The sequence below is a fragment of the Microvirga yunnanensis genome (assembly GCF_025460875.1).
This window is the reverse complement of record NZ_JAMXFI010000049.1, coordinates 1-56,048: the sequence shown is the minus strand read 5'-3', so window position 1 is coordinate 56,048 and position 56,048 is coordinate 1. Positions and strand designations below refer to the sequence as shown.

At 57.2% G+C, this 56,048-nt stretch carries 39 protein-coding genes and 4 pseudogenes; 26 read left to right on the top strand and 17 right to left on the bottom strand.

Translation table 11 applies throughout. From position 1 onward, the window contains the following. Positions 1-143 precede the first annotated feature (143 nt). Positions 144-1,193 carry a DEAD/DEAH box helicase gene (locus NF876_RS22585; protein ID WP_210811445.1) on the top strand — a complete coding sequence of 350 codons (1,050 nt, stop codon included), beginning with the start codon at positions 144-146 and terminating at the stop codon, positions 1,191-1,193. Positions 1,194-1,304: 111 nt separating this feature from the next. Further along, the gene (locus tag NF876_RS22580; protein WP_210811441.1) at positions 1,305-2,009 is read left to right on the top strand and encodes a hypothetical protein; all 705 of its coding nucleotides are present in this window, start codon (positions 1,305-1,307) and stop codon (positions 2,007-2,009) included. A 212-nt stretch (positions 2,010-2,221) separates the two neighbouring features. Here NF876_RS22580 and NF876_RS22575 read toward each other — a convergent pair whose 3' ends face one another. Next, on the bottom strand, positions 2,222-3,277 hold the full coding sequence (locus tag NF876_RS22575) for a type I restriction enzyme HsdR N-terminal domain-containing protein (protein ID WP_247654544.1): 1,056 nt from the start codon (positions 3,275-3,277) through the stop codon (positions 2,222-2,224). A 226-nt stretch (positions 3,278-3,503) separates the two neighbouring features. Here NF876_RS22575 and NF876_RS22570 point away from each other — a divergent pair, with 226 nt between their 5' ends. Continuing rightward, a complete protein-coding gene (locus NF876_RS22570; RefSeq protein WP_210811448.1) occupies positions 3,504-3,665 on the top strand; it encodes a hypothetical protein in 162 nt (53 codons plus the stop codon). Between the two features lie 337 nt (positions 3,666-4,002). Then, complete coding sequence (locus tag NF876_RS22565; protein ID WP_210811437.1) at positions 4,003-4,518, top strand: Ros/MucR family transcriptional regulator; 516 nt, start codon at positions 4,003-4,005, stop codon at positions 4,516-4,518. Positions 4,519-4,806: 288 nt separating this feature from the next. Here the strand turns inward: NF876_RS22565 and NF876_RS22560 are convergent, their stop codons facing one another. Continuing rightward, positions 4,807-5,280, bottom strand: a complete 474-nt coding sequence (locus NF876_RS22560) for a hypothetical protein (RefSeq protein WP_210811433.1) — start codon at positions 5,278-5,280, stop codon at positions 4,807-4,809. 123 nt (positions 5,281-5,403) lie between these two features. After that, on the bottom strand, positions 5,404-6,456 hold the full coding sequence (locus tag NF876_RS22555; RefSeq protein ID WP_210811431.1) for a hypothetical protein: 1,053 nt from the start codon (positions 6,454-6,456) through the stop codon (positions 5,404-5,406). Between the two features lie 1,482 nt (positions 6,457-7,938). On the opposite strand from NF876_RS22555, the gene NF876_RS22550 reads away from it, so the two are divergent. Both NF876_RS22550 and trhA read left to right on the top strand, forming a co-directional pair. Then, positions 7,939-8,166 (top strand): hypothetical protein, encoded by a 228-nt coding sequence (locus tag NF876_RS22550; protein WP_210811429.1) that lies wholly within the window; start codon positions 7,939-7,941, stop codon positions 8,164-8,166. A gap of 182 nt (positions 8,167-8,348) precedes the next feature. Further along, complete coding sequence (gene trhA / locus NF876_RS22545; protein ID WP_371823198.1) at positions 8,349-9,017, top strand: PAQR family membrane homeostasis protein TrhA; 669 nt, start codon at positions 8,349-8,351, stop codon at positions 9,015-9,017. A 191-nt stretch (positions 9,018-9,208) separates the two neighbouring features. On the opposite strand, the gene NF876_RS22540 is transcribed toward trhA, so the two are convergent. Further along, complete coding sequence (locus tag NF876_RS22540) at positions 9,209-14,161, bottom strand: PDDEXK-like endonuclease domain-containing protein (RefSeq protein WP_247654543.1); 4,953 nt, start codon at positions 14,159-14,161, stop codon at positions 9,209-9,211. 878 nt (positions 14,162-15,039) lie between these two features. Between NF876_RS22540 and repC the strand changes: the two genes are divergently transcribed. The 8 genes and pseudogenes from repC to NF876_RS22500 form a co-directional block, all read left to right on the top strand. Then, positions 15,040-16,185, top strand: a complete 1,146-nt coding sequence (gene repC, locus NF876_RS22535; protein WP_210811423.1) for a plasmid replication protein RepC — start codon at positions 15,040-15,042, stop codon at positions 16,183-16,185. 646 nt (positions 16,186-16,831) lie between these two features. Beyond that, positions 16,832-17,179, top strand: a complete 348-nt coding sequence (locus NF876_RS22530) for a hypothetical protein (protein WP_210811422.1) — start codon at positions 16,832-16,834, stop codon at positions 17,177-17,179. Positions 17,180-17,275: 96 nt separating this feature from the next. Beyond that, positions 17,276-18,205 (top strand): zinc metalloprotease, encoded by a 930-nt coding sequence (locus NF876_RS22525; RefSeq protein WP_210811421.1) that lies wholly within the window; start codon positions 17,276-17,278, stop codon positions 18,203-18,205. A gap of 27 nt (positions 18,206-18,232) precedes the next feature. Continuing rightward, positions 18,233-21,322, top strand: a complete 3,090-nt coding sequence (locus NF876_RS22520; RefSeq protein ID WP_210811418.1) for a S8 family serine peptidase — start codon at positions 18,233-18,235, stop codon at positions 21,320-21,322. A 146-nt stretch (positions 21,323-21,468) separates the two neighbouring features. Beyond that, a complete protein-coding gene (locus tag NF876_RS22515; protein ID WP_210811414.1) occupies positions 21,469-22,596 on the top strand; it encodes a trypsin-like serine peptidase in 1,128 nt (375 codons plus the stop codon). 127 nt (positions 22,597-22,723) lie between these two features. Then, entirely contained in the window at positions 22,724-23,422 is a 699-nt protein-coding gene (locus NF876_RS22510) for an SIMPL domain-containing protein (protein ID WP_210811412.1), read from the top strand. Positions 23,423-23,572: 150 nt separating this feature from the next. Beyond that, a pseudogene (locus tag NF876_RS22505) lies at positions 23,573-23,710 on the top strand (transposase); the annotation flags it as partial. Further along, positions 23,707-23,796, top strand: a pseudogene (locus NF876_RS22500) (integrase core domain-containing protein); the annotation flags it as partial. The pseudogenes NF876_RS22505 and NF876_RS22500, both read left to right, overlap by 4 nt. 154 nt (positions 23,797-23,950) lie before the next feature. Here the strand turns inward: NF876_RS22500 and NF876_RS22495 are convergent. The 9 genes and pseudogenes from NF876_RS22495 to NF876_RS22460 all read right to left on the bottom strand — a co-directional run bounded on the left by NF876_RS22495 (position 23,951) and on the right by NF876_RS22460 (position 33,000). Then, positions 23,951-24,229: a catalase family protein gene (locus tag NF876_RS22495; RefSeq protein WP_247654542.1), complete on the bottom strand. Its 279-nt coding sequence runs from the start codon at positions 24,227-24,229 to the stop codon at positions 23,951-23,953. A gap of 339 nt (positions 24,230-24,568) precedes the next feature. Next, positions 24,569-24,988: pseudogene (locus tag NF876_RS43525) on the bottom strand (catalase); the annotation flags it as partial. Between the two features lie 70 nt (positions 24,989-25,058). Next, the gene (locus NF876_RS22490) at positions 25,059-26,930 is read right to left on the bottom strand and encodes a di-heme-cytochrome C peroxidase (RefSeq protein WP_210811405.1); all 1,872 of its coding nucleotides are present in this window, start codon (positions 26,928-26,930) and stop codon (positions 25,059-25,061) included. 737 nt (positions 26,931-27,667) lie between these two features. Continuing rightward, a complete protein-coding gene (locus NF876_RS22485; protein ID WP_210811402.1) occupies positions 27,668-29,194 on the bottom strand; it encodes a M23 family metallopeptidase in 1,527 nt (508 codons plus the stop codon). Further along, positions 29,191-29,859 (bottom strand): hypothetical protein, encoded by a 669-nt coding sequence (locus tag NF876_RS22480; protein WP_210811398.1) that lies wholly within the window; start codon positions 29,857-29,859, stop codon positions 29,191-29,193. Before NF876_RS22480 ends, NF876_RS22485 begins: the two co-directional genes overlap by 4 nt. A gap of 241 nt (positions 29,860-30,100) precedes the next feature. Further along, positions 30,101-30,594 (bottom strand): annotated as a pseudogene (locus NF876_RS22475) (IS5 family transposase); the annotation flags it as partial. A gap of 1,133 nt (positions 30,595-31,727) precedes the next feature. Further along, positions 31,728-32,219 carry an antitoxin Xre/MbcA/ParS toxin-binding domain-containing protein gene (locus NF876_RS22470; RefSeq protein WP_210811396.1) on the bottom strand — a complete coding sequence of 164 codons (492 nt, stop codon included), beginning with the start codon at positions 32,217-32,219 and terminating at the stop codon, positions 31,728-31,730. 210 nt (positions 32,220-32,429) lie between these two features. Then, complete coding sequence (locus NF876_RS22465; RefSeq protein ID WP_210811393.1) at positions 32,430-32,567, bottom strand: hypothetical protein; 138 nt, start codon at positions 32,565-32,567, stop codon at positions 32,430-32,432. Between the two features lie 40 nt (positions 32,568-32,607). Beyond that, the gene (locus NF876_RS22460) at positions 32,608-33,000 is read right to left on the bottom strand and encodes a hypothetical protein (protein WP_262270798.1); all 393 of its coding nucleotides are present in this window, start codon (positions 32,998-33,000) and stop codon (positions 32,608-32,610) included. Between the two features lie 1,034 nt (positions 33,001-34,034). Here NF876_RS22460 and NF876_RS22455 point away from each other — a divergent pair. The 4 genes from NF876_RS22455 (at position 34,035) to NF876_RS22440 (ending at position 40,017) form a co-directional block, all read left to right on the top strand. After that, positions 34,035-34,610, top strand: coding sequence for a TnsA endonuclease N-terminal domain-containing protein (locus tag NF876_RS22455; RefSeq protein WP_210811388.1), 576 nt, complete (start codon positions 34,035-34,037; stop codon positions 34,608-34,610). Positions 34,611-34,694: 84 nt separating this feature from the next. Next, positions 34,695-36,944: an integrase catalytic domain-containing protein gene (locus tag NF876_RS22450; protein WP_210811385.1), complete on the top strand. Its 2,250-nt coding sequence runs from the start codon at positions 34,695-34,697 to the stop codon at positions 36,942-36,944. 9 nt (positions 36,945-36,953) lie between these two features. After that, positions 36,954-38,018, top strand: a complete 1,065-nt coding sequence (locus tag NF876_RS22445) for a TniB family NTP-binding protein (RefSeq protein WP_210811382.1) — start codon at positions 36,954-36,956, stop codon at positions 38,016-38,018. Beyond that, entirely contained in the window at positions 37,963-40,017 is a 2,055-nt protein-coding gene (locus tag NF876_RS22440) for a TniQ family protein (protein ID WP_210811378.1), read from the top strand. The genes NF876_RS22445 and NF876_RS22440 overlap by 56 nt, the downstream gene beginning before the upstream one ends. A gap of 1,083 nt (positions 40,018-41,100) precedes the next feature. On the opposite strand, the gene NF876_RS22435 is transcribed toward NF876_RS22440, so the two are convergent. Further along, entirely contained in the window at positions 41,101-43,272 is a 2,172-nt protein-coding gene (locus NF876_RS22435; protein WP_210811375.1) for a S8 family serine peptidase, read from the bottom strand. Between the two features lie 119 nt (positions 43,273-43,391). Here NF876_RS22435 and NF876_RS22430 point away from each other — a divergent pair, with 119 nt between their 5' ends. Together NF876_RS22430 and NF876_RS22425 are read left to right on the top strand one after the other, a co-directional pair. Beyond that, positions 43,392-44,624: a trypsin-like serine peptidase gene (locus NF876_RS22430; RefSeq protein WP_262270797.1), complete on the top strand. Its 1,233-nt coding sequence runs from the start codon at positions 43,392-43,394 to the stop codon at positions 44,622-44,624. 22 nt (positions 44,625-44,646) lie between these two features. Next, positions 44,647-45,564: a matrixin family metalloprotease gene (locus NF876_RS22425; RefSeq protein WP_210811369.1), complete on the top strand. Its 918-nt coding sequence runs from the start codon at positions 44,647-44,649 to the stop codon at positions 45,562-45,564. A 1,275-nt stretch (positions 45,565-46,839) separates the two neighbouring features. On the opposite strand, the gene NF876_RS22420 is transcribed toward NF876_RS22425, so the two are convergent. Both NF876_RS22420 and NF876_RS22415 read right to left on the bottom strand, forming a co-directional pair. Continuing rightward, entirely contained in the window at positions 46,840-47,139 is a 300-nt protein-coding gene (locus tag NF876_RS22420; protein ID WP_371823197.1) for a transposase, read from the bottom strand. 240 nt (positions 47,140-47,379) lie between these two features. Then, complete coding sequence (locus tag NF876_RS22415; RefSeq protein WP_210811363.1) at positions 47,380-47,904, bottom strand: winged helix-turn-helix domain-containing protein; 525 nt, start codon at positions 47,902-47,904, stop codon at positions 47,380-47,382. 428 nt (positions 47,905-48,332) lie between these two features. Here NF876_RS22415 and poxB point away from each other — a divergent pair, with 428 nt between their 5' ends. Together poxB and leuD are read left to right on the top strand one after the other, a co-directional pair. Beyond that, on the top strand, positions 48,333-50,069 hold the full coding sequence (poxB, locus tag NF876_RS22410; protein WP_210811361.1) for a ubiquinone-dependent pyruvate dehydrogenase: 1,737 nt from the start codon (positions 48,333-48,335) through the stop codon (positions 50,067-50,069). A 107-nt stretch (positions 50,070-50,176) separates the two neighbouring features. Next, complete coding sequence (leuD, locus tag NF876_RS22405) at positions 50,177-50,779, top strand: 3-isopropylmalate dehydratase small subunit (RefSeq protein WP_210811358.1); 603 nt, start codon at positions 50,177-50,179, stop codon at positions 50,777-50,779. Positions 50,780-50,786: 7 nt separating this feature from the next. Here leuD and NF876_RS22400 read toward each other — a convergent pair whose 3' ends face one another. Further along, a complete protein-coding gene (locus NF876_RS22400) occupies positions 50,787-51,527 on the bottom strand; it encodes a class I SAM-dependent methyltransferase (RefSeq protein WP_173947738.1) in 741 nt (246 codons plus the stop codon). Positions 51,528-51,609: 82 nt separating this feature from the next. Between NF876_RS22400 and NF876_RS22395 the strand changes: the two genes are divergently transcribed. The 4 genes from NF876_RS22395 to leuB all read left to right on the top strand — a co-directional run. After that, entirely contained in the window at positions 51,610-52,800 is a 1,191-nt protein-coding gene (locus NF876_RS22395; protein WP_173947737.1) for a lytic murein transglycosylase, read from the top strand. Positions 52,801-52,868: 68 nt separating this feature from the next. After that, positions 52,869-53,609 (top strand): metallophosphoesterase family protein, encoded by a 741-nt coding sequence (locus NF876_RS22390; RefSeq protein WP_210811353.1) that lies wholly within the window; start codon positions 52,869-52,871, stop codon positions 53,607-53,609. 3 nt (positions 53,610-53,612) lie between these two features. Then, complete coding sequence (locus tag NF876_RS22385; RefSeq protein ID WP_262270796.1) at positions 53,613-55,037, top strand: serine/threonine protein kinase; 1,425 nt, start codon at positions 53,613-53,615, stop codon at positions 55,035-55,037. A gap of 86 nt (positions 55,038-55,123) precedes the next feature. Further along, positions 55,124-56,048: 3-isopropylmalate dehydrogenase (leuB, locus tag NF876_RS22380; RefSeq protein ID WP_262270795.1), on the top strand; the 925-nt coding region annotated here is incomplete at its 3' end.

The following is a 56,048-nucleotide window of genomic DNA, read 5'->3' as shown; positions in this document are numbered from 1 at the left end:
GGAGTATCTCCGAGCTCGCGTCAGCGGCGAGATTGATACAATCCGTCCTTAGCACTCCTCGCGGAGCGTGGAGCTCAGTGCTTGAGGTTCAATCGCCGCCTGATTAATGGTGCCAAATCAAGTCAGAATCGTAGGCACGAAGCATGTCCTCAACAGATCTGCCGCTCTATCGTCTGGTAAATGGCAAGCTGGAACGGGTTCAAGGCGACACCCGCGATCCCAACAAGAGGTACGCTCACGTTGCTGAGGCGGATGGTCGCCAGTACGTCCGTGAGTTCACTGAGGACGAAGAACGACAGGCCGATGAAGACCAGCGCCGTTGGCTTGAGGAAGCTCCTCAGCGAGAGGCGGAAGCCAAGCAGCAAGAAGAGGCGCACAGACGGCTCCGAGAATCCTTAGTTTATCAGAAAAGGATTATAGCGTTCCTAGATGTTCTTGGATGGGGAAAAGCAATAGAAAAATCTGCTTCCGACCCAGATTATGCACGTGACCTCGGGGTTGCCATTGCAGGCTTAGAGCAACATGCGACAATGGCAAACTCAATGAAAGATATGGGAGGATTTCCTGGAGATCTCCAGGTCACTCAATTTTCGGATTCAATCGTAATATCTGTTTCCACAGAGGATTCAGCCTGGCAGTTCGGCCTGCATTCTCTGCTCTCTTCAATCAGATTTATTACTAGCCAGTTGGCGAATGCTAATTTGCTAGTTCGCGGAGGCGTTGCCTTTGGAGATTTGATCCACAAAGGAACAATGGTTTACGGACCGGCCCTCGTGGAAGCCTACCGTCTTGAAAGCATACGAGCGGTTCACCCTCGCATCGTTCTTTCTGATGAACTCGCTTCCGAATGGGGACACGGAGAACGCATTTATGATCGACAGAATAAATTGGTCGAAGTGCGCAATTCTTGGGTCCAAGATTTTGCAGATCAGCAAACGTTTTTGGACTTCCTCGCGCCATGGCCGGAAGGGCTAGAGCCAAATCCTCCACTCTTTACTGCGCAACTTCGCCCATACCAGAAAATCGTTGGTAATAGCTTACAAGATTCCAAGTTAGATGTAAGGACGCGCGAGAAATATCTTTGGCTGGCGAGGTATTTCAATTGGACACTCGACCGCTTCCCAGTAACCGACATTCCAAAGTTTGAGTATCCACTATTTGGATTTCGATCTGCGCCTGGAAAACGTGTTTAGCTCGCACCCATCTCTCTGTGCCAGCTCCTCGAACACAAGGCTCGCCATTGAGACAATAGCGACCTAGGCCTAATGAAAGCTGTGGCAACCTTAAGATTTCAGGTGAAATTTATGGCCTATCAGAACAAACAAGACCCAGATGTGAGATCTAGGGATGGAGCGCAACCAGCCGAACCAGCAGCGGGGCAACCTAAAGATCTTATAGGAGCGATTTCCGACAGCTTCAGTGCTGGTAAAGAAATTTTCGTGGACGCGGGCGAGATCCTGCTCGATACCGCCACTGAGCATGAGGTGTTGAAAGAGGTACCTGTCGTCAAGTGGCTCACCAGCGCGTATACGGTGCGGGACGCCTATCAGACAAAGCGCTTGGAGAGAAACACGCGAGCATTTTTGAGCGCACTCGGGACCCAAGCCCCGGAGACGATCCACCGGCTCCGCGACAAAGTCCTCAAAGACAAGAAGTTCGCCGAAGAGTTCGAGGACACCGTTACAGCGATCATCCTTGAGGCCTCGAAACCGCTAAAAGCCGCGCTGCTTGGAAATCTCGTTCGAGCTGTAGCGGATGACAGCTTGGACAAGGCGTCTTTTGAGAAGCTCTCTCAACTGATCCATTCCTCGTCCGTTCCGGCTCTTCGGGCGATCCCCAGCTTCCTTTTGGCCAACGAGAACCCATACAAGAGCGGAATTGGTGAGATTCCGGAGGAGCCACTAATTATGTCCATGGGTCTCGCAACCCGCTCAGGTACTATGTTTAGGATGTCACGGGACGGCGAAGCCCTTTGGAGATGGGGCTTCCGCGAACGGCCTATAGACTAAAAGGGTTCTTAAGCCGGAACTCAGGACAGTAGGGATGGGAGGAAACGCCCAGGAAAGTCTCCTCCCATATCTGGAGTGAGAGGAAGTTGAGTTGCAAGGCGGCGGCGCCTGACTCCAGTTGTGAAGAAGCAGCCGCACGCCTCGCTAAACAGGCATCTCGGAATCCAGAGAAAGCCCGCCTGCCGAAGCAAACTTCGGCAGGGTGTCACCCATTACAACGCGCGATAAACCTGAGCCGTCGCTCGCAGCCGTTCAGCGTGCTCGTAGATCTCGTCTAGCGTGTCGATCTTAACTCGTTCTTCCTTCTCGCCATCAAACAGACCAATGTACTTGACGCTCCGATTGAAATGCAGGCGGGCGAGCGGCCGTCTGTTGTTATCGTCGACCAAGATCCCGCAGTAGCTCTTTTGATCCCGCATCATTATCCGAGCTGGCTTAAGGATATCCCGGACGATCGCGCGCACGATCATGAAGCCTTCCCGCTCTTCCTCCGTCGTCGCAATGATTTCATCAGCCTCAACTGGCGGCGGTTCGGCAGCTACATCGGCCGCCTCTGTATCCGCAAGTGCAGTCGACAACCGTGCCTGCACGGAGTCACGGATGATCTCTCTGAAGGCCGTTTTCACCATTGGCGTGAACTGCTCACGAATAGCAGCCGTGAAACGTCCAAGCTGTAGATTCGCTGTGACAAGACGGACGAAATCTTCGGAAGGTGCCTCCATCAGCGCGACAATCTCTTTCTTGATCGCCGAGGTGTATTTCAGTTGATGGGCGGTCTGCAGAATGTTGTCGATGCTGAACTCGCTCTTAGCGAACTTTTTCAGCTCGTGTGTCAATTGCCCCTGCAGATCGGAGAGATCGAACGTTAGAAACGGTCTTTCATCAAGCTTATTAGGCGCCTCAAGGTCTGTGTGGAAATGGAAGGTTCGGCCATTAGTTAATATCGCGAACCTCGCCTCTGTTACGGAGAAGTATCTGTAGAGCTGCGCTAGGTGAACTTTATCCAAGTTGGTTGTGATCGGTTTGCATTCGACCAGTATTCGGATGGCACCATCTACTTTGATGGCATAATCGACCTTCTCGCCCTTCTTCCCGACCGCGTCCGCAGTGTACTCAGGAATGACTTCATGCGGATTGAAGACGTCGTAATCCAATGCACTTAAGAATGGCAAAATCACCGCTGTCTTTACGGCTTCCTCAGTGATCATCGCGCTTGAATGTGACTTAACCCTTTCCGCAAGTATGCGGAGCTTTTCTTCTACGCTCATGGTGCCCCCAGGCTTTGATCGGATTACACGAACATTAGCTGCGGAAATCGTCAAGGTCGCAAAGCAAAGTGGGGGCAGCCCACCGCTCATCCGAACGGCGGGCCGATATCCACTGTTTCCACAGCGACTAATCCACCCTCCCTCACAGGGCTCGACTTTACACTGACCTAAGGAACATGTTCCCTGTTCGTTCTGTTTTAGTCGAATGGGTATGAGGAAGACGAAGTTGACAGTCGAGAAGGTCTTGGAGGCTAGGCTGCGCTATACGGCGGGCGAGCGTGAGTTCGCCAGGCTCGCGATCGACTATGGCGTCAGTCGCTCGGCCATCGCCAATGCCGTGCTCGGCTACACCTTCAAGCACTTGCCTATGCCACCGAGGGGGCGCTGATGTCCCTCAAGTGGAGGCCATGTGAATGGCATTTGGAGGGTAGCTGAGAAGGTGGCCTTGGCTCCCATTCCTTCTGTCTCGTCTACCAGCAGAAGACCGGCGGATTTGGTGACGGCCAGTGGATCTGGAGCTTGAACGGCATGCCTCACAACGCGAGGGTGCCTCTGCTGGGCTTTGCACACACGGCCGAGGAAGCTAAACACGCAGCGAGCGAGGTCTTTGAAGTATGGCTGGAGCGGTCGGGATTGAGAATTGCCCACACCTGCCCGAGTGGCTTGACCCAGCTAGGCGATCAGCTAACTGATCACGTCTCAGCCTCATAGGCATTGGATGAATTATGGATCAAACTGAACAGCAGCTGGACTTCGCCAGCATCACCGCAGTTATCGTCTCCACTTACGTGGCCAATAACTCTGTTCATCGTGCCGATCTGCTAAACGTGATCGGATCGGTCCACGCAGCGCTCCAAGGACTCGTCGCCCCTAAACAAGCAGAGCCTGCGAAGCCGGAACCGGCCGTTTCGATCCGCAGGTCCATTACGCCCGACTTCCTGATCAGTCTCGAAGACGGCAAGGAGTACAAGACGCTCAAGCGCCACCTTGCGAAGCTGGGACTAACGCCTGAGGAGTATCGTGCAAAGTGGGGGCTCCCGATCGATTATCCGATGGTTGCACCCAACTATGCTGCGAAGCGCTCTGAACTCGCCAGAAGCGCCGGCCTTGGCCAGCAGCGAAGGAAGACTGCCGCGAAGACAGTTGCAGCGCCGGAGAAGACCGTCACGGCACCAACTGAAGCTGCCAAGCCAAAGCGCCGCGCATCTTCGAAGACGAAGGCGGCCGGGGCTGGCGAATAACCTCTAAGTTTTTTGGGACGGCGGAGCAGAGCGCCGTCCCAACCATTCTAACCCTGACGCGGCTTCCCGACGTCTCCCTTTAGGGCCTGCAGCCTGACCCGGTTCGCTTCTGCCATTGGAAGCGATCTAGCAATGCAGACACCGTCGACAAAGACCGCATATGTCTGCCTTGCCGTGTCATCTATCTCGATCGAGACGTTCATGGGCGTGTCCCTTCTGGGATATAGCCTCCCTCGAAAACGTGGTTAGGTTCACTTGGTTCAAAGAATGGACCTGACCACTAAAGGGCTAAGCTTCGTCTATGCGTTTAGCGGCCTCTTCGGCCGAAAGCTGGCCGGACTGCGCCAAGCGTGCCGCGAGACGCTCAACCGCCTCCCAGACGCCATCTTCGTTAAAGCGTTGGGTAGCAATGGCCACAAACTCGTCGAACACACCGAAACCGAAATCCTCTCTGATCATCCCGGCATCGTCACTCGCTCCGAGTTGCAGAGCTGAGATGTTGAAAGATCCGTGCGCACGCTCGTTGTACAACTTCTGCGCCGCATATCCAGCAGCTGCAACGACGGCGCGCTCATAGCGGACCCGATAAACGGTCACCTTAGGATCTAGGTCCGGATCAGTGCAGTATCCAAAACTGCCATCTTGGTCATCGATAATCACCGGACCATCAAGAATGAAAGCAATGGATAGATGAGCAATCACGGCATGGCCGGCCTCGTGGTAGGCGAGTTCATCGCGGGTTGGGGGCGGCGGCAGGCTCAAACGGTATCTTCTGTCAACAAATCTGTGCTTGGCCCAAAATCGCCCTTCCAACCTAGTTACGATCTGAGCACCAGATTGAGCTCCATAGCGAAAACACTGGGTGGACCAGCTTCGGGCCGCCTCTTATATCTCAAACGGCGATGAAGATGGAGCAATCTCGCGCTTCTCTACGCTGCTCCAGCCCAAGCCTGAAAAGTTGCACTCGATCCATGGGCTATTACTAAGGTAGTCCCAATATCCCAGCTTATATTCCAGAGATGGCGGATGGATACCTATGACTCTCCTCGGACGGGGGCCATTCTTGAGAAAGCTAAGGACGCTAGCCCTTGTGAGCCTGACACCGAACCGAGAAGTCTCATCAGCAAGAAGTAGCGAAACGGCTTCTGAGAAATAGATCCAGTCATGAAGGGGATCTACGTTCCAAGTCTTTGTCGTGGGGTAGCTCCGATCAGGTTGCCCTGCGGTAAGATCGGCACTCACGCTGCGCGCAGGTCTGATTGTCGGGCGGAGAAGCCCAGACGGCTCGCATTGGTGCCAGAACACATAGTAGACTGCGTCTCGAAATGGGCTTTGGCTCAGAGCTTCGCAGGTGTCAGATGATGGGGCGATGGCTAACTCCTGCAGTCTCTCCTCGGATCTTAGGAGCTGCTGGATCTGATATTTCCCCGTATTTCCCGCCACCTGATAAACATCGCTGACTCCAGTTCCCTTAACTTTCTTTGCTTGGAAAAGAGCGAGCTTAACCTCGTCCTCGGAAACTGGAATGATGATAGCGAAGTCGGCCCCCAGACTCGTCTCGGTGCCGTCCGATCTGCAATCAGCGAAGAATAGCTTAAAGCCGGTTGCCCTGAGTTCCTCATCTAACTGAGAGAACAGCTCAAGGTTACTCGCAAGCGCGCCGAAGAAACCGGCAGTCTGAACCTCCTCGTACAGACCACTAAGCCCAAACGTCTGCATCTGAGTCCTGGCGGCTCGTTCGAGACACCACAATAGCGTCCAGCTCTCCTTCTTCCGCAACGGAGAGCCATCATACGCAGCACCCGTGGTCAGTTTGTCCTGCCAGCTTCCATTGAACTTAGCGTCAGTCAAATCACTAAGCAGTAACGATGGAATTATCAGATTGCTCGATAAGATTGCCCCTCTTGCATCCTGGAATCCATACTCATCCTTAGCCAATCTGAGGCTGTTCTCGTGATCGAAGATTTGCCGAGCGATCTCACTTACAATTTCATTGAGAGGACGCACGTCCGTCTACCTTCCAATGGTCTCTGAGCTCAGGTGCTTTCCAACTGCTTGGTTTAGGCGGTCCACCTCAACTGCAATCTTTTGGGTAAGGAAGTGCGCGACTGCGCTCAACGCGGCATCAGAGAACCTATCGTTGATCCGGCCCCCGTCCTTAAATCGTTCGAGTTCCGGCACCTCTTCTGGCTTGATGCGATAGATCTCAGCATCGCCGTTTCCGGTCGGCGGCCTTCCACAGAGAAGGCGTGAGCTGTCAGCTGTCCGGAAGGTTTGCCGCATACGCTTCCCAAACTCGGCGTCAACTTTGCGAGCGTTGTCGAGCCCCCAACACTTGATAGCAGCCCAATCTGAATAATAGAGACAGGGAGGCCCCCGTTCTTGGCCAGTCGGCTTCCAACCTGTATTCAGACGATGAATCCGGCTGTAGCTGCCGCTCCCGTGGCCTACCTTGAAGAGTTATTCCAAGTCGTTGTCTCCATTCCAATAATGGAGTCGCTCGGACCACGCTGCATAGACATATTTCTGCTTCAGCCGCACGAACGGCGCTTCAACAGGATCTCTCATATCAGATCACAACAAATTAACTCAGGAGCCGATCAGATACCCCGGTTAGCTTGCATGGCACTTGCGCCGGCAGTCTAGTTGTGCTTCGCCCGATTCATTCTGGGAGTCTTTCGTCGGTGGATTGGGTTTTTGAGCCTCTGCCAAGGAGAGAATTGTTCGGGGCTCGCAAAAGGAGTGAGTCGAGCACCTGTGCACGACGTCGATGCGCCCGCTCTTCGATCCCTTCTAAGAGACTGAGATTATGGAGGTCGTTCCGGAGGATCCGGGCTGTGGCTTGCAGGTCGATATACCCGTCACGAGGCCAAGCGGCCCGCTGCTTGCCACTTTCCGCCCAGTAGACCACCAGACCCGCGAGGGCTTCCATTCCGACGGTGATCTTAGAGCGTCTGCAGAGCGGTGGCAGGGTGTCTATTGCCTTACCGTGCGCAGCAGCGATTGCTCCTAAGAGCCGCTCCCGCTGGCGGTCGTTCAGCATCAAACCACTGCATTGGTGGCGCGGCGACATGATCGAAGCCATGGCCTCAGAGAGAGCCCATGCGGTGTGCTGGCCACGGGCCGCCTGCTCAAAAAGACCAATTACGGATTCGACGACTTGGTCGAGCGCTCTCTCCTCGTGTGAAGCCGAACAAGGCCCGGCATTTCCGCTAAATATGACTGTTGTATAGGCCTGCTCGCTCAAACCCGTCGACCTCGTCCCTGTGTCTAAGGCGAGGTTAGGTCTCTTGTGTGTGCGAAAAACCAGGCGGAAAATGGCTTCAATTCGCACACCTCCAAAGTGGAAGCGGGCTTCCCTTCCCAAGCGGCGGCCCAGATACTGACCCGCAGCATCCGTACTTGCAGGAGCTTCAGGCAATGACCGACACCTTTCAGCGTATCGACGATCAGACGATGTCCGTGGTCCGGGAGTTCGCCCAACAGTACGGCTGCTCCAACGAGGTGGCGCTGAAGTTTCTGCTCAAGATCGGGAAGTACCCTCAAGGGGCCGCTGAGGACGATGGGGCCTATGCGGCGCGGCTGGACAGGCTGCCGGATCCAGATGTGAAGGTCTATCGCGGCATTCAGGCCGCGAATGATCTCTAGGGTTTCAGGGTCAGAAGTTCGGCGCAAGCGAAAATTTGGAGCGTAGTGGGGCGACGGCTTCTAAATTGGCATTTGGTCTGTACCGGGGGGTGGGTCCGCCTGCCACGTGTCACTCCGCCCAGGGCCGGCCTATGTTCTTCCTCAATCGACTGGTGGACGCAGCAGGAAACTGCCGTAGGGGAATAGGCATGCACAACCCGACTGCCGGGCGCTTCGAGTATGATCGCGCCGAACTCTGGGCCGATGGTATTATCCATGGGCTTGGCGTCGTCTTAGGGCTTGTTGCCGTCGTGGTGCTCGTGGCTTGGCTCCTGCCGAATCCATCGCCTTCGGAATTGATCCCGGCTCTTATTTATTGCAGCGCAATGATGGCAGTGCTGGTGATCTCAGCGGCCTACAACATGTGGCCGATCTCACCTGTGAAGTGGTGGCTTCGCCGCTTCGATCATGCGGCAATTTATGTTCTGATCGCAGGCACCTACACGCCGTTCCTGATCCGCATGAGTAGCACACTCATGCCGCAGATCCTCATGATTGTTGTCTGGGCTGCCTCCCTGGCCGGGATTGTTCTTAAAATCGCACTACCCGGCCGTTTCGATCGGCTGTCGATCGGCCTTTACCTGCTGATTGGGTGGAGCGGCGTTATCCTGTGGGATCACATTCTGGCCTTCCCGAGTATGACCCTGTGGTTGCTTGGCGCTGGTGCCATACTCTACACCGCCGGAGTGATCTTCCACGTATGGGATAGCCTACGCTTTCAAAACGCAATCTGGCACGGCTTCGTTCTATTGGCGACGGCCTGCCACTACGGCGCTGTATTCTCCTCCTTCGTCATGATCGAGAGTGCATGACAGGCGACCACAGGTCTTCGTTCAATCTGAGTGTGGTTCAGCGGAACTAACCTTAGTTCGGTTCAGTAAATAGCTGTGACCGCTTAAACTGAACCAGAATTTGTAAACCAACGTAGTTACCATGATCCCGGGAATTCAGCCCTTGCTAGAGCGGTCCTACACAACCTCAGAAGGATAGCCGACCAAGACACCTAGTGAGTTGCGACTGACCTGTCAGTTCTCACAATGAGCACACGCCTCATACGACCGTTCACTTCGAACTCAGTTTCGTCTTCTTCAGTTAGACCGACCAATTCCTTCCCCAGCGGGGAATTTACCGCCAGGAAGCCATTCGTCAGATCATCACGCGTGGGGCTCAATATGAATGTCGCTGTCTTGTTATCGTCAAGATATCTGATGATAACTCGATCACCAACGCGGATCCCATTGGCGGAGCCGGCGAACCCTTCAACGCTTTTAACGTATATCTCATCCTGGGTTTGAGAATGAGGCTGGGTTCTCTGTTCGGTCTCGCTTGAATTGAACATATCACCTTTCGCATATGTTTCCGGCGCCGTGATATGAGCTGTGAAAACCCCACCGCTGGTAGCACCGTCGCTTGGCTCAATTCCATGGCGTTCTAGGGTCGCGAACAGATCGTCCATGCAGCCATCGGGATCAAGCGTGAAACTCGACGCCCAGCAGCGCCAGAAGCGCCAGCCGACCCGTTCGAGAATGCGCTGACGGCGCATATCGTCCGCCCAGCGCTCCGGACCATGGTACTGATCGCCATCACACTCGACGGCCAGGCGCCGCCCGTTTGCTCCCTCGACAACAAGGTCGATGCGGTACCCCATGGCGCCGACCTGCGGAGTGACCCGGTAGCCGCGCTCGAGAAGACGCCGCAGCACCTCCCGCTCGAAGTCCGACTCGCACATGGCCTCAAGGTCACCTGCCGGCGTGGCAGCTCCAGCCACTGGGTCGCGGAAATGGCGGATCACCCGCGCCTTCAGGTCCTCAGGCTTGAGCTCTTCTTCGCGAACGGAGCGGACGAGCACGAGACGGTCCCGGGCGCGTGAGAGCGCCACATTGAAGCGCTGCTCGAACTGGGCTGCCGTCTGAGCCTGCTTGCTGTTGGGATCAGCAATCATAGACAGAAAGACGATGTCGCGCTCGTTGCCCTGGAAGGTGGCACTGTCACCGCAGGCGATCCGATGGCGCATCATCAGATCTTCCCCGAGCTCATCGAGAAGCATGCGGTTGATGAGGGCTGCCTGCTTTGCTCCGATCAGCGACACCACGCCGATCGTGCGCCAGCGATCCTGGGCCTCGATACGAGCAAGGGCGGGATCCTCAACAATCTTGCGGATCTCACCGACGATGACCTCCGCTTCCCGCGGGTTCTGCTTATCCCCCTGGCGGCGCCCGTCCGGCACGTAGATGTCGACGAGCGGTGGATCGAGCCGTTCATGCGCCGTTGGCACGCGCAGCGGCACCAGCGGCTCAGGGTAGAACTGCATGGAGAACCGGATGATCGGCTCGACGCACCGGAAGTGCTCCTTGAGCATGACCAGCTTGTCCGGAAACATGACCTTGGCGAGGTCATAGAGTGAGGATCCCGGCAGCAGAAGCGTCTTGAAGGGCTGCCCTTTGAGGAAGCCGTGCTCAAGGCGGTCGATCTTCGCGTTCTCGATGAAGGCAGCTGTCGGGCTCACCTGTTTGTCGTCACCGACCACGAGGATCTTCTTGCCGCGAAGGAGCGCCGGGACCTCACGGATGTCGGACTGTGAGGCCTCGTCCATGATGACGAGGTCGAACGAGCCAACCTCGCCAGGCAACTGCTCCGCAACGCGCCATGTCGGCATGATCCAGCACGGAATGGCGTCATAGCACTGGGCCATGGCGCTGCGGGCATCGCGGCGGTGCCGAACAGCCCCTTTGCCGGTGCCCTTGCCGGTCTTGCGCAGGGCTGTGGCGAACATCATCAGCGCAGAGCGCACCGGCCCAGACATGGACCGACCAAGCTCATAGAAGGTTCGTTCGCGCACCACCCGCTCGAAGGTCTTCCTGATTTCCGCATCAAGGCGGACCCGTTCCTCGGCCAGGCTACGCAGCCGGTTCCGGTCGTCGATCCGCGCCAGATAAGCCGAAGCTGCGGCCCAATCCCATGCCTCACGCCAGTCGGCGGGGATCAAGGCATCCGTTTCGCCTTCAACTGGCTCTGTGGCCAGACGCCGGCTCCAGAGAGGAGCCCCCGCTTCGCGGATCCGGCCTGTCACGGTGCGGACAAGCGCCAGATGGTTCTTGTGCTGATTCAGGTCATCGATCTGACGCCTCAAGGCGCCCCAGAGCCGGGCAATGGTCTCCACCTCGATATCGGATCGGCCAATCGCCTCGCCCAGCAAGTCACGGGCCAGTTTTCCGATCTTGCCTGATGCATCCGAGAAGAGCCCTTCGAGCCGAGACACTTCAACGCGCGCGGCAGCGAGCTGTGCAGACGCCGCCGCATTTCGAAGCGCCTCCTCGGCATGTTCCATCCGAGCAGGATCGCGCCAGAGATCCCGAGGCAAGCTCGCTCCAGGTACGACTTGGCCGAAGACCTCCTCGAGCGTGCGCATGGCGCCAGCGCCCTCCACGAGGATAGCACCAAGGAGGCCAACGAGTTGTTCGATCTCCCGCGCCGACCCTGCAGACGGAGCGCCAATCTCCTCGGCCAGCGCCCGCCACCGGACGCTCAATGAGGTGACTTGCTCCCGCCAGATGAGGTATTGGCGAATGTGATCCCAGTCCTCACGAGCAGCCGGCACGCGCCCTTGCACCTTGATGGCCTGCACGACCGGCCGGAGTGCCTTCTCGCGAAACGCAAAGAAGCCAAAGACCTCCTCGCCGTTGGCGAGGCGGCCGATCAACGTGGTCGCCTCAACGGCTGCGGGCTCGAAGGTGTCAGGCAGTTCCACCGGCTGATCCAGATAGCGCTTCCGCTCCTCGACAATCGGCTTTGCGTCTTCCACAAACCGCAGGAGCAGATCGAGCGCGCCGGTTCCCCGCTCGCCGCCGATCGCATGCTGAGCCACCGGCTCAAGCCAGGGATTGGCCTTGGCGATCGCCTGAACACGCTGGAGGGTCTCAAGGGCTTCGGCTCCTCGCAGCGCCTGCCCGATGGCACCAACTGAGCCGATGCGGATCGTTAGTGAGCCATCCCGTGCGGCGGCCTCCGCGAAGCGCTCGGACCTTACGAGGTCTTCATGCAGCCGGGCAATGACCTCCCCATCGGGCAGATCCTCCACCGATGGGAGCTCCGAATCCAGGTGCTCGAGCCGGGAACCGAGGGTCACACGCGCCGCTCGAAGGGCGGAGATCTCGTCGTCTGACAGACCAGCATCTTGCGCAGACTGCTCCGGACGATCCTCGAACCACCTGTATTGCTCTGCCGAGGAGACAATCCGCTTTGCAAGCTCCGCCGGCCGCTCACCAGCCGCTGTCGGGGCGAGTTGCAACAGAGCAAACTGCTCGATTTCCTTGTCGACCTCCTCAAGCCGGGTCCGGAGGCCAACGACCGAGGCTTCCAGGTCCCGGATCAGACGCGACTGCTCGCTGGGCTTGATGCTCTCGACGACCGACTGCAGGAGGCGCACAGCCGTCTCGAGTTGCTTAAATCCTTCTCGCTCCGTCGCCGTGATGCTGATCGCGAGATCCCGGACGCCTTCGGGCAGCTGGTTTCGCAGCACCGCAAGGGCGGGCTCCCCATGCGACACGACCAGGACCCGCCGGCCCGTGGCCATGTAATGGCAGATGATGTTGGAGATCGTATGCGTCTTGCCCGTGCCGGGCGGTCCCTGGACGACAATGCCATCGGTGCCTTCCAAGCGCCGGACGATCTCGATCTGGTCATCGTTGAAGGGCTTGGGGAAGAAAAGGTCCATAGCCTCAGGTTGAGGCGCCGCCTCCGCTGTCCCGCCGGTGGTCTCGCCGACGCGATTGCCAAGCGGAGTCCAGATATCGTTCGGCTGCTCGGTGGAAGGCCCCATCACGAGGGTCTGGGCCGGACCCGGCAACGAACTCTCCTCGGCAGCCTTCTCGATCGACTTCTTCAGGTTCTCGAGGTCGGCCAAGATGAAGCTGTCGGATCGTCTCCGGGCAAACAGAACCCAACGGTCCGAAACGGTCAGGTGCTCGTCGGCCGCCGGCACCGGCTGGTCGGGTGCCAGTGCCTGGCGATCGGGCAGATAGACGCCTTCGGCGTCCAGACGGGCCTGACAGGCCCGAAGGATAGGCTCGAATCCCTCGCGCCGATAAGGTGAGACACCTTCATCGGCATCGACGGCCGCGATCGCCCGACGAGACGCGTCCAAGGCCAAGGAAGCCCCTTCAACACCGAGTTCTTCAAACGGGCGCATGTTGACGCTGGCTGTGGCGGCCCGGGGGCGAACCTTGATCTCACCACCGGCAAGATCGTCGATCTCGATTTCCACGAGACGCTCAACCAGAGGCAGGTCGACCTCGTTGCCATCCCTGAGCCACCGGGAGAGCCCCATACCCCAAACAAGTTCTAAGGATTTGTCGCCCCCTCCGAGTTCGGCGAGTTGGGTGACCTCAAACAGCCTCTGATACAACGCCAGTGATCGGCGAACTGGACGTTCCGCCGTCGACCAGGGCAACCATTGTTCGGTGATCCACGTCTCGGCGGCGCTCCTGACATCAGGGCGATCCTCCAGGCGCAGGCGCACATCCCAGCGGGGAATGGTCTCGTCCTGTTTAATGGCTTCCGCCACATCCTCCGGGCGCACGGCTCCGGAGGCCAGAAGTTCATCCCGCTCCGTCTCCGTTACCGTCCGAAGCAGGTAGTCCCGGAGTTTCGGCTCCCGCTCAGGATCGGGGGAGATCTCCAGCCAGTCTGCCGCCTGTTCGGGAGGCGCAGGCGGGTCACTGCGCCGGAGCCGCTCCAGGGCCAGCCACACCGGGCCGTCCTCGTCCACTAGGTCGTGACGGACACCGGGCATGGCATGCAGTTCATGCTGGTGCAGCACGAAGGTCTGTCCGGTTGGAAGCCGATGCTCAGACAGCCGCAGGGCCGGTCGCTCATCCAGCCGGACGACTTGCTCGACATATCCCAGAAGATTGTGAAGGCGCTCAGCGGCAGGTGCGACAGTATCAGGTGCAGACATCATGTTCTTTGGTTTGCTTCGTTCCTAGCCCCTCGAACGAAGCTTTGTTGCTAAGAGACTCATCTGAGCGCCCGATATTGGTCAAGCCTAAAGTGGTGGTCTATTAGCGTCACAGTGACCACGGCGAGACGAGCGGGCGGACAGAGCTCCTCGCCTGCACTCGCAAGTGATGACTGTCAGCCTGACGCTTGGTAGCCCCAGTCGGCTTTCCTCGACGCTGACAGTATTCAAGATGATGAATTATGATTTCGAGTCTGCGTGGGACAGCCGCAGTGACAATGATCTTAGCGCATCGAGCAGCCGCTGAGTCAAAAGCGATTCTCGCAGAGTCAAGGAAGAACAATTATCTTTCTTTCGACTCGCCGCTTTCGGCCTCAATAATCCTGCAGATTCAATTTTCCAATGCGAACTGCGTTAACAATGGCCCAATCATTTCAGATCGACTCCACACGCAACATCGAATCAGCCATCACTTGAACTGTTGCGAGAAGAGCGGGTGCGCAGGCTCCAGTTCTTTGCGCCACAAGAGCAGCGCTCCCACAGGCCTATCGTCCCGGTAGGTCGGTGGGAGCCTGACGTGTTGGCGCTCACGAACGTCGATGGCCGGACCAACGCCCTCACTGAGGCTCCGTCGGATTAGGCAGCCTGCCCCCGAAACTCTCGCAACTCTCTTCGAACAGGAGAAGCAACCCGTGAACTAAGGCCAGGCAAAGCAAAAGGCCCACGAAGCTGGAAACTTCGAGGGCCTTTGGAGACCCACCGAGGGGGTGGGCGTATGGAAACGTAAGCACCTTCCTTATGCCACCCCGACAAGCTGACTGTCAAGAACATCGGTTTCGGTGAACGCTCCCGCTTTGCCCTCACATTGGAGGGACACGATGCAGCTCGCATCGTCAGGAGGCCGGCGGCTGAGACATGCTGCTCTGGCCGCGAGAAGACTCGTGCTCGAAACCGAGCATACCGTGACGCGCAAGGAACTATCAGCTGCCGCCCGAGAGGCCGAAAAGGCGCTTAGGCTCAGCGCCACCCAGCGCATAGTGCTGGGTCAGTTGGTGGCATGCTGGGGTGAGCAGAAGGCAGGCCGGCTCCTGGTGTGGCCGTCTAACGCCCGATTGGTGGCGACCACAGGCCTGTCCGAGCGCTCTATCCGTAACGTAATCCGTGCCCTGATCGACCTCAGGCTCGTGGTTCCAAAGGACTCGCCTAATGGGAAGCGCTACGCCATCCGGGATGAAGCTGGCGTGGTCGTTGACGCGTTCGGATTTGACCTGACCCCAATCTATGCCAGGCGCGGAGAGTGGGCTGAAACGATCGCCCAGCAGAAGCGGCTCAAGGACATTCGCAAGCGAACGTTCGATGAAATCACGATCTGCCGTCGGGCAACAGAGGAGGCGCTGAGCGCTCTTGCCCAGCACTTTCCCGAAGTTGACCGATTAGATCTGGAGCAGCGCATGGAGGTTTTGAAAGCCAGAACGCCCAGGAGGTCTGGATCATCCCTCCCCGAAGGCCTAGCCGACGCGTGGCAGGAGGCTCGGTACCTTGCTGAGGACGCCTTCTACAAGGCAGGCTGTGACGGCACCGAATGCCGGCATATTGAAGCAGAGAGCGGATCTCCTAGTGAGACTTGTGACAACAGCACTGACGCGTCTCAACCGCGCACGATTGCTCGATCGAGTTCTACGCAGATCTCTCCGGCACTGGTGGTCGAGGCTTGCCCTGTGATCTCTTACTACGGGCATGTGATCCGAAACGCTGCTGATGTGGTTTCAGCTGGCCGTTACCTACGAGCCTCCTTAGGGGCTCATCCCAGCACATGGGATGAGGCTGTCCGGGCCATTGGTGATTTGTCTGCAGCAGCCGCGGTCATTTACGTTCTACAGCTCTATGACGACGATGTTGCGAGCGGACGAAACCGCATTCGAAATGCCGGAGGCTACTACCGATTCATTGTGCGCATGATCAGCAGAGGGGGCATCAATCTTCAGGCTGAGCTCTTGGCTCTGCGGAGACGAAAGCTCGTGTGAGAGAACGATCGTCCAACAGCTTCGGCCCGGTCACGACGTGCCCGAGACCGCAAGGTGAACATATGGTCTGTAAGGAAAGACGCTGTCGGAAAAGATCCGCTTAGGCGTGACGAGCATTGCATCTGATGTCCTCATGAAGGCCTTGAAAAAGGGCGCCCATGGGCGAGTAGAGGATTTGTATTGGACATTGGGTTCGATGTCTCCGGGCAACCCTAAGGAGCACGCTCGAGGGCGGCAATCCAGGGCAATTGTCTGTCAATGATGCAAGCTCGTCGGACCCTGTGCTACGACGGGTGCTGCCTGTCGAAATCGGCCTCGTTACTTCTCCGGTTACAGCAATGAACGCTTGCAGGGTGGCCTGAAAACAAGAGCATACCTATGCTAAAGGAAGCCCCGCAGATACGATCAGGCCAAGGAAGAGGCAGTGGACATAGAACTCCTCTAGGAGTCCGGGTAACCCAAGAAGCATCACAGCATGACAATCTACCGCTGCCCATATTGCGCAGTCGACGCCGGCGGCTTCCGATCGCTCTGGGCCCATATCGTCAAACGGCATAAGCTTCCATATGAGTTTGACCTGGTGATGGCCGAGGCGGGGGATCGTTTTATTATCAAGCGGCTACCGAAGCGACCGAGAGAGGCAAAGATGCCCGCCCCGCCTGTGGTGCCGACGCAGTCCAAGGAAACACCCGCACACGCCCCTTCCCCGCCGACGAAGCCGACTGGGGTAAACCGCGCGCTCTACGTGATGCATCGAGGCGATGCCCTGAGGGCTCAAAAGCACACCTGCTTCTACTGCTATTGCCCGCTCACAGTACCCATGGGCGTCGTTCTGATGTTCGGGTCCAGCGAGTTCGAGCGCATTCTCAACCTAGAGTCCTTCTTCACGCCGAGCACGCCGGTGAGGGACGGCACGCGCGGGAGCCCTCTCCTACGGGACGATGCTCTTCGTGACTCTCGGCTTCCTCCGGTTGGCGCCTACTCGAATATATAGCCAAGCTCGCCAGCGTGCCCTTGCGTTCACCTAAATAGAACTTGCCTGCACACGTCGAGTGGTGACAAACTTGCGCATGTCAGGTGGGAGGTGCCCATGCAGCACGCGAGATGGTGTGTCCTGATTAGCATGTTCATTGTGGCGTGGACTGTCACCGTGACCAATGCCCAAGAGCATGATAGGTCCTTCGAGAAAGCTTTGCAGCTCGCAACAGAGGCCGTTGGTAAGCCTGACGAATTTGAGAGAAGCTTCGAGAAGCTTCTTGCGCACTTTCCACAAACCCAAGATGGGTACTATGTGGTTGAAGGCGATATGATCCTCACAGATGCCGAATTGAGGCAACTAGTGCGAGAACGTCGCGATGCCTTAAATGGTAAAGAACCTTGGCCTCCGTCAGCAAAGCAAGGCGAGCTGATTGTGATGACGAAAGATGGCGCTCCAACCTGTTATCGGTCTCCAGAGGAACGCCAGCTTACCTACGCAATCGATCGACAGTCCTTTGCTGAGGCACCCGAAGCTGGTGCTTATGAAGCGATTGCTCTTGAAGTGGAAGCAGCAACGTCGGACTGGCAGAAGGTGTGCCCTGAGTGCGGAATAACGTTCAGGCGCTTGAACATTCCGGCTCCTAGCGAGGGCGATGCGAACTTCATAGTGAAGTATGTAGGCTACCAAGGCGCGCTCATCGCACGGGCTTTTTTTCCAAAAGACATACAAGCAAAAAGGTATTTGCAGGTGACGCAAGCGTATTATACTGGAAATTACAGTAGAGTAGGCATTCTCCGTCATGAAATTGGGCATATATTAGGATACCGGCACGAGCACATCCGTCCTGAGGCGCCATTCCTTTGCTTTTTCAAGCCGGAAAGCAAAGAGTGGGCTAGGATCGCTGGTGGACGTTACGATCCAAAATCTGTGATGCACTACCCTTGCCAAGCCGACGGGATCACAGTAGGCTCGTTCACCTTTCAACTTACACAAGCCGACCAGACGTCTCACAGAAAGTTTTATACTGAGATCTGTCAATGAGCCGGACTGCAAGGAGGAGGGAACGTCATGAACCTTGCGCTGTTCCGCCGCCTTCGGATGTTCCTACTTGTAGTTCTTAGCCTTTCGGCCATAGGGATTTGTTCTGCAGATGAGGGGCCGCCCAGGGGAACTAAAGACCCTTATAAGATCTTCAGAGACAGCCTGAAACACTCGAACGGACGATTTCTGCTCAACGGCTACTGGCTCTCCGAACTAGAACTCAAGGTGGAGTGGGAGCGGCTTTCCCGAGCGCGGTTCGAACGTGCGTTGGGCCTGCAGCCTGCCGACGAAAAAAAGGAACGCCGAGACTCATATCATCCTGACCTAAGCTTGAACGTGAATGTCGTAAACGGTGAGCTTGATTACTGGGTCCTTCCGGAGGAACGGACCCTTACCTACGCAATAGACAAGGCGTCTTTCACCCAAGAACAGTACGCTGTTGTAGCTAGAGCTATGATTGAGGCTGGCGGAGATTGGGAGCGCGCTTGTCTCCATTGTGGAATCCGGTTCGTGCATCGGCCTGAATTTGACGTCAGTCCAGATTCAAACAAAGTAAAATTTGTCGTCCGATATACTAAGGACCCAACTGAGATAGTGGCGACAAGTTTTCTTCCTAGTTCTCCGCCCGATGCGAGGATCATTTCCATTGGGGAGACATTCTTCAAAAGCACTCTCAGTCCCGCTGGGGTTCTACGACACCAGTTAGGACATGTGCTCGGATATAGACACGAACATATTTCTCCGGAGGCGGGGCCTAACTGCCCCCAAATCGAGCCGCCGACGTACGTAACGGGTTCGTATGATCCGCAATCTGTGATGCACTATCAATGCGGCGGTGGAGGTTCGCTGGAGATGAAGCTCTCCGACCGCGATATAAAATCTCACCAACTTGTTTATGGTTTTGCGACCGTGATGGTCGAGTTGGAAGGAAAGCAAGTTCTTTCCACTGCGTCTAACGTAATACGCACGATAGTGGGACCATATAAGCGGCTACCCTACCAGGAATACAATCTAGGGGATGAAGAAGGCTGCCGAACCTACATCAGAGATTTGGGCCTCTCCGAGGCGGTTACTTCCGAACAATCGCGAGGCGCTGCGGCATGCAATCCCTTCCTGAGTTTACGCCGTGATCTAGAGGGAAAAAGGCAATATCCTATTCTCACGTTTAACAGCTCTGTCGACATCGCGAGCGGTTCGATCCTGCAGCGTGATGTTGCGGCCGTTCGAGACTTCGAACAGCTGATGACACGCGTGGACGCCATAAGATTGGACGTGCGTCAGGAAGACCCACCAGCTGAGAAGCGGCGGCAGACTAGTCGGACGGACCAGCGGATCATCACGTACGAGATCGAGTGGCGACAGTATGTAGCCTCTATCCCTGTAAGCCAAATAGAGCTCAAAGCGATCACTCAAGCCCTTGAGCCGCTCGCGCAGAAAGATCCTGGGATTAGCGTAACTGTCGAGGACGGCCTAGCAAAATCGCTGACGACGCGTCGTGGAGTCAACCCGAACGCCGTTGCAGTGAGCCATGCGGTCAGTTCCCGAGACGCGATATGTGCGGCTGGTGCAATGGGCCACTACGGGATGCTCTTGGAGGAGCTCCCGTATGAAGAGAAGAAAATGCCAAATTCCGGCATAGAATTGCCAGACCTAAAATGCGACTTTGATACCACCGCGGAGGCGTCTTGTGGAGCCTGCAGCGGATCGTGTGAGACACTCGCTTGCCAGCATTGTTCTGTCTGCAATCGATCCGAGGTGACGCCCGTTCTCTTTGAGGAATCGATCGACCAAGGAGCATTAACGCTCTCGAGTTCTCCTCCACAATGTGCGTGGAAACCGTTCGATCGGCGACACCACGGCACCCTGATGGCTCAGATAATCGCTGGCTCCAACAGATTTGTGGGCTTTGTCCCTGGAGTACTGCCACAACTAATTAGCAATGCTCCGGGATTACGGGAGAAGGAAATCTACGACAATGTAAGAAACCTCTATAGCAATAAGCGGAACGGCGTCGCTATCCTAACAAGCCAGATGTGCTACGAAAAATCGCTCCTTGATGAATTTGCGATTGCGTTGCCTAATGGATCGAACCCATGCGAGATACCAGGTGATGTCAGCCCACAGGTGGGTGACATACCCAGTCAAGATGCCGCAAGAAGTGACCTTCTCAAGCGGCACATAGGAAGGCGACGAATCTCCCAATCGCATGACTGGCTATGGGTGGCCGCGATAGGCCAACCCACCAATGCGAGCCAAGTTGCGCAGCCTAGCAAAACGACGACTTTTGGAGCCCAGTCCATAGCCCTCCCAGCAGCGCTCGCTGACGAATCGAATGTAGTGCTCGTCTCGGCGTGCGAACGCTGCTCCTTGCAAAGGGCTGATGCCGCTAACCGCAAGGTTTGGCCGCGAGCTCACCGGGGGAGTGGTGCGTACCGTCCACACATTATCGCACCGGGAGGAGTAGATTATGTCGAGAACTTAGGCGGCGAATGGGTCGGCGGCTTACCCGGTTTCGGAGTAGGCAACGAGCCTATCCGAGCCTATGGCACCTCACAAGCCGCCGCGTATGTCGGAGGTCTCGCAACGAAGATGCGGTCCTGCTACTCAAGGTACTACCGCGTCACTTCCCGGTTAAAGGAAGCTCTCCAGCTCACGTCTATGCCCGTACTTCCGGCAGACAATTCAAATGATCACGTTGCCACGGGATTGGCTGACGTGAAGCTAGCACTGCTCCACCCAGGTTACATCTATTTACAGCAACAGGCGGAAGCTGAACGTACATACTCTAGAGTCAGCATCTCAGATTTTAAGTGGTGCTCTGACACTTTGCAGGTGAGAACCGCATCGGCGCAAGAGTACCAACCTATCCCAGTGGAATACGTGAGGCGGATCGTTCAGATCCCATTGGGGGGCGCAAAGAGATGGGTGATATACCACAAAGACGACAATACCAAGCCTGGTGTTGTTCTTCGTAGCCCTCTGGTGGCTGCCTCAACGTCGCCGTCTGCTTCTGATCCGGTTCTTCAGATCGGAAGCAAGGCTTTACGTCTTTCTGAAATACAGGACCTAGTCCTCTTCGATGATCCTGGGGTGTCGGGCCAATGCGGGGGCCAGTAAGTTCGTCTCAGAAAGGTTCGCTCCTACTGGTCACAACGGCCACGATGTTCGCCAGCGTTGCCTGCGCTGCTCTAGCGCAAAATGATTGCGGCGGGCCGGAGAACCGACACTACGTCACGAACATAGGATCTATCAGAGAAGATTTCGTGCAGCAGCTCACGCCCGACGGCAATCCTGCGGGAGTGAGTCTGCCCACCAATGAGCTACTCCGTCACTTCCGGGTACGTCTCAACGTTTATAAAACCGCTCCCAAGGACTGGCGCCTCGTCTTTTATGATGACCAAATCCAACAACCCTTACAAATAATCGGCCCGAAAGATTTTCCTGCCGGGAACACCGCGGTGTGGTCACGACGGTTCGAAGGAGGAAGCGGTAGGGTCATTCTCGAGGCGCGCGGTGTGAATCCATCACCCTTCTTGCGGATCAATGGCGCCATCCTCGTGGCGCAACAACCTCAGGTAACCTATTACTCCGTCCAAAATCGAGCTTCCATAAAATGGCAGTGTCTGCTGTGCCCCCGAACTCAAGATCAGCAGGACATCTGCTCATCCGAAATAACAAAGTGCACTGACACGCCAATACGTACGCGGAGGCTTGGCGAGAGTGTGGGTATGATGATTGTGTTTTCTACAAACAAAGCATGGACATGCACTGGATTCCTAATCGCTCCGGATTTGTTTTTGACGAACTGGCATTGCGGCGGTGCTCCCGAGACCTCAGCTTTTTGGGAGAACGATGTATTACGTAACTTAGTGATTGATTTTTCATGGGATGGGGACCAGCTAAGCAACGAATATGGTTGGTCCGAAACCCCAATCTTTGGCGGCGGGCCAAACGTTTTATTCGACAAAGATCGGGACTATGCGATATTCCGGGTACGGCCGATGATGCAGTCAATCGGCGCGCCTCCTATTGCCCGCATCAAGCCAGGATCATCACTACAAGAGGGTATGGCAATCCGCATAATCCATCATCCTCTGGGTCGTGTTAAATATTTAACCCAGAGAGATTGCCGAATTGTAGCCAGCACGTATCCGAGTTGGTTCGAGAAGAAATCAGACATTGATTTCCTGCATGAGTGCGACACTGAAGGTGGAAGCTCCGGCGCCCCGGTTTTCGATGAGGAAGGGTTCGTCGTAGGGGTTCATCATTCCGGCCATACCGTAAACAGCGAGGGCGTATGTGACAGAAAGAACAAAGGGGTTAGGATTGGCGCCATCATCGAACACCTTCCAGCGACATTAAAAAAGGAGGTTTTGGACTGGCAACAATAAATCGGTGAGGCACCATGAGCTTCGTCCGACGAGAGCCTTTCCGGCCGAACCGCCGCGGAAGCTAGCTTGCGGCAGGCGTTCTCCGGGCCTGCCCGGCGGTTCGTTGTTGCGGTTAAGGAGAAACTCAATGCGTTTAGAGTCCATTCTCGTGTGGAGTGCGATCGCGGCGATAATCGGTTCTTATCCTGCCTTTGGAGCTGATGGACAGCGATCATTCGTGGTAATAGGTGAAGGACAGTCGACTGTCGTGCCGGATCTTGTGCACGTCGTATTAGGAATCTCCACACAGGCCGACACAGCGTCGGAAGCGCTTCAAACAAATAGTCAGAAAGCAGAAGATATTATCAGTAAACTGCAGCAGGACAAAGTTGACTGGCGCGATATTCAAACCGTCAACCTACAGCTCGAGCCCCGTTATGCTTCCTCGCCCGGCTTGGACGCTAGAAGCGGCCGTTTGCTAGGGTACACCGCATCAAGCAGTATCCATCTAAAGGTGCGCGATATCTCCCGATTGGGCACGCTTATTGACGGAGCTGTTAACAAGGGTGCTGTCGCCGTCGGAGGAATCCGTTTTGATATTGCGGATCCAGCGACTGCGTTGAATGCTGCCCGCGAGCACGCCTTCGACGATGCGCGCCAGCGCGCGGAACTATATGCCAAACGGGCTGGACACCCCCTTGGCCCATTGATTTCACTTTCGGAAGAAGGCCCTTCGCCGACGCGCGAATACGGCGGTGGAGCTTCGGACGCTTTGGCCGCACCGCTCGCGCCGGGCGAGCTGACTCTGCGGGTTCGCATCCGAGCCAGCTACGGGATCACTCAATAACGATTTGCATTCAAGCGGACTTCTGAATGGCTGGATAGTCAGAGTCGCACAAGGAAATGATCCTTGCAGAGGAGAGTTGCTTCTGACATTGCCCCACGGACACTCCGCGCCGAACTGGAAATCGGCCTCTTGGCTAAGCCAGATCATGCAATGAGCAGTTTCAAGGAAGCGCAGATCATTGCGATCCTAAAGGAGCATGAGGCGGGAGCCACGCCTACGGATGTCTGCCGCAGCACGGCACTAGCCAGGCAGCCTATTACAAGTCGAAAGCTAAGTTCGGTGGCATTGCACTAGGCAATCCGACCCAAAACGCCTTCGTCGAGGGCTTCAATGGACGTCTACGCGACGAGCTCCTGAACGAGTTCCTGCTTCGCTTCGTTCGCTGCCGCACGCCCGCACGGTTCACAAGCCCTGGCGCAGCAACTACAACCTCAATCGACGCCACCTACGCCTCAGCTTGCTAGCTCGCGCCCGCCGTCTACGCCACCACACGCGGCTGCAATGAAAGACCATACGGACACGCCGCGATTACAGGTTCTCCCATGCACTCCAGGGATCTATTCCGATGACGCCGTTCCGCTGCTTCCGGTAAGCCGATATCGCGTCGTACACAGCCCTTCGGACATTGTTCATGGATCCCAAAGGCGCGTGCACTTCCGGCGCATTCCACGGATTAAATACCGTGCTCTCGCAGAATGCATCGCGTGCCGGGGTGTCGGTCGACTGCCGTAACAAAGTAATCCGACCCACTGGCCGAAGCGGCGCCTCCTCCTGCGGCCACTCGACGGTCAGATCGTCGATGGGCATCGAGCCTTTCCGCAATTGGACCATAAGGTCGAAGCAAGCATCGCTGCTGACCAGTCCGCGAGAGAGTTCCCGTCGTAGGAAGTCCGGACCACGCTCCTCATTGGACGGGGGCGGGTTCCCGCTGCAGGGGCGGACCGAGTATTTGATTACCTGGTTGGGACCGAAAGCGAAGGGCGCCATTGAAAAATACGAGATGGTGAGAGGTGATGAAATCGGGGCGCTTGCGATCCTGTAGGCGATACCAGCCTGCCTCACTCGCCAATCGAAAGGGTTCGCGCTAGGTAGGAAGTACCTGCGCAGCCCTTGCAGGTCACCCGTGAGAGCGCCCGCCTCTGCGAAGTCTCGGTAGTCCACCGCGTCTGGAGAGAAGAAGGTTGGGTGATTAATCATCAAGATGTCATGCGTCTGTCCTCTCGACGTCGCATCAAGGATTTTGAGAGCCATGCCGCGGCCATCAAGCCCAGTGTCATCTCCGGGCGTAAAGGAGCCGTTCGAGAATCGCGTCCAAGCACGGTACTCTTGGCCTGGAGTAGCGAATGATCCAACACGGAGCTCTGCGGGCAAGTCGGATACGACTGAGAACCTTGCCCGTGCACAACCATGTGCCTTCGCGTGTGCGTCACGGCGAACGAACGTCTGCGCTCCCTCTGGATAATGCCGCTTCATCTCCGCAAGCGCACGATCCGCGATCGCCGTAACCGCGGCCCTTTGTGCTTCGTCCGATTTATCCGGAGTCGCCGCGGAGAGCCACGCGACCATGGCTCCGCCGGAGACTAGCAATGCACCGCCGCCAAGCTTCCGGGAAAGTCGAGCCACTCAACCCTCCCCTTCAAAGTTGCTTGAGGTACTCGATCAACTCATAGCGATGGTCGTCGGTCAGCTTCTCGTTCTCATAGTCGTGACCGAGATTGCTGTTGCCGTCAATTAGGCGGCCTTGGTCGTACTGCGATCGAAACTCGAACGTATTGCCGGCCGAGGAGCGATCGGTCTTATAGCCCATCTTTTGAGGATCATATTCCCGTGTCCCAACGAAGAAGGCCTGCGATCGCTGCCTAGGCGGGAGTAGCAATTCGTACATGTTGGGAATAGAACCGTTGTGCAGGAAAGGCGCCGTCGCCCAGATCCCGTTCAGCGGTCGGCTGGTGTAGCCGAGATTCGGATCCTTTGATCTCATGCAATCGACCAGCTGGGCTTGCTTGGCGGGAGAGCGACCCGGATTCTCGCTGATTTGGGGCACGTCTATTAGCGCTCCTTCGACGTCCGGCAGAGCTCGCACGCGGAAGAGCTTACGTAGTGCCTCCGATGCTATGTCCTTCTTCTTGTCCATGATCACGGCACCCACCGTGACCTTGAGGAGCATAGCGAGTCGCTCCTCCTCGCTGGTGGAAATCATCTCGTCTTCAGTCAACACCCGACTGCGGAAGCCGCTGACGATGCCAGGTGAGGACTTGTACGCGTATGCGTTACAGGCCATCCAAGGATCGGTTCCCGGGGGCGGAAGCGGCTTCCCGGTCCTTGTGTTTCTGCCTGATCCATCCAAGAGGCTCATCTCGACGGTGAGCCGGGTCTTCACGTCGGTGCGGTTCACGGGCTCGTGGCAGGACGCGCAGCGCGAGTCAAACAAAGCCCTTCCCCGATCTGCTTTGGCTTGGTCGACCGCGCCTAAGATGGAGGCCGGCCAGCGAGGAGGACGGAGCTCCGAGAGAACGTCTTCAAGTTGCGACAGTTGGGTAACAAGGACACTCGACGCAAAGCCGTTGACTAGTCCTGGATTTGCATTCGGAACCACGTCCCCGAACACACCGATCACTTCGCCGGTGTTCCGGCCGACGGCCCCAACATCGAAGCTTCCAAGGATCGGCACCTTCGGCGCCATGCCGTTGTACTGCACGCGGTCAAATTGCGGAGCTCGCCAAATAAAAGGAATGCTCACTGGGGCATCCGACGGATTTTGCCTCGCCTTATTAGGGGCGAGCGTCAGGGCGACCTTATTGTAGATGTGCCCGAACGCGTCTATGCGGCCAGGACCGTAGCGGAGCGGGGTGGCGTTGATGTTCTCTTCCTTGAGCTGCCACGCCAATAGTGCGTCATACGCTTCTGCAAGTCTTCGAACGTTCTCGTCCGTCTTGTCGCGACCTAGGACGCGTACCTCAAACGCATCCCACTTCTGCTTATCGCTGCGCGTCTCTTCAAGGGAACGGTTCAAGGTCTCCATGAAGCTCTGGAAATCCGTCAGTCCTCCAGCGCCTTCGACAAGATATGTCTTTCCGTTGTGGCTGAAGGTTCCTGTGTGACAGGCCGAGCAAGTCAGACCAAGCCATTTTTCGTTGTTTCCCTGCCCTGCTTTCCACCGCAGTTTCGTCCGTTGAAGTCTGTCGTCCGATTGATCATCAATTGCAAACCCGATCGGCAGCCATTCGGGCGGAGCTCCTGGGCGACGGAGATACCCAAACCGGCTCATGACGGCGATAGAGGCAAAGCGATCCTGCCCGCCCGAAATCTCAAGTGCGTTGAACCAATCGAGTGGGATCAGGCGAGAGCCCTGTGTCGCTCCCCACCACGAGTTCCGCTGTTCATTCGACCAGCCCTGGTCCAATTCGGGCAGCGGCTGGGCATCTTGCGCATGAGAAAGGGAATGCGTGCCAGCGACGAAGGTAACCACGGCGGCGAGGAAGCGCAGCGCTCGGCAACTCGAGAACATGTGTCTGAGCTCCATAATTCAGGTGAGCGTCCACATGCTATGTGAAAGCCTGCCTTATTCAAGCCCGCGGCGATAGGGCGTATCAAATTTTGGCGGTTATTATACGAGGTACTGCGTTCTTGTACTTCAGCTCTCCTCGCGTGGGACGGGTAGAAGGGTGTCCACGACGCTGCGACATGGGCACCGTCGCGGAGCGGGTCGCCATTCTTGAGGATCCCGCACAGAGTTTCGCGGCGCCCCAATCGCATAAGTAAACGTAGGTAGCCTTCAAGCTCTTTCGCGAGCGCCCCGAGCGCCTTCACCTTTGTCCGACCAGTTCGCCTTGGGTCGAAACAATCACTCCGGGCGCGCCGCGCCGTGTGCCCGCATATGTACTCGTAACCCACGCCGACGCGCAAAGTCTGCCAACGATAAGCAGCCTGAATGGGTCGGCGGGGCTCCCAACCATAGTAGAGGCGCCATGTTTTGCTTCCTTGACGGGAGAGCGTTTTGCTGAGCTCCACCACCCGAGTGACGCCGCGCCCAGGTAGTGCCTGACGAAGTCTCGTTCCGAAACCGACGGGAAACTTTCATATTTTATGTGCTCGCGCCACCAACTATCAAACTCGGTCCAGTGCCGAAACGAGAGCGCGCAGTCGCAACATGCATTAATCCACGTGGAGGTGCGGGTGGCCATGTTCTCCACAACGGGCTGCTGATCTTCGTTCAGGCGTCGGGGATCACTGTTCGCCTTCTCGTTAGCGCCGGCTTTCGAGAACGTCGAGCACACGGGACAGCGCCGCGCTATCAACTGTTTGCCCCACCCGGATTACGTAGCGGCCGAGGACAATCTCCATGCCGCTGCTTGGTGCGGTCCCGGCGACCGGGCTTCCGCCCGACGCGGCCAGCGGAGCCTGCACTCCCGGGGGCAGCGGCGTTGACGGGTCGGTGACGGGTCCCGGAAGCGGCGCGTCGAAGCCCTTCTGCAGGATCATGTTCGCGAGCTGGATGCCGCGGTCGAACGTCGACCGATCGACAACATCTTGCCGGCCTGCCTCATAATGGAAGATGGTGCGGGCGATATTCCAACGGACTTCCGCGTCAGCCAGGTTCAGGTCCTCCGCCCGGTTAACGAAACGGCCGAAGTAGAGACTAGACAGACCGGGCTTCTCAGCCGTTCCCGAGTAGTTGCCGGCGTATTTGGCGACCACCGGCTCGCTTGGGCTCGACGCCCCCGAGTATTTGACCGCGATTTTCTCGAACGACACGGTTCCGGCCGCGCCGAAACCCGCGCGCTGCACTATCCAGTACCACCAGAGCCCAACGCCTGCTTCCGGACTGGCGAAAGCTGGGATGATTTTGCCGAACGCATCTCTGATCTCGACGTCTGGCAGGAGGTCGGGCCATCTGCGGATATACAGCGGCCATGATGCGGGCTCGGTTTGGGGTGTGATCGCGCCGAAGTTCTTGGTGCGTATTGACTTCGGGAGCTTGGCGTCGGCGGCCGAGTCGGAGCGCAAAGATACCTTCGCGCCAATACTCAACTCCCGAATTGGATCGACGCCGAGGCTGCCGCCGGTATCGAGTGGGTCTAGCTGCCAGGCGCGGCGATAAGCAGCGACGACCGATGCGTAGATCGGAAGGCGAACGGTGCGGCCGTTGATCGTCTTGTGGCAGTCGAAATGGAGGTGAATGGTCGTATTGGGAATGCCGCCCATGATGTTGGAGACTTTCCCGACGACGTCGCCCCGCCTGATTGCGGCACCGACCTTAAGCCCGGCCTGAGTGATGCTGTCGCGGTCGAGATGTAGGTAGCGGCAGTAGTAATTAGCGTTTGATCGGATCGTAACCGTTGTGTTGCTCGTGATCGACGTGACCACGCCGTTATCCATTGCGAGCGCCGGGAAGGCGTTGCGCTCTGGCCTCTGCGGCCGGATGTCCAAGCCTTGGTGACCGGTTTTGCCGGGACACAGGGGCATGTCCCACGATCGCTTCTCGCAGTAGGTGTCGCGCCAAGGGTAGGCGTAATTCTCTTCCGAATTACCCGGACCTCCGGACGGATGTATCTGGCTATTCGCGTAGGCATGGGCGTTGCCGAACGCGGGACCGGCGGCGAGCGGGAAGAGCAGGCCGGGTAGATAGATGGTGCGGTCGTTTTCGCGCCCCGCGCCGACTGCCAAATTTCCAGGAGAGTGATACAGGAACGCTTCCTGCGCCGCCGCCGGGCTTGGCGGCGCGACAATGAGGGAAACGGCAGCCACCAAACCACGTGAGAGACGCGTCATGGCCGCGGATCTCCTTGGAGGATGCTCAATCGCGCCAACAGGACCTGGTGAGCCGACCTGTTCCGGCAAAAACTTGCGCTTTCTTTGGTGCACTCAATGGTAACGACGTACGGTACATTGAAACGCACAATCTCATATGTGACTGAGAGAACACTATCCGGGTCGTCGTCCTCGTCGAGTGGTGATGCAACGTCACCCCGGCGTTCGCTCAACTCGTCGCGCAGTTCCGCGGGAACCTGAGAGTCTGAATTACGATCGCCTGCTACAACAACTGTGATGCAGCCGAAATTGAACGTGGCGCTGTACCATGTGCCGTTCGGGTCGGCCGCGAAGTCGGGCTTAGCGTTTGTGGCTGCGCATTTTGGCCACCACTCAACATCCGGGGCCATCGACAGTGGATCGATAAAGCCGCCCGCGGGATCTAGTCCAGGTTCCGCGGCCGCGAAGCCTTCTCTCAAGCCCAAAACTGGGAGCGAGAACTGCGGGCTTGGCTCGGCTAAGCCTTCTTCCAAAGGACTTGGGGGCAGGGCGCCACTATTACGCTTTTCCAGGTAACGCGACGCAGCGGGATCGGACCAGTCAGGAGTGACAAGCGCGCTCTGGCCATGAGCGCCGGGCAGAGTCAGTGTCAAAACTGCAGCGGAAAGAATGAAACGGGACAGCACGGCCGCTCCACTACGCGTTGGCGCAATGCTACACCCACAGGAGGTTGAAGTAAAGCGAAGGGCTGGTTGCCTCTCTCAGTTCTCAGAATGGGAGATGATCCGGGAGCGAGTTGACCACGGCGAAGCGCACTATGAAGCAAGTACGACGCGCTCGAAACAGCGATTGCGCCTGAACAATTCTTATCGGCACAACAAAGTGCGTGCGCAGCGAAGAGGCGCTCGCCGCCTATGAGGCTGTCATAACTTGCTGCCGGACATGGTTGGTGTCGTAGCCCTCGTCGCCATCCAGGACCCATGCGGCAGGCAAGTGTTCGAGGAGCGCCTTCAGCCGTGCCGTCGGCTATCAGTCCCGCGGTCAGCAGAGGGGCAATGGGGCGGCATTAGTGGTTCTTCAGCACGTGGATCTTGGTCGAGCCCCCGCGTGAACGCCCGAGCGCCTTCTTCTGCTCCCATTTCAACGCCCGATGCCGAGCGGTGCGCCTTCACGGCACTGGAGTCGATCAGCACGTGAGCGGATGGCCGGCGGCATTGGCCAGCGTGTGGAACAGGTTGGCACACACGCCCTTTGGCCGCCCAGCGGACGAAGCGGATATAGAGGGTCTTGTGCGGTCAATAGAGGCTGGGGGCATCGACCCAGCGCCCGCCAGACCTGAGGACATGGATGATTCCGCTGATCACGCGGCGGTCATCGACCCGAGGCTTCCCTCGCGTACCGGTGGGTAGATGGTTCGCGATCTACTTGAATTGCTGGTCCGTGAGCCAGAAGCGATTTCGATTCATCCCTGGCCTCCCGACGAGGTCGCGAAGCACGAAAGCGCCGCCCGCTCAAACTCCTTTATGGGTCCTGGTCCTAGTAAAAACCTAGTCAAGCCGGCTCCCGCGAGCGTCCCAGAAGGTCTGCGAATACTCACAACTGCTATGCTGGCGGCGAGCAAAAGAAAAGCCTCCCCGTCCGCTATTGCTAGTGGGTGAGGAGGCCTCGTAGTCCATGAAGAAGGCAGGATGCGTGACAGCTTTCGCGGCGAGCAACTGGTCCAGCCGGGAACGGTTTCAGCATGGCCATAGAAAAAGCCCCTCGCGACGGGAGAACACGAGGGGCTCGGAAGAGACGAAAGCCAAGGGGGCAACAGGCCTTCGTACTGGGTCAATGCGATCTGCTACGCTTCGTTCCCGACGAGACGGCCATATGGTTTCCAAAACCTAAGAGAGAGACCGGGAACTGAGCTTTTCCCAGCCTCTCCGCCTGGTCGGGACTACCAATCAGGAGCCGCCGCATCTCCAGGCGGACAAACCATAGCTGGCTCTGCATGGTCCTACATCAGGATCGTTCACCTGTCCTGATGGAAGGAAATCAGATAAGAACGACTGTCGAGCGGTTCCACGCGACCGATCAACGAATTGGTTGTCCGCTGCGGTTACGCGGAGGACTGCAAATTCCCTGCACCTTTGCGCAAGGGAGCAGATTCCGCGAATAGGACCCATGGAATGAGGCAGATACAAACTATGCTGCCCCGGAACAGCTAGAGTCAGCTCCGGGCCATTCTGCGACCAAGAGCCCCGCGATCTGAACGTCCGCTTTGCCCAGGTTATCAGATGATCGGGACCGCAGCCGCCGTCGTTAAGATTTCGTTAACGTCTTGATGGCGCTGATCTTCGATGCAGCAACGATACTGAACAGCCCCAAGAGTTCGCCTACGTCACACAGGCCCGGAACAGGGTTCTCACTTCTGATAAGTACCTATTATCAGAAGTGAGCCTAGACCGTCGGCTGGATGGATGCCCTTTCAATGGAAGACGTTCCGGCCAATTGAAGTCGTACTCTTTTAGCATGCCTACTTCACAACTCGAACTCCTCTGTGGCTCGGCAGCTACAGCAGGTCTACAGGTGGCATCCGAGCCAATTGAGCTTTGACGACCTGAGCGCGCCCTTGGTTGACCAGTTGCTCTGCTGTCTGTCCGTCAAGACTTGGAAGGGGTCGAGTTCGGTACCAAGCAACTGCACGTGCCGTAGAGCCGACCCACGGAAGAACCAGATTGATGACCTCAATCGTATCTGCGAGCCGGTCCGATCTGCTGTTGTCAGGTTGATTGCTAGCGTCGAGCATATCCGCCGACAGTGCTTGGTGATCTAGAGGTCGCTCAGGATCTCTCAGACTACCGTCTTCCCTTCGCCTTTCTCGCCTCATGGCAACCTCGTTGAGCACGACGGCGAACCACCCCAAAGCACAGACAAGAGCGGGCATTACAGCGGAATAGAGAAACCAAAACTCATTGCGGTGTCCAGCCCGATACGCCCACCAACCAGCAAGCACCATGACGGCAGGGAAGATGACACCAAAGAAAAGCGGAGACTTGCCCATGCTCCCTCCTCTCAGCTGCTTACGCGGGGCAATCGATGTCTGAAAAATTCATCTGGCAGCCTATGACCTCCGCCGAGGCAAACTGATTCACGCTTACGATAGCAGTTATCAATGGCGACACTTCCTACCCGGCGGCAGACCTTCAAGCATGGATATCGCGCTCTCTTCATATCCGTCGATCACCATCGTCACTTCAGATAACTTATCTTCCTAGGCGCGTTTGATCAGGCCTTCGATCTCGCTTAGGAGTAAGCCATAGACTGCCAGTCTTTGAACGAGCGCCGTGATGGCTGGATCGAGCGGCTGGAATTCAGACCAAGGGTCTTCAATGTCGTAAGAATGTGCCACTTGGTCCTCCAACGTTCGGTCCGACAAAGTTGCCGCGTACTCAGCCAAGGATGCCTTCTGGCGGAATCCTGCCATCTTTTCCAAACCGGAATCGCTCGATGTGGATCTCCCCTCTGGGATCAATCCGTCCGTAGACCATCCCAGGAAATGTCTGGGAGCCGAGGGTGTGGAATCCATCAGGGAAGACGGCGGTATAATGCATCAAGACACGGGCCCTGCCATCAAAGGTCCGATCTGGATGAACAGCGATTGAGATCGGATCACAATCGATGCCATGGAAGCTAAATGCGATATCCTTGTCCTGGTAATACTCGACAATGGACGACCATCCGGGAAGCTCCTCAATCGAAGCCGATCGGACTTCCGCAGCGATTTTCTGACAAAACTCCGGAGACGAGGTAAAATCGGCACTCATGGCTCCCTCGGTCAACATGCTCCGCTCGAGAGCAGCATTAGAACGCTGATGTGGACCAACCGAGTTCTCCCTTCTGACTATCTATGATCAAGGTCGGCCAGTACCCGATGGTACGGGTTTGGCCAGAAGTGAATTTATCACATGAGAAAACAAAGTATAAGCAGTCACATCAATCCACTGTCAAGTTGCTACGGACTATGCCTGTACCAATAGGCACATTTTACGAATTAATATGCAGAACAACCGCCTTTTAATTCATTTAATTATTCTAAGATATCATAATACTTTCTTTGGCTAAAGAAATGATATATGAAACAGTTTGTTTAATGCTTTATCGCGAAATAAAAAACAGGATAATGAATTTTACTTCTTTTTGGTACATTGTAATTCGCGTTTGCATCTGCTTATTAATGTGGTATCATACGCTGGTCGTCGTACCGAAGTAAGGGTCTTGGTTCGAAAGTCACGGAGCTTTACAGAAGTTATCTGCCCAAACAGTCTAATTATATTTAGCCGTCGCGTGAGAGTGTGCTGCTCCGACATCGGAGGACTGCCATGGGTGTTAGACGCATCGGCGCCTTTGTCGACATTGATGACGGCAGCGACTGCCGCTACTTCATCAGGATCACCAGTATCCAATGGTTGTGTGATGCTGACCCCTGCCACGACGCCTGCCTCATTAGGGCCGCCGGCCACACGATCTACGTTCCATATCCTCTCGAGCAGATCCGCAAACTAATGCAGCCATATCGAGAGTTCGACGATAACCCGACGGAGACGGCTGACATAAGTGTCGGTCGGAATTGCCGTAAGCCACAACCGAAAACGTGACGAGCTCATACCCAGCCATGTGAATAGAGCGCGCGCGAAATCCAGCGGGGCGACGAGATAGACTTCAGGCTCCCGGTCGGTCCCTCAACTAGGGAGGCAAGCAGATGCCTTCAGGCAATTACACTGAGCTCGCGTTCTCTGTCGATGTAATTGAGGTCCGGCGCCGCGACGGAGGGCCGATGCGTGATGCACTACGTCTCCATCCCCACCAGGAGGTTCGCATGGTCCCATCCTGGAAGTGCGGTTGGCGCATCTACACCACCATGGGGCTTGAGCGGAAGTATGCACGGATCTTTGAGGTCGACGGACGGGTGAAATGGTACCGGTCGCAACCTCTTACCCTTGAGTTCATGCTTGACGGTAAGCCTGTCCGGTACACTCCGGACTTCGAGGTAGCCATCAGTGATACCGTGATCATTGTGGAAACCAAGCCGGCTCTGATGCTCGCACGCTCACCGAAGCTGCAGCGCAAGCTCGATGAGGTTAAACGTATTTATGCAGACCGAGGGAAGCCTTGGATCAGGCTCGGTTCAGGCAAACTCCCGCCAACTCCATGGATGGATGCGGCTGCGGACATTGAGGCTAGGGGCCGCACACTGATTGATCCTCTGGACGAGCAGCGGGTCCTAAGAAGCCTGCAGGAGAACGGGCCTGCAACTCTCCAGGAGTGTGCTTCCAGAGTCCGCAGGCACAGCCAGCCAGAGAACGCCGTCCTATCGATGATACTGCGGTCGCGTCGAATCGAAGCTGAAATGAATGGCCCGGTTTGGCCAGGCACAATGATCTCACTCCGCTGACATCTGTCCTCGACTCAAGATAGGGGGAAAATGATGGGGCGCGTATCAAACCAAGCGGTCACGTCTGACTTCAGGTTTCCATCCATGAAGAGAGACAAGGCCGAGGTTATTTTGTGGAAGCGAGCTTACCTGGTCAAGAAGGTTACACGGGACGGTACCCATCTCATTCTTGAGGACGAGGAAACAGGAGAACCTGAGAAACTCTCACCTTCCCACTTCTGGGCTCTCTACGAGGCTGGCGAATTAGAATTAGATGACCATACACTCGATCATCTCCCGGCCCGGTTTCTAGATGCGCTTGACCGTTCTATCGAACCAACGCTTGCCAAAGACGGCTGGGCATCCTTTCGACGGTTCAAGTATTGTGTCGCTGTCGATGCTGCTCCCGCAGTGTCAAAAACTGATAAGGGATTGCAGCCAATCATCGACCGGGTTGCACGAGTCATCGGAGACATCGAACCTCCACACCCAAAAACTGTTGCACGATGGTTACGGGAGCGCGGCGTTCCTGGAAAACGGTTCGCCCGCTTCATGTCAGATGGAAATAGCCGAAAAGGACGGACAGATTGGTTGGATCCAGAGGTCGATCAGATAGTCGAGACGGCTATTGAGGTTTACTGGAAAAACAACCGGGAGCTTCGACCAAAGGAGATCACAGAGGCTGTCCATGGAGATATCGCCGTCCGCAATCTCACACTGCGGAAAACCTATGAAATCTCTGATGAAGCTTACAACGCATTGAACACCGTCGAGCGTCGTGAACTCGGCTTTCTGATCGAGCCTTGGGATACCACGATCCGACGCCGTCTAGAACGCTATGAGGGATACGAAACAACCCGTCGACGATCTGGAAAATGTTATGCTGATACACAATTTCAAGGTGTTGGACGGGCTCCTAAAGCAACGCGGGTCAACGAAGTATGGTATATCGATCATACGAAACTTGACGGCCATCTAGTCTACAACAGGAAGACACGCCTTCCACTCGGGCGTCCATGGCTAACCGTCGTAATCGACGCATTCAGCCGTCTCATCGTCGGGTTCTTCATTTCATTCATCCCGCCAAGCCTCCACTCCGTGTCGCTGGCGCTGAAAAACGCAATATCCCCCAAGGCGTACGTTCTCAAGAAATTTCCTCAGCTCGCAAGGCGTTGGCTCGCGATGGGTTTGCCGCGCTACATTGTCTGTGACAGAGCACTGGAGTTCCGGGGCAATTCCTTTGAACTCGCTTGCGCAGAACTCGGCATTGAGGTGGTGTGGTGTCCACGCAAAAGACCGGAATGGAAAGGAATCGTCGAGCGAACGATCCGCACGATCAATACCGACTTCGTAGAATTGTTGCCCGGAGCAACAAAAGGCGATGCCCGGAAGCTTACACAGCAGGGGCGAAGCCCTATCGCTGAGGCTGAGTTGACCTCCGACGAACTAGATCGTGAATTCCACAAGTGGGTCATCGAAGTCTATCCGTACAAGTTCAAAACACAGTCGCTTTCGCGAGGGAAATTGTACGAGAATGGAATTCGTCAGATCCCTCCAATGATGCCAAAACGCGTCAGTGATCTTGGAGTTCTTGGAATAAGCTTTCAATGCATCCTCACCCGCAAGGGAGTTCATTTCCGCTACTTGCGGTTTTGCGAGAAGAACAGAGTCTTTGACATCCTGGATCGCGCCAAAACTCCAAAGGTCAAGGTAACATTCACGGTAGATCCAGATAGCCTGAAGTCGATAATCGTTCGCGACCCAACGTCTGGGGAGCGCATCAGTCTCCCGTGCTGCGATCCGGAGCGAGTAGAGGGGCTATCCCTGTGGGAATATGGGCATCTTGTGAAATATATGCGGTACAGCCAGTACGATCTTGCTGACCGTGAGCACTGGCTGATTGCCAAGAAGGAGATCCGCGACACGCTGATGGCGAGCCTCCTGAAACGTCGAAACAAGATCGCCACAAATTCAACGATCGCACGAAGGTTGAACGTAGGAGCAGGCCCACACGCAGGCGCGACGGTGCTCAACCGACTCATCGATGAGGAGAGCAATTGGCTCGAACTGGACTTCCTCGAAACTGTGCCTGCCGATCCGAACACAATCCTTGAGTACCAGATTGATGGAGACCGCTCCCGAGATACGTCCTCTAGTTCACTTGGCAGCTATGAGGAGGATCCCGGAGCTTCAATGAAGCAGTTTGGACGCGGCATGCGGAAAATGCGGACAAAGAGAACCGCCCAAAAACCTCGTCCAAGGGAAGCTCCGCCAAGCGCGGAGGCGGTCGAGCCCGATGACGACCTTGACCTTATCCTGACCAAGTACAGCCGACCGCACTTGTCCCGTCCATAGGAGCGGCGAATGAGCCTCGACCTCGATGTCTCGGCTTTACGTGCCCACAGGGCCCAGCGGAAGGAGATCATCGCAGCGCAGGCCGACCGGCATAAGCGTATAAAAAGTTTGATAATCCTCAACGATCGTATCGAGAAGGTCTTGGACCAGCTGGAGTTTTTGATGGCCTCTAGCGGAGGAACAGCAGAGCAAACCGGCCTCCTTCTCGCCGCACCGACACGCGCCGGAAAGACAACGGCATTGAAGCTCTTTCTTGCTCTCAATCCGCCCGTAAAGCAGGGCCGGGGTGTGGTCCGGCCAGCGCTCTTTGTTCCGACCCCCGCTAAACCCTTGGTCAACGACCTCGCAGCGGCAATGCTTATGTCCTTGGGAGACCCGGACCCAACGCAGGGGACCGAAAAGGAGCGCTTGCGGCGCATTCACGAGCAAGTTGAACGCCAACAGGTCAGGATCATTATTTTCGATGAGCTACAGCACTTGATCAGCCGAGAGAATGACAAGGTCAACCACGAGTCGGCTGATTGGATTAAGCAACTGCTTAATGATCTGGGCTGTGGCTTTGTCCTTGCCGGCACAGAGCGAGTTACCCGCCTCTTCATCGTCAACGACCAATTGCCTCTTCGGCTCGACGATCCCGTGTTCGAGATGAAGCCATTTGATCGCAACTCAAGTAGCGATGTTGAGGCCCATCGCGGATACCTCGCCAACTGGGACAGAGCTATTGTCGACTGCGAAGGCCTAAAGGCACTCAGTCATCTCGCAAACAAAGACTTTTCTGAGCGTATTTTGCTTGCAGGTCAGGGCTGGCCAGGCTTTGACGCCAAGCTGATCCATGCCGCATCAAAATTGGCCATTTTAGAAGACAAGCCGATGATGAGCTTAGGGCATTTCGACCGAGTCTTCGATCGTTTCATGTTGCTCATGAAACGGGCCGGTACAAATCCGTTTCGCGGAACTCTGCCAAGAGCCACCGAGGTTTGGCTTGATGATGAGGCGTTCGAGATAGTTCTCGAGCGCTATGAAGAGCAACGAAGGCGCAATCTCAGGCAAAATCAGCGAGCGGCTCGTCTTTGACAGAAAGCTCTATCTTGTCGGAGATGAATCGATGAAAGAAGATAACTGGTTTGACATTGATGCCGATGAAAGAGAAGCTTCAGAGGCGTCGTCTGCTCGACAATGTGTGTTTCCCCTTAGTTTAGACTTAGAGTTTGACGAAAGCCTTCTAGGGTTCATCGCTCGGGTGGGTGAAGAAAATAGTCGACGTGAGATCTCAGCGGTCACGCGCATTGTCGGCCTGAAGCCAAGAGTGAGCTTGGTACCGTTTTCCTGCTTCGATGTGCAGCCTCTTGCGGCCCTGATTGGTATATCGGTTCAGCAACTCGATTGCAGGTTATACTCACCACTAGATTTCGCAGGAGAGGACATCAGCTGGGTCAAATTCTTCCATGAGGGAGCTCCACGACGGGCCGTTTCCGCACGGCGCCGCAGATTCGCACCGGCATCTTGGCAAAAGAAGCCGTATCACCGGGCTTTGTGGGATCTCAAACCAATCCCGTGTTGTCTAGAAACGGGCCAGATGCTCGTCGAACGCTGTTCCTGCGGATCACGGTTGCAGTGGAGATTGACCTCACTTATTCGATGTGGCCGCGCAAGCTGCAGAGTCGATCTTCGGGATTTGGAGTCAGCCTTCATAGAACCGCAAGTTCTATCGAAATTGCAGTTCTTTGCCGACTTCTTCTCGCCCGACGAGGCCGCTTGGACGCGGGCTCGCAGTCGCATCCCAACTGACCTTGCAGATCTTTCGGGAGCGGAGATCCTCGGACTCTCGGTGTTTTTTGGACTCGTCAGGTCAGATCCAAGCGGTGGCGCGGTGTTCGGGCGTAGGCGGCGGCAGTGCGCCACGGGAAACTTCAGCGAGTGGAGCGCAGGCGACTTAGCAGCTGGACTGGAGGTCGTGCTTGGCTGGCCCCAGTCGCTCTATGATTTGGCGGACCTGTGTAGTGCGTTTGGGGTGGAAAGGCCGACCAACTTCGGTTTCCGCAAGCACCTTGGCCCGCTTGTTACGGCGTTTCCCGAGGTGGCGTTCACGCAACGCGTGAGAAACATCTTGAACGATGAGTTCCGTCGATACTTCGAGCTTCGCCCAAACTTACGTTTAAGCAGTAACAATTCCCGAAGCATCCGGAACATGGCAGCCGGAACAATCAATCTGAATGCCGCAGCGAAAGAGTATCACATCTCCCCAGCCGTACTATCCAGGCTGCAGACCTATCCCGAACTTGTGGCGTATGAGGGAAGAACGGGGGTTAGCATACTCTTTAAGGTCGATGCATTGGTGGAGCTGATGGAACGCTACAGGGACAGTATTACCTGTAGGTCGGCTGTTCAGGAATACGGGATCCCCTACCGCACGCTCTTAAGGTTGGCCGATGAAGCACTGATCGCCCGATTAAGCGGGCCCGAAATGGTCCTTCACGCGCAATCAAAGATAGTCTTTCGCCGAAGTAGCATTGACCAGTTTATAAAGCAGATCGAGGACACAAGCAGACGCGAGGGAGTTGGACTGTGCTTGGGCCTGGCAGTCCGACAGCACAGTATCACCGATCCATGGTTCGAAATCCTGATAGCGCTTGCGTCGGGCAACCTGGGGCTTTGTGGCATAGATTACTCGAGCCAACGGGTGAGCAGCCGTTTCCGAGTCGACCACAATGACGTACGGGAGTTCTTACTAGAGAAGCTTAATCCAAACGACAAGCGTATCACGGTTCAGCACGCTGCCGCTGAAATGAAAATGGACATCGCGGCCTTGGCCGAACTTATTGATATCAGCTCCATACCGACTTCAACACGTCCCTATGCGACAATCTCCTACTGCGATTTTCGCAAGCTGACAGAGACATACATATCTGGCGCCGAGTTTGCAGCCCGATTGAATTTATCACCCAGATCTGCCTGGCGATACATAAGTAAGTGCGGGGTAAAGCCTGCAGTAAGGCTAAGTCAATCGAGAAGGGTGATATATTACAGACATGCGCTAGAGCCTTGCATAATTAGAGTCGCTAATGAAACTTGAGGACGTCAGAATTCTTCCCGTTGCGAGTACAGGCGCCAGAAGCTGTAGGATCCAGTGGAGGCTAGACCGACGGCGCAGGCCTGAAGCTGAAAAGGTTTTCTGTCTGGGCTGACCTATACAAGAACCTGTCGTCTCGGACATGAAGAGTCCGTGAGCAACGCGGATCAAAGCTGTATCGTGCTTTCCAACGGAGCTGGCTAGAATAACCTGCTTGCTGATTTTCCGATGACGGGAGATGACTTCATTCCAAAACGGATCGTGTGATTTACCGCCGGTGAAATCGCTCAAAATGAGCGAGGAGGGTACGGATCAGTCCTCCCAAGTTGACAAGGCTCTCGAGACTGGAAGCAAAACGATGGGAGAGCTAGCTCGAACTGGTTGACGGTATCAGAAATCGCAAAACCGACGTGATGACCATGCTCGATAACGACGTCCGCATCACCAGAGGGGCCTGATTCTTCGGCAGGGATGGGTAGGGTGCCGTTGAAATTCCCGAAGGCCGGACTGTGTTCTCGCAATGGGACGGTCACGGTAAGCTGGTATAGGGTCGCGAGCTGATGGATTTAGGGATCTCGGTTTCGCCTGAAACCGGAGCCGAGACAATTCCGAGCACCATTGTGAATCAAATCGGTGTCTCTGCTGCCGATCTGTCCAGGTTTCCCGCAGGAATTGAGCCAACCAAGGACACCAAGCCGAGCGGAAGCACGTAGACGCTTACGATTAGGGAGCGCAATCGGGTTGTTTGCACTCGCTCATATTTAGAAGTGACCAGTCACAGGCACACCGCCTACAATCGGAGGAGCGACCAGTCCACCTGCCGCGGAGCGGCGAACGCTGTTGCAGACCGCCCCAACTATGGCATCTACCGTGCTCAGGTATGGTATACCCTTTGCCAAAATAACACGGATTGGCTCGGCATCGGCATAGTAACCACAGCCTTTTAGCATCTTGCCTCGAGCAGAATCAACGTCGTCCCCCGGGATGCTAGACGCCGTCACACAGCCACTTAAGGCAACACAAACGAACATTAATGCAGTGCATCTAATGCCAGCTGTATGCAACGAAGTAATTTTGCAAGCATCCCTAGCGACAACTGTCTTCATTGAAACCTCCACTCGGGACGATAATGTCGTCGATGTCACTAATTTTGATGTTTGCGACACCGCCGCAGGAAAGTAAGGCTGTCTCCGGCGAGGGTTTTACGTCGAGCAATTGCTTCACTGACCCCAACCCTGTTCCTTCGAATCCACCACCCGCCCCGTCGACCTTTTTGATTGAATAAATCCGCCATTCGGACGACTCATCACCTTTATTGAAACGAATGGCTCTAAGAACCTCGTGTGGTGGCAATGTTGGACTCGCTGGGTTAGCTCCAAATCGAGTCTCAGGCGACCATCCCTTGACTTTAATGCTACGCCACCCGCCACCTCTATCCTTGATCCATGTCAGCTTGGGATCAAACAAGCAGATCTTCGGATCCACCACACCAGCTGCCAACTTAGGTAAATCGCTATTAAAGGAACCATCTGAGAGATAGCGTCGAAGCGGCCACGAGCAAATTTGAAGCCTAAATTTTAGTTCCGGTGGCTTGGTATACGTAGTTGGGTACATCGAAAGCATGCCAGCCGCCACACCAGCGACGAAGGCGGCGGCTTGCGAAGTTCCTGGAGCGGAGCCAATCTCGTTTGGACCAAGCCAACCAAAGACGGGCGCCCCGCCAGGGGCAGCCACATGAACAAACGGCACGTCCGTTGACGGAGAACTGTAATTAGAATTAGCCATTATAGTTGCTTTTCCCCGCTTGCAACTATGGCAGGCAGTCACAACGAGTACGTTGGCTTGATCACCCATATTCTGGGGAAACAGTGAGAGAAATGGAGAAAGTTCCTTTGATTCTTCGTTGTCTTTCTTTGGCTCTCCTGCTGCAACAACGAAGAAGCTATGTATTTTGTTGATGTAATTCCCAGCCGAATTGGTAAACCTGATACTACTTTTCGGATAGTTTGCTTCTTTGTACACAGGATCCCGCATCCCATTAGCAAATAGAAAGATTTCCATCTTCCTATTTTTCCTCTCTTCGAGATACTTCGCGACATCTTCAGAGATCTGGCCGGTATTTAGACTCTTCTTGAGATCATATGATTTGAGCAATGCCCATGGCCACGTTCCAAGGAACCCGCTATTCTCTTGGCTTGCTATTATGCTTGCTAAAAGGTTAGCGTGGTTGTGCTCCTCTTGAAAGTCCGTCCACTTACACGCGAATTTGGATCCTGTTTCAGTCGGGCCTTGACCTTCTATAGCTGGCAACTCCAAACCTTCGACAACTGAAGCTATATTACCTGATCCACGGATCGGATAGTCCATTATTATTATACGAGGAATATGAGGTCTGGGTGTCGTCGAAAGCATTATTTTGCTGTAAAACTCGTCCGCATCGCGATCAGTCTCAACATAATCAATATATTTGACATCTGGCTTCCACAGTGCACCGCTCTCGCACGCCTGTTCGATAATACTGGAATTCAAGAGTTCGATATGCTTCACCTGCGGCGTATCTTTAGGCTTTGCTGGAGAGCTACTATACGGTTCAAAACCATCAAGGTCATGAAGCCGAACATCAACCACCAGATTTTTCTTCTCTGCTTCCCGCATTTCTCTCCCATACAAGATTGCTTTATCAGCATCTGGTACTGGGATTATAGTCGAATAACGATCATACTCTATGAACGCAGCTGAATTCTTTTCTGGCTCCTTATCGACCCTCGGATCGAGTCGAGTCCAGTTTTTAACTATGCCGTCAAGGAATTTTTCCGCATCTCGTGTCCAATATACTGTCTTTGAACTACGTTCTCGGGAAATACTAAGATCCGGTATTTTTATGATTTGGCCAACCATTAGCTGATCTAAGGCATTGGGACTTGTCGAATTTAGTTTTGCAACAATCTCGCGCATAGGATCGCAAGGCGGTATATAGCCATTCTTCCGCAAAATGGAGCATACTGTATCGCCGCGCTCAAGCTTAAGCTCTTTTGTCGGGAGAGATATACCAGCTTCTATCGCTTTGTTTAACGCGAATGCAAGATTTTTTGTAACCTCTCCGCCGTCCATCGTTATTTTAACTGCAGAACTACTAGATGAATGCGGCACATGTTCTCTGGCGTCCTGCGCCAACGTAGAAGCCGCTGTAAAGTGCAAGCACAAGGCAGCAATTGAAAGGAGGCTTATCCGAGCAAACGCGGTGTTGTGGCTGGCCATCAGTTGACCTCCGCAAATTTGAGCGCTCTCTCACAAAACTACTCCCAATTGCGTAACTTGACAATCTCACCTCGTAGAGGGAATCTTGACTATCCCTGTTGCTTTGCATGGGGCTTGCTATGAAGAAACCTCGTTTTCTTCGCTCCACTTTTGCAGTGCTAGCCATAGCGTCTAATCGTCTGACGCGGCTATCGATCTGTTTCGTATTCACCTTAGAGTGTCTGCCGGCGCAGGCGGCTTGTCCAAGCGCCGAGGCGGCGTCCAGCTTTTGTACATGGTTAGATCGTTATCAGATCCTAAGTTCCGCGGTCCAAATCAAAACCATAGATCCCTCGGATTACGCTTTAGCAAATATTGTTGGATGGCGTTTGCAAATAACCGACACGACAGTTGTGGGTGCGGATTGGCTATTGATCATCAGGGATGGCCGCGGCAGACCAATGCTGAACCTGCGCAAGAGCGAGTTTGAAAGCAATTCAGGACGACGGACGATTTGGACCGGTAGGCTTCAATCGCCAGTCGTCCGCTTAGAACTAGTCTCATCATCACCGATATCAGGCGATATAAAGGTAAACGGCGCAGTCGCATATTCCGGACAAGCCAAGAATCTGAACTTCTTTTCTTCCAAGGGTCCTCAACCCGACTGGCGAGATCCATATACGGATGGAAGTGTTCTTGAGAGACAGGCTGCAGACTCTGTCGGAATGATGGTGACAGGCTCGGTCGACCCAACGAAACAGCAGACACGCAACTGGTCTTGTACCGGATCACTCATTGCTCAAGGGCTTTTTCTGACCGCATGGCATTGTGGGGGGGCAAGCTGGGATCTGCCGTCAAATTTTTGGCAAAGTGAGGTACGAGAAAACTGCCTCGTGGATTTTACTTGGGACAATGGAACAACACGCACTCAGTTCGCTTGCGATAAAGTGATAGCGGGAAGTCCAAGCCTTGATTACGCAATTGTCCGGCTAAAGCCAATTGTCGGTGGGTTGGGAGTAAAGAGTTTTCCGCGCTCAGTGAAGACCACCAAGTCGCGCACCCCCTCTGCCATCTTCATGATTCACCATGCTCGCTCTGAAACAAAGCTTGTGAGCAGTAACTGTCACATCAAAGCCGAAAGCATTGGTCAGGTTCGGATGGACCATGATTGCGACTCCGATCCTGGATCGTCAGGCGCACCTGTATTTAGTGCCGCAAGCGGCGCACTGGTCGCAGTCCATCTCGCAGGATTTGAATTAAACGATAAATGCGAAGTTGTGCGTCGGTTGAATCGCGCTGTATGGATTGATGAAGTCGTTTCCCACGCCTGCAAGCATAAGTTAGATTCTGAGGAAATCCCATCGATTTGCTAAGCTTGCCATCTGGATACGTGCGATGAAATCGGGTTTGAAAATTTTTTGGCTCGCTTTCGGTTTAATGCCTCTCTCGTCGATGTTGGGCATCGCTTCTGCACAAGAGAAACTTAAAGCGCAGATAGGGCAAGATGACTACATCGCGGCAGCTAACCTTGACCCCGCTCATCCACTTTATAAAGAATTCTTGGAACGATTGCCAAAAGTTGATCTCGGTGCTGAAGCTGGTGGAGTGTACTACATACTTGAGGGTGACTTGCGCCTAACAGAGAAGCAACTAAGCGGAATATTGAAGTCTTATGCTGCCGCTTATGCTTCAGGCTCCGATCATACGCCCGTGACACGGAGATCTTCCGACGAGTTGATTGTGATGACGAAAGGAGAAACCCTTGCAAAGTGGGACAAGCAAAATCGAAAACTCACATATGCAATAGATAGGAAGACGTTTTCCGCAAGTGACTATACAAGAGTAAAGGAAAATTTTCGCAAGGCGGTTCCGGCTTGGACTGACAATTGTAATTGTGGACTCTCGATTACTCATCGGCCCGAGTTCGACATGAACCCATCTCTCGATAAAGTTACCTTCATTATTAGGTATGACGCAAAGATGTTAGATTTCTTGGCACTCGCATTCTTTCCGACTGATCCGAAATTCTCGCGGTATCTTTTGGTTGGGCCATCATATTTCGAGCCGAACGGATATGATCCCGTTGGCATCTTTAGACACGAGATTGGACACATTCTTGGGTACCGGCATGCCTTCGTGGCAGGAGTTCCAGGATGTGAATACTATAATAAGGCCGAAGACAGAAACTGGAAGGCACTGAGTTCATATGATTCTGAATCTGTAATGCACTATCTATGCGGAGGCGGTGGCTCACCTGCATTTACACTCTCAAAAAAAGATAAAGCGGACCATAAGAAGTATTATTCTAATTAAATGTTCCTGCTTTGAGGAGGCGCTATATGGATCGGAGATCTTTTCTGGGGGTCTGTGGTGCAGCCCTCGTATGCCGCCCTTCAATGGCAGCAACGTCTTCGGAAGTAAATCAACAGCGCTTAACCGAGATTGCGTCCCGTGCTGTTAGTGCGGGATTACTCGATTCAAACTCGGCAAGCGCAGGACTTACGAACCCTGAGCAACAGATCCTGTTATTGGCGACAATTACATCGGCAGCAGTGGAGCGCGGCGTGGACCAGGAGGCGATGCGCGGGCTTTCTCTCGATAGCGGCGCTCTGCTTAGTGAGTTGCATAGAGCGATCCCGCGAAGGCGAATTCCAGGAAGAAGACTTAGGTTTGAACATGCAGCACCAGTTTACTATCAGCAATTTCAAGCTTGTGAGCCCATCCGCGAGCGTTCAACCGAGATTGAGCGTTGGGCTGATTTCTTTGTAAGATCACGAAACCGGGATCAGTATGTTGCGGTTGATAAGATCACAGCGGTCCCCTGGTTTGTTGTGGCAATTCTTCACTTTCGAGAGGCTAGCGCAAACTTTCAGGGCCATCTTCATAATGGAGATCCTCTTATCAGAATCACGCGCCAGGTTCCTAGCGGGAGGCCCAAGAAGCTGGTGCCGTGGCCTCCACGTCCTTGGGAGCCCGTTTCGGCCTAGATCGCTAGTGCGAGGGATGCCCTTGAGGTTGATAATCTAGCTTACCTAGATAGAAACTCTTGGACACTTGAGCGTACGCTATGGCGATTAGAAACGTTCAATGGGTTTGGGTACCGTAGGTTCGGCTTGCCATCCAGCTATCTTTGGAACTTCAGCAACATCGGCCGTCCTGGCGGTTACGATCGCGATCGGCACTGGAATCCGAACTACAGGTCGAAGCAGATTGGTGCTGCGGTTCTCCTTAAACAGCTCTGGCGTCGGGGTGCAATTTCCCTTAAAACTGAGAATGGCAATAGTGTGTGATGATCTCCGGAGTATCTTAGCAATGAAAACGCTTCTTCTATTAGCCTTGCTGATCAGCACTTGCTTGATTTCAACGCCCTCGAGCGCTTGCCCAACCGGGTTCTATCCCTGCGGAAGGAATTGCTGCGCCTACTGAACTACAGTGTAAGTGTGTAGCTGCATCTCCTTCGCTTTCAGTGAGCGAAAGTTGAGAATGTAAGAAACGCTGCACTATCTGAGCCAGCCTGAATCAGGCTCAAACGGCGGCTCGGCGCTTCACTTATGTACTGAGCGCCATGTCGGGGCGGATAATACCCGTTCACGGAAGTTCCGACGCGATGAGGTCCGGGTAAGCCGTGAGGGTTGTGAGCCGGCCCTTCTCGTCGACGAGCTTGTTCCAGGCACGGCAGACTGCATCGAGTACAGCCCCATAGTCGTCCAGCACACGGTGCGAGAGATACCGCTCGCGCAAGTACAGCCAGACACGCTCCACCGGGTTCAGTTGGGGTGAGGCGGAAGGCAGCGGCAGCAGAGTGATGCTGGTGGGCACGTGCAAGGCCCGCTCATCGTGCCAGCCTGCCTGATCCAGGATCAACACCGCGTGCATGCTTGGCGCCAGCTGCCGGGCAAGTGCTCCAGAAACACCTCCATTGTGCCTGCATCCGCTCGCGGCAGAGCCAAGGCGAAAGTCTCATCCGTGCCGGGACGGCAGGCGGCAAACACATACAGGCTCTTATAGCGCTGATCGACCACACCCGGCGGGCGCACCCCGCGTTCGTACTAGACCCGTGTGGTCCGACCCTTCTAGCCAAAGCGCGCCTCGTCCTGGCACCAGAGCTGGAAAGAGTGCTCGGGATGCTCAGCTGCGAGGGCCTGCACCCTGGATGGGAGCTGCTTTTTTGAACGCCGCCTGCGCGGCCGGGTCGCCCTTCGGGTGCGAGGGCCGGGTCTTCTGACGCGAGAGGCCGGGGCGCTTGAGCACGCCGGAGAGACTCCACTGGCTATAGCTGACGCCATAGGTTTGCTCGACATAGTCACACAGATCGACCAAGCGCCAGGCGCTCACCCCACCACGCTCCGGCTCAGGTCCGCGCAGGATATGTGCCTTGAGCGCAGCCTGCTGACCCGGAGTGAGCTGTTCCGGGCGGCCAGTGAGAGGCCGGTCGTGCATGCCGTCAGGACCCTCAACATTGAAGCGCTGGATGGCATCGTGCAGGGCCTGGCGCTCCATGCCGGCGAGCTGGGCGGCTTCGGCTCGGGTCATGCCCTCCAGCGCATTGGCAATCACCAGAAGCCGCAGAGCAGCTCGGCAGTTCTTCTCATGAGTTGCACGCGTGCGCAGGTTGGATGGCGGGTAGTCCTGGCGGATCTGGAGCCCGGCCATGCTGATCTCTATCAACAGCGCCCCCGCTCCTCAGTGAACCACGTCAGGCACACCACCGCGAATTCGAGTCAGCATTTCAGTGGACGGGTATAAAAATGAAACTCGAGCTTCGCAGAGCAACCCTTCTCAAGGCCTCTATCTCTTCACGCTTTCGAATTATGGCGGTAGGAGGACTGCCAAGCCACTCATCATTTACGCATCTCTTGGACGAATGACTCAGCTTTTAGGCAAAGAAGACGCACGTCTATGAGAGGGGTATCGTGCTAAGTGACTATTATTTAAAGAGAAAAATTCTTGTACTAACGCAGCTTTTGCGAGTTTGGACAGCAGGCTGGCAACCGCTGGACGCTACGCCAGATTAAGCCCTACCCGAGGACAAGCTGGCTCGCCCGCTCGGATGCGGGCCGTCCCCAACCAGGAGAGGCTTCATGGCGAAGACGGTGGCCGAACAATTCGTCGAGATCCTGGCGGCTGCGGGTGTCAGACGCGTGTACGGCATCGTCGGCGACAGCCTCAACGGTCTGACGGACGCGATCCGCCGCCGGGACGACATGGAGTGGATCCACGTCCGGCACGAGGAGGTCGCGGCCTTCGCGGCCGGCGCCGAGGCGCATCTGACGGGCGCGCTTGCGGTCTGCGCCGGGAGCTGCGGGCCGGGCAATCTCCATCTCATCAACGGGCTGTTCGACTGCCACCGCTCACGCGTGCCGGTGCTGGCCATCGCGGCCCATATTCCCTCGCCCGAGATCGGCAGCGGCTACTTTCAGGAGACCCACCCGGAGACCCTGTTCCGGGAATGCAGCCATTACTGCGAGCTGGTCTCGAGCGCCCACCAGATGCCTCGCATGCTCGAGATCGCCATCCGGGAGGCGACGGTGAAGCGCGGCGCGTCGGTGCTGGTGATCCCCGGCGACGTCGCCCTGCAGCCGGCCGCCGCGGCGCCTCCGGCCAAGCCCGCCGGGCTGCTGCCGCAGGCGCCTGTCGTCACCCCGGGGCCGGACGATCTCGATCGCCTCGCCGAGCTCCTCAACGGCGGCGACCGCATCACGATCCTGTGCGGGGCGGGATGTGCGGGCGCGCATGACGCATTGCTGGCTCTGGGCGAGCGCCTGCAGGCCCCCATGGTGCACGCCATGCGCGGCAAGGAGCATGTGGAGTGGGACAACCCCTACGATGTCGGCATGACTGGGCTGATCGGCTTCTCGTCCGGCTACTACGCCATGCGCGACTGCAACGTCCTGCTGATGCTCGGCACCGACTTTCCCTATCGTCAGTTCTACCCGGAGGATGCGGGGGTCCGCATCGCGCAGGTGGACCTGCGGGGCGAGAATATCGGCCGCCGCGCCGCGGTTGATGTGGGCGTGGTCGGCGATGTCCGCGCCACCCTGACGGCCCTGCTGCCCCGGCTCGATCGGAAGACCGACGGCACGCATCTCGCCCGGGCGCGCGAGCATTACGCGAAAGCGCGCCAGGCGCTCGACGAACTCGCGGCCGGAACCCCGGGCCGGCGGCCGATCCATCCGCAGCAGGTCGCCAAGGCGATCAGCGACCAGGCGGCGGACGATGCCGTGTTCAGCTGCGACGTGGGCCTTCCCGTCGTCTGGGCGGCCCGCTATCTCGCCATGAACGGACGGCGGCGCCTCGTCGGGTCGTTCTGGCACGGCTCGATGGCCAACGCGATGGCCCAGGGCATCGGCGCCCAGGCGGCTTTTCCGGGCCGGCAGGTGATCTCCCTGTCGGGCGATGGCGGCTTCTCCATGCTGATGGGGGATCTCCTCACCCTGACGCAGCAGCGCCTTCCCGTGAAGGTCGTGGTGTTCAACAACGGCACGCTGGGCTTCGTCGAACTCGAGCAGAAATCCACCGGCTTCCTCGATTTCGGCACGGAGCTCCGGAACCCGAATTTCGCCGCCATGGCTGAGGCCGTCGGCATCCGCGGCATCAGGCTCGAGGATCCGGCCGAGGTGGACGAGGGGATCGCCGCCGCCCTGGCCCATGACGGGCCGGTCCTGGTCGACGCGGTGGTGAACCGGACGGAGCTCGCCATGCCGCCCTCGGTCACCCTCGACATGGCGAAGGGCTTCACCCTCTACATGGTGAAGGCGGTGCTGAACGGCCGCGCCGACGAGGTCTATGACCTGGCCCGGACGAACCTCTGGCGCTGAGGAGGTTTCCGCCCGCCGCGACGATCGTTGGCCTAGCCGTTCCTGAAAGCCTTTGATATGAGGCACGGGACAGCGGCTGCATGGCCGCCTGAAGGGATGTGAGGACCATGGACAAGTTCACCGTGCTGGAAAGCGTCGCGGCGCCGCTGCGGATCATCAATATCGACACCGATATGATCATCCCCAAGCAGTACCTGAAGACGATCAAGCGCACGGGGCTCGGCACGGGCCTCTTCTCCGAGATGCGCTACCGTGAGGACGGCTCCGAGAACCCGGACTTCGTCCTCAACCAGCCGGCCTATCGCAATGCCCAAATTCTGGTGGCGGGCGATAACTTCGGCTGCGGCTCCTCCCGCGAGCACGCCCCCTGGGCACTGCTCGACTTCGGCATCCGCTGCGTGATCTCCACCAGCTTCGCCGACATCTTCTACAACAACTGCTTCCAGAACGGCATCCTGCCGATCAAGGTCTCGCCGGAGGACCTGGAAAAGCTCTTCGACGACGCGGAGCGCGGCGCCAACGCTACCCTGACCGTCGATTTGGAGAAACAGGAGATCCGCGGGCCGGACGGCGGTTCGGTCACTTTCGACATCGACCCGTTCAAGAAGCACTGCCTGCTCAACGGCCTCGACGGCATCGGCCTGACCATGGAAAAGGGCGCGGCCATCGACAGCTTCGAAAAGAAGCTCGCCGAGCGCGCCTGGGCTTAAGTCGGGTTCAGCAGCGCGCCCTCACGCAGATGAAGGCCGGGGCGCGCGACAACTGCTCGTAGAGGCGCTCCGACACCTCCTTCATCTCCGGCAGGGGCTTGGGTTCGACGAGCCGGTCGAAAACCCAGCCCGCCTCCACCAGCCCGTTCATGATGTCGGCCAAGGGACGCCGATACGCTTCGACATAGGGGCGGGGCTCGCCGAAGCCCGTCCAATGCATCCCGAACCGGGACCGTTCGTAATAGATGCTCTCCTGGCGGATCTCGGGATGCATCCAGTCGGCCATCGGGTGAGCCATGGAGAAGGCCAGGGTGCCTCCCGGGCGGCAGGCCCGTCTGAGTTCCCGCAGAACCGGCGTCAGGTCCTCCACATAATCGAGGGCCAGGGCGCAGAGGATCTTGTCGAAGGATGATCCCCCGAGCCAGCCGAGCGGCTCCGTCAGGTCGGCGACCCTGAACTCCGCCGGCAGTCCATCGCAGCGCTGCCGGGCCAGATCGATCATCTCCGGCGTGATGTCGAAGCCGTGGATCGTTGCTCCCCGCCGAGCCAGGATCTCGCTGTTGATCCCAGGCCCGCAGGCTGCATCGAGCACGCGCAGCCCCTCCACGTCTCCCAGCAGGTTCAACGTCGCAGGGCGCTCGTAGAGGCCGTTATGCGGCTTCATCGGCGCGAGGGCGGAGTAGCGGTCCGCGAACGTGGAATAGGACCGTCGTGCCATGAGCCGGGTGTCGTCCTGCTGGTCGCCCATCGCTCCCCTCACGCTTTCGTGTGGCCTCGGTTTAAGGCCCCGTTTCCATAAGATTAACCAAATTGCCTGCAAGTTCGCGAGCATGAAGAACCTTATCGCCCCCGCTCTCTTCGCTCTCGCCGGCTTTGCCGCTGCGACACCGGCCGTCGCCCAGGCGGATTTCGGCTCCTGCCTCGCATCGCTCCGCGGCCAGGCGGCCGCCAAGGGCATTTCGGGCCAGGCGTTCGACGCCGCGACCCGCGGTGTCGCGCCGGATCTGACGATCCTCGACCTCATGAGCAACCAGCCCGAGTTCAAGACGCCGATCTGGGACTATCTCTCGGCGCTCGTCGACGAGGAGCGGGTGCAGGACGGCCGCACCGCCATGCGCCAATGGGGGCAGGCGCTGGCTGCGGCCGAGGCGCGTTTCGGAGTGGATCGCCATGCCATCGCGGGCGTCTGGGGCGTGGAATCCAATTTCGGCAAGGATATCGGCGGAAGGCCGCTGATCCAGTCGCTGACGACCCTGGTCTGCTACGCGCCGCGCCGGAACGAGTATTTCAAGGGCGAACTGATGGCGACCCTGAAGATCGTCCAGGACGGGGACATCAACCCGGCGAACCTGCGCGGCTCTTGGGCCGGGGCCTTCGGCCACACCCAGTTCATGCCGTCGACCTTTCAGCGCCTCGCCGTCGACGGCGACGGGGACGGGCACCGGGACATCATGACCTCCGTGCCGGACGCGGTGCATTCGACGGCCAACTTCCTCAAGAAGGCCGGCTGGGTGAACGGCCTGCCCTGGGGCTACGAGGTGCGCCTGCCGGAAGGCTTCAACGCGAACCTCGCCGGGCGCAAGAACAAGAAGCCGCTCGCCACCTGGGCGGCCATGGGGGTGCGGCGCGTCGACGGACGTCCGCTCTCGGGCAGTTACGCGGCCGGCATCATCATCCCGGCGGGCATCAACGGCCCGGCCTTCCTGGTCACCAAGAATTTCGATGCGGTCTATTCCTACAACGCGGCGGAATCCTACGGGCTCGCCATCGCGCTGCTCGGCGACCGCCTCAAGGGCCAGCCCGGCATCCAGACCGCCTGGCCGACCGACGATCCGCCGCTCTCGCGCGCCCAGCGCCGCGAGCTGCAGCAGCTCCTGACCGCCCGCGGCTACGACGTGGGCGAGCCGGACGGCAAGATCGGCGCCAAGACCCGCGAGGCCATCAAGGACGTGGAGCGCCGCATCGGCCTCGAGCCGCGCGGCCGGCCCGGCGGCAAGGTGCTGCAAGCGCTCCGGGGGTAGGCTTGCTCACCCCAATGGCCATCATCAGCTAGTTGCAGTGGCGCTGGGTTTGGAGTTGTACTGACTCCATGCTCATCGCCCTTCTCACGGATATCCACGGCAACCGCGAGGCCCTGTCGGCCTGTCTCGCCCATGCACGCCTGCTCCGTGTCGACCGCCTGATCTTTCTCGGCGATTACGTGGGCTACGGGGCCGATCCGGCCTGGGTGGTCGATACGGTCCGCGGCCTCGTGGACCAGGGCGCCGTGGCGCTCCTGGGCAATCACGACGCGGCCATCGACGGCTCCGACGAAGACATGAACAGCGTTGCCCAGGAGGCGATCCGCTGGACCCGCAACCAGCTCGGCATGGAGCAGCGGCGCTTCCTGGCGGACCTTCCCCTCACCCACGAGGAGGGCAGCGTCCTCTATGTCCACGCCAACGGCTACGCGCCTCGCACCTGGGACTACATGGCCGGGCCCATGGAGGCGATCCGGCATTTCAGCCGGGTCGATGCCCACATCACCTTCTGCGGGCATGTGCATGTGCCGATGCTCTATCACATGAGCACGACCGCCAAGGTCGGCACCTTCACCCCCGTGGCCAACAACGACATTCCGCTCCTGCCGACCCGCACCTGGCTGGCGGTCATCGGCGCCGTCGGGCAGCCGCGGGACGGGGTGGCGGCGGCGAATTACGCGGTCTTCGATACCGCGCGGCAGACCCTGCGCTACCTGCGCGTGCCCTACGACACGGCCACAGCCGCCCGGAAGGTGCGCGAGGCCGGCCTGCCGGAGAAGCTGGCGCTGCGTCTCGAACAGGGTCGCTGACGGATGCGCTGGCGCCTGCATCGCGGCCAGGTGATCGACGGTTTCACCCTCCAGGAAAATCTGGGCACCGGCGGCATGGCGCAGCTCTGGGCCGTCACCCGGGAAGACGATTCGACGCCGCTGATCATGAAGGTTCCGATGCTGATCGACAGCGACGACCCGCTGCCCATCGTGTGCTTCGAGACCGAGCAGATGATCATGCCGCGCCTCGCCGGCCCGCATGTGCCGCGCTTTGTCGCCACGGGTCCGCTCGATCCCATGCCCTACATCGTCATGGAGCGGATTCCCGGACAGTCGCTGAAGGCGCGGCTCGACCAGGTTCCGCTGCCCTGGCCCGAGGTCGTCGCGATCGGCGCGACGGTGGCGCGCGCCCTGCACGACCTGCATCTCCAGCACGTGATCCATCTCGACATCAAGCCGAGCAACGTGATGCTCCGCGAGACCGGCGAGGCCGTTCTCATTGATTACGGTTTCGCCCGGCACGAACGCCTGCCCGACCTTCTGGCCGAGGAATTTCGCGAGCCGTTCGGCACCACGCCCTACATGGCGCCGGAACAGGTGCTGCAGGATCGGGCCGATCCCCGCAGCGATCTCTTCGCGCTCGGCGTGATGCTGTATTTCTTCGCCACCGGGGAACGTCCTTTCGGCAATCCGCGCGGCGGCCAGATCCGCCGCCGCCTGTGGCGCGATCCGGTGCCGCCGCGGGCGCTCAACCCGGAATGTCCACCGTGGCTGCAGGAGATCATCCTGCGCTGCCTGGAGGTCGACCCGGACGAGCGCTACGCCACGGCCGCTCAGCTCGCCCTCGATCTCGAGAACCCGGACCAGGTGCGGCTCACCGAACGGGCCGGACGGCTCGAACGCGACAGCGGCGTGAAGACGTTCCGGCGCTGGCTCAAGGCCCGCCGGGCGCAGCCGCTCGAGGCACCGAACATCGCCGGGCAGCTGTCCCGGGCCCCCATCGTGCTGGTGGCCATCGATCTGTCACCGGGCAGCGAGGATCTCGCCGAAGCCCAGCGCATGATGATCGGCGGCATCCTGTCCATCGAGGGCGAGGCGCGCATTGCCTGCGTCAACGTCCTGAAGACCTCGCGCATCGCCGTCGACATCCTGGAGGACGAGGAGGGGAGGAGCCTCCATGTCCAGCGCCTGGTGCAGCTCCGGCACTGGGGCGGCTCGCTCCAGATCCCGTCGGATCGGATCACCTACAGCGTGCTGGAAGCGCCCGATCCGGCCGCCGCCCTCGTGGATTACGCGCGGCACAACAACGTCGACCATATCGTGATCGGCGCCCGGGCCTCATCCGCCCTGCGCCGCTACCTGGGGAGCGTCTCGTCCCGCGTCGTCGCGGAGGCCCCCTGTTCGGTCACCGTCGTCAGGACCCCGAAAGACCGACGGGCCGAGGACGGGGGAGCCGCCTCCGCCTAACGGCCAACACGACGAGAGCTTGCCAAGCCGCGCATTCGGCTCTTTAAGGGCCCTGCATTTGATCACGACAGAACAGGGGTCTTCCCATGGCAACGCACAAGCTCCTCCTTCTCCCTGGCGACGGCATCGGGCCGGAGGTCATGCGCGAGGTCGAGAAGATTGTGGGCTGGTTCCGCAAGCGGGGGCTGGGCTTCGAGACCGAGACCGATCTCGTCGGCGGCTCGGCCTACGATGCCCATGGGGCGGCGATCTCGGATGCCGCCATGAACCGTGCGCAGGAGGCCGACGCGGTGCTCTTCGGCGCGGTGGGCGGCCCGAAATGGGACAGCGTGCCCTACGCGGTGCGCCCCGAGGCGGGCCTGCTGCGCCTGCGCAAGGACCTCGGCCTCTTCGCCAACCTTCGCCCGGCGATCTGCTATCCGGCGCTGGCCGATGCCTCCTCGCTCAAGCGCGAGGTGGTGGAAGGCCTCGACATCATGATCGTGCGCGAGCTCACCGGCGGCGTCTATTTCGGCGAGCCGAAGGAGATCGTGACCCTCGAGGACGGCTCCCAGCGCGCCGTCGACACGCAGCTCTATCATACCCACGAGGTGGAGCGCATCGCGCGCGTCGCGTTCGATCTCGCCAGGAAGCGCCGCAACAAGGTCTCCTCGGCCGAGAAGATGAACGTGATGAAGACCGGCGTGTTCTGGCGCCAGGTCGTCACCCGCATCCACAAGGCCGAGTTCTCCGACGTCGAGTTGGAGCATGTGCTCGCCGACAACTGCGCCATGCAGCTCGTGCGCTGGCCCAAGCAGTTCGACGTGATCGTCACCGACAACCTGTTCGGCGACATCCTGTCGGACATCGCCGCGATGCTCACCGGTTCGCTCGGCATGCTGCCCTCCGCCTCCCTGGGGGCCGAGGATCCGGTGACCGGCCAGCGCAAGGCGCTCTACGAGCCCGTGCACGGCTCCGCCCCGGACATCGCCGGCAAGGGACTGGCCAATCCGATCGCCATGATCGGCTCCT

Coding starts and splice junctions, on each gene's coding strand:
- NF876_RS22585 (WP_210811445.1), top strand. CDS start 144: ATGTCCTCAACAGATCTGCCGCTCTATCGTCTGGTAAATGGCAAGCTG.
- NF876_RS22460 (WP_262270798.1), bottom strand. CDS start 33,000: ATGTTGACCGAGGGAGCCATGAGTGCCGATTTTACCTCGTCTCCGGAG.
- NF876_RS22490 (WP_210811405.1), bottom strand. CDS start 26,930: ATGTTCTCGAGTTGCCGAGCGCTGCGCTTCCTCGCCGCCGTGGTTACC.
- NF876_RS22430 (WP_262270797.1), top strand. CDS start 43,392: ATGAAGAAACCTCGTTTTCTTCGCTCCACTTTTGCAGTGCTAGCCATA.
- NF876_RS22400 (WP_173947738.1), bottom strand. CDS start 51,527: ATGGGCGACCAGCAGGACGACACCCGGCTCATGGCACGACGGTCCTAT.
- NF876_RS22540 (WP_247654543.1), bottom strand. CDS start 14,161: ATGTCTGCACCTGATACTGTCGCACCTGCCGCTGAGCGCCTTCACAAT.
- NF876_RS22525 (WP_210811421.1), top strand. CDS start 17,276: ATGCAGCACGCGAGATGGTGTGTCCTGATTAGCATGTTCATTGTGGCG.
- NF876_RS22565 (WP_210811437.1), top strand. CDS start 4,003: ATGGATCAAACTGAACAGCAGCTGGACTTCGCCAGCATCACCGCAGTT.
- NF876_RS22530 (WP_210811422.1), top strand. CDS start 16,832: ATGCCCGCCCCGCCTGTGGTGCCGACGCAGTCCAAGGAAACACCCGCA.
- NF876_RS22470 (WP_210811396.1), bottom strand. CDS start 32,219: ATGGGCAAGTCTCCGCTTTTCTTTGGTGTCATCTTCCCTGCCGTCATG.
- NF876_RS22415 (WP_210811363.1), bottom strand. CDS start 47,904: ATGGCCGGGCTCCAGATCCGCCAGGACTACCCGCCATCCAACCTGCGC.
- NF876_RS22550 (WP_210811429.1), top strand. CDS start 7,939: ATGACCGACACCTTTCAGCGTATCGACGATCAGACGATGTCCGTGGTC.
- NF876_RS22495 (WP_247654542.1), bottom strand. CDS start 24,229: ATGCCCATCGACGATCTGACCGTCGAGTGGCCGCAGGAGGAGGCGCCG.
- NF876_RS22485 (WP_210811402.1), bottom strand. CDS start 29,194: ATGACGCGTCTCTCACGTGGTTTGGTGGCTGCCGTTTCCCTCATTGTC.
- NF876_RS22455 (WP_210811388.1), top strand. CDS start 34,035: ATGGTCCCATCCTGGAAGTGCGGTTGGCGCATCTACACCACCATGGGG.
- leuD (WP_210811358.1), top strand. CDS start 50,177: ATGGACAAGTTCACCGTGCTGGAAAGCGTCGCGGCGCCGCTGCGGATC.
- NF876_RS22445 (WP_210811382.1), top strand. CDS start 36,954: ATGAGCCTCGACCTCGATGTCTCGGCTTTACGTGCCCACAGGGCCCAG.
- NF876_RS22395 (WP_173947737.1), top strand. CDS start 51,610: ATGAAGAACCTTATCGCCCCCGCTCTCTTCGCTCTCGCCGGCTTTGCC.
- NF876_RS22575 (WP_247654544.1), bottom strand. CDS start 3,277: ATGAGCGTAGAAGAAAAGCTCCGCATACTTGCGGAAAGGGTTAAGTCA.
- NF876_RS22450 (WP_210811385.1), top strand. CDS start 34,695: ATGAAGAGAGACAAGGCCGAGGTTATTTTGTGGAAGCGAGCTTACCTG.
- NF876_RS22520 (WP_210811418.1), top strand. CDS start 18,233: ATGAACCTTGCGCTGTTCCGCCGCCTTCGGATGTTCCTACTTGTAGTT.
- repC (WP_210811423.1), top strand. CDS start 15,040: ATGCAGCTCGCATCGTCAGGAGGCCGGCGGCTGAGACATGCTGCTCTG.
- NF876_RS22440 (WP_210811378.1), top strand. CDS start 37,963: ATGAAGAGCAACGAAGGCGCAATCTCAGGCAAAATCAGCGAGCGGCTC.
- NF876_RS22510 (WP_210811412.1), top strand. CDS start 22,724: ATGCGTTTAGAGTCCATTCTCGTGTGGAGTGCGATCGCGGCGATAATC.
- NF876_RS22385 (WP_262270796.1), top strand. CDS start 53,613: ATGCGCTGGCGCCTGCATCGCGGCCAGGTGATCGACGGTTTCACCCTC.
- NF876_RS22580 (WP_210811441.1), top strand. CDS start 1,305: ATGGCCTATCAGAACAAACAAGACCCAGATGTGAGATCTAGGGATGGA.
- NF876_RS22390 (WP_210811353.1), top strand. CDS start 52,869: ATGCTCATCGCCCTTCTCACGGATATCCACGGCAACCGCGAGGCCCTG.
- poxB (WP_210811361.1), top strand. CDS start 48,333: ATGGCGAAGACGGTGGCCGAACAATTCGTCGAGATCCTGGCGGCTGCG.
- NF876_RS22435 (WP_210811375.1), bottom strand. CDS start 43,272: ATGGCCAGCCACAACACCGCGTTTGCTCGGATAAGCCTCCTTTCAATT.
- NF876_RS22425 (WP_210811369.1), top strand. CDS start 44,647: ATGAAATCGGGTTTGAAAATTTTTTGGCTCGCTTTCGGTTTAATGCCT.